At 66.8% G+C, this 57,318-nt stretch carries 47 protein-coding genes (1 of these 47 only partly in view); 9 read left to right on the forward strand and 38 right to left on the reverse strand.

The annotated features are described in order from the left end of the window. Positions 1 to 627 precede the first annotated feature (627 nt). From ACM0O9_RS18155 to ACM0O9_RS18175, 5 genes are all read left to right on the forward strand, one after another. Positions 628 to 2,013 (forward strand): NAD-dependent succinate-semialdehyde dehydrogenase, encoded by a 1,386-nt coding sequence (locus ACM0O9_RS18155; protein WP_005416385.1) that lies wholly within the window; start codon positions 628 to 630, stop codon positions 2,011 to 2,013. A 63-nt stretch (positions 2,014 to 2,076) separates the two neighbouring features. Next, entirely contained in the window at positions 2,077 to 3,717 is a 1,641-nt protein-coding gene (locus ACM0O9_RS18160; RefSeq protein ID WP_053499439.1) for an acetolactate synthase large subunit, read from the forward strand. 160 nt (positions 3,718 to 3,877) lie between these two features. Beyond that, positions 3,878 to 5,389, forward strand: coding sequence for a lysine--tRNA ligase (gene lysS, locus ACM0O9_RS18165; RefSeq protein WP_053499438.1), 1,512 nt, complete (start codon positions 3,878 to 3,880; stop codon positions 5,387 to 5,389). Between the two features lie 204 nt (positions 5,390 to 5,593). Next, positions 5,594 to 6,739 (forward strand): cyclic di-GMP phosphodiesterase response regulator RpfG, encoded by a 1,146-nt coding sequence (gene rpfG, locus ACM0O9_RS18170; RefSeq protein ID WP_414604234.1) that lies wholly within the window; start codon positions 5,594 to 5,596, stop codon positions 6,737 to 6,739. Next, on the forward strand, positions 6,736 to 8,910 hold the full coding sequence (locus tag ACM0O9_RS18175) for a response regulator (RefSeq protein ID WP_414604235.1): 2,175 nt from the start codon (positions 6,736 to 6,738) through the stop codon (positions 8,908 to 8,910). Before rpfG ends, ACM0O9_RS18175 begins: the two co-directional genes overlap by 4 nt. Before the next feature lie 70 nt (positions 8,911 to 8,980). Here ACM0O9_RS18175 and ACM0O9_RS18180 read toward each other — a convergent pair whose 3' ends face one another. From ACM0O9_RS18180 to betI, 5 genes are all read right to left on the reverse strand, one after another. Beyond that, on the reverse strand, positions 8,981 to 9,853 hold the full coding sequence (locus ACM0O9_RS18180) for a crotonase/enoyl-CoA hydratase family protein (protein WP_065184932.1): 873 nt from the start codon (positions 9,851 to 9,853) through the stop codon (positions 8,981 to 8,983). Between the two features lie 161 nt (positions 9,854 to 10,014). Further along, positions 10,015 to 11,691 carry a long-chain fatty acid--CoA ligase gene (locus ACM0O9_RS18185; RefSeq protein ID WP_414604236.1) on the reverse strand — a complete coding sequence of 559 codons (1,677 nt, stop codon included), beginning with the start codon at positions 11,689 to 11,691 and terminating at the stop codon, positions 10,015 to 10,017. A gap of 222 nt (positions 11,692 to 11,913) precedes the next feature. Then, positions 11,914 to 13,596: a choline dehydrogenase gene (betA, locus tag ACM0O9_RS18190; protein WP_235649560.1), complete on the reverse strand. Its 1,683-nt coding sequence runs from the start codon at positions 13,594 to 13,596 to the stop codon at positions 11,914 to 11,916. Between the two features lie 101 nt (positions 13,597 to 13,697). Beyond that, the gene (gene betB, locus ACM0O9_RS18195) at positions 13,698 to 15,170 is read right to left on the reverse strand and encodes a betaine-aldehyde dehydrogenase (RefSeq protein ID WP_235649561.1); all 1,473 of its coding nucleotides are present in this window, start codon (positions 15,168 to 15,170) and stop codon (positions 13,698 to 13,700) included. Between the two features lie 38 nt (positions 15,171 to 15,208). Continuing rightward, positions 15,209 to 15,799, reverse strand: a complete 591-nt coding sequence (gene betI / locus ACM0O9_RS18200) for a transcriptional regulator BetI (protein ID WP_005416394.1) — start codon at positions 15,797 to 15,799, stop codon at positions 15,209 to 15,211. Positions 15,800 to 15,969: 170 nt separating this feature from the next. Here betI and ACM0O9_RS18205 point away from each other — a divergent pair, with 170 nt between their 5' ends. Further along, complete coding sequence (locus ACM0O9_RS18205; RefSeq protein ID WP_065184928.1) at positions 15,970 to 17,520, forward strand: BCCT family transporter; 1,551 nt, start codon at positions 15,970 to 15,972, stop codon at positions 17,518 to 17,520. A 151-nt stretch (positions 17,521 to 17,671) separates the two neighbouring features. Here the strand turns inward: ACM0O9_RS18205 and acnA are convergent, their stop codons facing one another. Both acnA and bamE read right to left on the reverse strand, forming a co-directional pair. Then, positions 17,672 to 20,425 (reverse strand): aconitate hydratase AcnA, encoded by a 2,754-nt coding sequence (gene acnA / locus ACM0O9_RS18210; protein WP_235649562.1) that lies wholly within the window; start codon positions 20,423 to 20,425, stop codon positions 17,672 to 17,674. A 376-nt stretch (positions 20,426 to 20,801) separates the two neighbouring features. Beyond that, entirely contained in the window at positions 20,802 to 21,161 is a 360-nt protein-coding gene (gene bamE / locus ACM0O9_RS18215; RefSeq protein WP_235649563.1) for an outer membrane protein assembly factor BamE domain-containing protein, read from the reverse strand. A 183-nt stretch (positions 21,162 to 21,344) separates the two neighbouring features. Here bamE and ACM0O9_RS18220 point away from each other — a divergent pair, with 183 nt between their 5' ends. Genes ACM0O9_RS18220 through acnB form a run of 3 tightly spaced genes read left to right on the forward strand, consistent with a single transcriptional unit; the run spans position 21,345 to position 24,610 of the window. Then, complete coding sequence (locus ACM0O9_RS18220) at positions 21,345 to 21,569, forward strand: AbrB/MazE/SpoVT family DNA-binding domain-containing protein (RefSeq protein ID WP_005409505.1); 225 nt, start codon at positions 21,345 to 21,347, stop codon at positions 21,567 to 21,569. 6 nt (positions 21,570 to 21,575) lie between these two features. Beyond that, complete coding sequence (locus tag ACM0O9_RS18225) at positions 21,576 to 21,974, forward strand: type II toxin-antitoxin system VapC family toxin (protein ID WP_005416402.1); 399 nt, start codon at positions 21,576 to 21,578, stop codon at positions 21,972 to 21,974. A gap of 44 nt (positions 21,975 to 22,018) precedes the next feature. Then, on the forward strand, positions 22,019 to 24,610 hold the full coding sequence (gene acnB / locus ACM0O9_RS18230; RefSeq protein WP_414604237.1) for a bifunctional aconitate hydratase 2/2-methylisocitrate dehydratase: 2,592 nt from the start codon (positions 22,019 to 22,021) through the stop codon (positions 24,608 to 24,610). 145 nt (positions 24,611 to 24,755) lie between these two features. Here the strand turns inward: acnB and ACM0O9_RS18235 are convergent, their stop codons facing one another. The 31 genes from ACM0O9_RS18235 to fliJ form a co-directional block, all read right to left on the reverse strand. Continuing rightward, the gene (locus tag ACM0O9_RS18235) at positions 24,756 to 26,231 is read right to left on the reverse strand and encodes an XVIPCD domain-containing protein (protein ID WP_414604238.1); all 1,476 of its coding nucleotides are present in this window, start codon (positions 26,229 to 26,231) and stop codon (positions 24,756 to 24,758) included. Further along, positions 26,228 to 26,866, reverse strand: a complete 639-nt coding sequence (locus ACM0O9_RS18240; RefSeq protein ID WP_095379478.1) for a hypothetical protein — start codon at positions 26,864 to 26,866, stop codon at positions 26,228 to 26,230. Before ACM0O9_RS18240 ends, ACM0O9_RS18235 begins: the two co-directional genes overlap by 4 nt. A 409-nt stretch (positions 26,867 to 27,275) precedes the next feature. Then, positions 27,276 to 28,349: a protein-glutamate methylesterase/protein-glutamine glutaminase gene (locus tag ACM0O9_RS18245; RefSeq protein WP_155760296.1), complete on the reverse strand. Its 1,074-nt coding sequence runs from the start codon at positions 28,347 to 28,349 to the stop codon at positions 27,276 to 27,278. After that, positions 28,346 to 28,942 carry a chemoreceptor glutamine deamidase CheD gene (gene cheD, locus ACM0O9_RS18250; protein ID WP_065177632.1) on the reverse strand — a complete coding sequence of 199 codons (597 nt, stop codon included), beginning with the start codon at positions 28,940 to 28,942 and terminating at the stop codon, positions 28,346 to 28,348. The genes ACM0O9_RS18245 and cheD overlap by 4 nt, the downstream gene beginning before the upstream one ends. Continuing rightward, positions 28,939 to 29,808: a CheR family methyltransferase gene (locus ACM0O9_RS18255; RefSeq protein ID WP_049416359.1), complete on the reverse strand. Its 870-nt coding sequence runs from the start codon at positions 29,806 to 29,808 to the stop codon at positions 28,939 to 28,941. The genes cheD and ACM0O9_RS18255 overlap by 4 nt, the downstream gene beginning before the upstream one ends. Before the next feature lie 37 nt (positions 29,809 to 29,845). Then, a complete protein-coding gene (locus ACM0O9_RS18260) occupies positions 29,846 to 32,107 on the reverse strand; it encodes a methyl-accepting chemotaxis protein (RefSeq protein ID WP_495495897.1) in 2,262 nt (753 codons plus the stop codon). A gap of 371 nt (positions 32,108 to 32,478) precedes the next feature. Further along, positions 32,479 to 34,467 (reverse strand): chemotaxis protein CheA, encoded by a 1,989-nt coding sequence (locus tag ACM0O9_RS18265; RefSeq protein WP_111127755.1) that lies wholly within the window; start codon positions 34,465 to 34,467, stop codon positions 32,479 to 32,481. 45 nt (positions 34,468 to 34,512) lie between these two features. Then, complete coding sequence (locus ACM0O9_RS18270) at positions 34,513 to 34,878, reverse strand: response regulator (protein WP_005409521.1); 366 nt, start codon at positions 34,876 to 34,878, stop codon at positions 34,513 to 34,515. Beyond that, entirely contained in the window at positions 34,875 to 35,183 is a 309-nt protein-coding gene (locus ACM0O9_RS18275; RefSeq protein ID WP_065184917.1) for an STAS domain-containing protein, read from the reverse strand. Before ACM0O9_RS18275 ends, ACM0O9_RS18270 begins: the two co-directional genes overlap by 4 nt. Positions 35,184 to 35,436: 253 nt before the next feature. Then, positions 35,437 to 36,690 carry a chemotaxis protein CheW gene (locus ACM0O9_RS18280; RefSeq protein ID WP_069138616.1) on the reverse strand — a complete coding sequence of 418 codons (1,254 nt, stop codon included), beginning with the start codon at positions 36,688 to 36,690 and terminating at the stop codon, positions 35,437 to 35,439. After that, positions 36,687 to 37,469, reverse strand: coding sequence for a ParA family protein (locus ACM0O9_RS18285; protein ID WP_053498628.1), 783 nt, complete (start codon positions 37,467 to 37,469; stop codon positions 36,687 to 36,689). The genes ACM0O9_RS18280 and ACM0O9_RS18285 overlap by 4 nt, the downstream gene beginning before the upstream one ends. Positions 37,470 to 37,473: 4 nt before the next feature. Continuing rightward, positions 37,474 to 38,490, reverse strand: coding sequence for a flagellar motor protein MotD (gene motD / locus ACM0O9_RS18290; RefSeq protein ID WP_005416419.1), 1,017 nt, complete (start codon positions 38,488 to 38,490; stop codon positions 37,474 to 37,476). A 1-nt stretch (position 38,491) separates the two neighbouring features. After that, on the reverse strand, positions 38,492 to 39,232 hold the full coding sequence (locus tag ACM0O9_RS18295) for a flagellar motor protein (protein WP_049413360.1): 741 nt from the start codon (positions 39,230 to 39,232) through the stop codon (positions 38,492 to 38,494). 90 nt (positions 39,233 to 39,322) lie between these two features. Further along, on the reverse strand, positions 39,323 to 41,182 hold the full coding sequence (locus tag ACM0O9_RS18300) for a chemotaxis protein CheA (RefSeq protein ID WP_053498624.1): 1,860 nt from the start codon (positions 41,180 to 41,182) through the stop codon (positions 39,323 to 39,325). Positions 41,183 to 41,184: 2 nt separating this feature from the next. After that, on the reverse strand, positions 41,185 to 41,790 hold the full coding sequence (locus tag ACM0O9_RS18305; RefSeq protein ID WP_005416422.1) for a protein phosphatase CheZ: 606 nt from the start codon (positions 41,788 to 41,790) through the stop codon (positions 41,185 to 41,187). Next, entirely contained in the window at positions 41,790 to 42,182 is a 393-nt protein-coding gene (cheY, locus tag ACM0O9_RS18310; protein WP_005413247.1) for a chemotaxis response regulator CheY, read from the reverse strand. Before cheY ends, ACM0O9_RS18305 begins: the two co-directional genes overlap by 1 nt. Positions 42,183 to 42,239: 57 nt before the next feature. Beyond that, the gene (locus tag ACM0O9_RS18315) at positions 42,240 to 42,983 is read right to left on the reverse strand and encodes an RNA polymerase sigma factor FliA (RefSeq protein WP_053498623.1); all 744 of its coding nucleotides are present in this window, start codon (positions 42,981 to 42,983) and stop codon (positions 42,240 to 42,242) included. Further along, positions 42,980 to 43,867, reverse strand: coding sequence for a MinD/ParA family ATP-binding protein (locus tag ACM0O9_RS18320; protein WP_005416424.1), 888 nt, complete (start codon positions 43,865 to 43,867; stop codon positions 42,980 to 42,982). Before ACM0O9_RS18320 ends, ACM0O9_RS18315 begins: the two co-directional genes overlap by 4 nt. Then, the gene (gene flhF / locus ACM0O9_RS18325) at positions 43,854 to 45,482 is read right to left on the reverse strand and encodes a flagellar biosynthesis GTPase FlhF (RefSeq protein ID WP_414604166.1); all 1,629 of its coding nucleotides are present in this window, start codon (positions 45,480 to 45,482) and stop codon (positions 43,854 to 43,856) included. Before flhF ends, ACM0O9_RS18320 begins: the two co-directional genes overlap by 14 nt. 145 nt (positions 45,483 to 45,627) lie before the next feature. Continuing rightward, on the reverse strand, positions 45,628 to 47,688 hold the full coding sequence (gene flhA / locus ACM0O9_RS18330) for a flagellar biosynthesis protein FlhA (protein WP_171974417.1): 2,061 nt from the start codon (positions 47,686 to 47,688) through the stop codon (positions 45,628 to 45,630). A gap of 44 nt (positions 47,689 to 47,732) precedes the next feature. Continuing rightward, a complete protein-coding gene (gene flhB / locus ACM0O9_RS18335) occupies positions 47,733 to 48,863 on the reverse strand; it encodes a flagellar biosynthesis protein FlhB (protein ID WP_414604167.1) in 1,131 nt (376 codons plus the stop codon). Positions 48,864 to 49,067: 204 nt separating this feature from the next. Further along, positions 49,068 to 51,200, reverse strand: a complete 2,133-nt coding sequence (locus ACM0O9_RS18340) for a putative bifunctional diguanylate cyclase/phosphodiesterase (protein ID WP_414604168.1) — start codon at positions 51,198 to 51,200, stop codon at positions 49,068 to 49,070. Positions 51,201 to 51,475: 275 nt separating this feature from the next. Next, positions 51,476 to 52,267 carry a flagellar biosynthetic protein FliR gene (gene fliR / locus ACM0O9_RS18345; RefSeq protein WP_049460577.1) on the reverse strand — a complete coding sequence of 264 codons (792 nt, stop codon included), beginning with the start codon at positions 52,265 to 52,267 and terminating at the stop codon, positions 51,476 to 51,478. Between the two features lie 13 nt (positions 52,268 to 52,280). Beyond that, a complete protein-coding gene (locus ACM0O9_RS18350; protein WP_005413254.1) occupies positions 52,281 to 52,550 on the reverse strand; it encodes a flagellar biosynthetic protein FliQ in 270 nt (89 codons plus the stop codon). 59 nt (positions 52,551 to 52,609) lie between these two features. Then, positions 52,610 to 53,389: a flagellar type III secretion system pore protein FliP gene (gene fliP / locus ACM0O9_RS18355; protein WP_049460579.1), complete on the reverse strand. Its 780-nt coding sequence runs from the start codon at positions 53,387 to 53,389 to the stop codon at positions 52,610 to 52,612. 1 nt (position 53,390) lies between these two features. Next, a complete protein-coding gene (gene fliO, locus ACM0O9_RS18360) occupies positions 53,391 to 53,789 on the reverse strand; it encodes a flagellar biosynthetic protein FliO (protein WP_171956126.1) in 399 nt (132 codons plus the stop codon). A 17-nt stretch (positions 53,790 to 53,806) separates the two neighbouring features. Then, positions 53,807 to 54,142, reverse strand: coding sequence for a flagellar motor switch protein FliN (gene fliN / locus ACM0O9_RS18365; RefSeq protein ID WP_005409543.1), 336 nt, complete (start codon positions 54,140 to 54,142; stop codon positions 53,807 to 53,809). Further along, entirely contained in the window at positions 54,139 to 55,143 is a 1,005-nt protein-coding gene (fliM, locus tag ACM0O9_RS18370; RefSeq protein ID WP_005416434.1) for a flagellar motor switch protein FliM, read from the reverse strand. The genes fliN and fliM overlap by 4 nt, the downstream gene beginning before the upstream one ends. A 10-nt stretch (positions 55,144 to 55,153) precedes the next feature. Continuing rightward, entirely contained in the window at positions 55,154 to 55,669 is a 516-nt protein-coding gene (locus tag ACM0O9_RS18375) for a flagellar basal body-associated FliL family protein (protein ID WP_005416435.1), read from the reverse strand. Positions 55,670 to 55,891: 222 nt separating this feature from the next. Next, the gene (locus ACM0O9_RS18380) at positions 55,892 to 57,061 is read right to left on the reverse strand and encodes a flagellar hook-length control protein FliK (protein WP_065184900.1); all 1,170 of its coding nucleotides are present in this window, start codon (positions 57,059 to 57,061) and stop codon (positions 55,892 to 55,894) included. Then, positions 57,061 to 57,318: the 3' portion of a flagellar export protein FliJ gene (gene fliJ, locus ACM0O9_RS18385; protein ID WP_005416437.1), read on the reverse strand. 210 nt of this gene lie beyond the right edge of the window; only the last 258 of its 468 coding nucleotides appear in the window; its start codon lies beyond the right edge, outside the window — the gene reads right to left on this strand; it ends in the stop codon at positions 57,061 to 57,063. The genes ACM0O9_RS18380 and fliJ overlap by 1 nt, the downstream gene beginning before the upstream one ends.

A 57,318-nucleotide genomic window follows, 5' to 3' on the forward strand; every position in this document is an offset into this window, starting at 1 on the left:
TGTGGGTTGGCAGGACACGCCGTAAACCCGTCCATGGGGGCTCGATGGCGCCATCCATGGCGCCAACGGTCCTGCCAACCCACACCGCCCCACCTCTGACAATTTCCCGCGGCTGTTGGCAGGTGTCGACCTTGGTCGACACATCTGTCAGATATCGAAAGAAATTCCGGGGTCAGATCCGTTTTCCCATGGAAAACGGATCTGACCCCAAGAGTATTTCCAACAGATCGCGGAAAACTGTCGAAGGCGGGGTGGGCCCGGTTGCGGGGGCGTGAGCGCCATGGATGGCGCGACCGAGGCTACATGGGTGAGGGCGCTTTGCTTGCGAAGCACTGCTTCGCAAGCGCCCGAACGCCCAGCCGCCGGCGGCTGGGCCGGACCCCGGAGGGGGATTCACGCCGTCCCCCGCAACCGGACCCACCCCGCCATCCCACGGAATGCAGGCCTTTGACCTTGACGTTGCCCTGGCCTCTGCGGGTGCAGGGCGCAGCCCTGCAAACAGCCCCATTCAGACAGGTAAGTGCAGGTCACAGGATAAGCAGACGCCTTGTTGCCTCCGCCAATCGGGTCCACATTCCTGTGCAGAAGACGGGCCGCTGCCCGTTGCCGAGACAACAGGAGCCCTGCATGTCCGCTGCCCCCACCACCGCCATTTCCCGCGATCCGGCCACCGGCCAGCAGATCGCCAGCCACCCCTTCGCTACCGACGCCGAACTGGAAGCCATCCTCGATCGCGGCCAGGTCGGCTTTGCGGCCTGGAGCGTCAAGAGCCTCGAACAGCGCGCAGACGTACTGCGTGCGATGGCCGCCGTACTGCGGCGTGACCGTGAAAAGCTGGCCGCGCTGGCCACTGCCGAAATGGGCAAGGTGCAGGCCGAATCGCTGGCCGAAATCGAGAAGTGTGCCGTGCTGTGCGACTGGTACGCCGACCACGGCGCGCAGTTCCTACGCGACGAACCGACCCAGGTGCCCGACGACAAGGCTTACGTGTCCTACCTGCCGCTGGGCGTGGTGCTGGGCATCATGCCGTGGAACTTCCCGTACTGGCAGGTGATGCGTGCGGCGGTGCCGATCCTGATGGGCGGCAACGGCTTCCTGCTGAAGCCGGCCGAGAACATCGTCGGTACCGCGCAGCTGCTCGACGCGGCCTGGCGCGATGCCGGGCTGCCGGAAGGCACCTTCATCGCCGCCAACATCAGCCGCGAGGGCACCAGCCGCGCGATCGCCGATGATCGCATCGCCGCAGTGACCCTGACCGGCAGCGTGGCCGCAGGCCGCAGCATCGCCGCCCAGGCCGGGCAGGCGCTGAAGAAGGTGGTGCTGGAGCTGGGGGGCTCGGATCCGTTCATCGTGCTGGCCGACGCCGATCTGGACGCCGCCGTTGATGCAGCGGTGGCCTCGCGCTTCCAGAACACCGGGCAGGTCTGCATCGCCGGAAAGCGCATCATCGTCGAAGACGCGGTCTACGATCGTTTCGTGGCGCAGTTCTGCCAGAAGGTGCAGGCACTGACCATCGGCGATGGCCGCGACCCGGCCAACCGCATCGGCCCGATGGCGCGCCAGGACCTGCTGGAGCAGCTCGATGCGCAGGTACGGGCTTCGGTGGAGGCCGGTGCGCGGCTGCTGGTTGGCGGCCACCCGCTGGATCGCCCTGGAGCCTTCTATGCACCCACCGTGCTGGCCGACGTAGAGCCTGGCATGCAGGCCTTCGATACCGAGACCTTCGGGCCGGTGGCCTCGATCAGTCGCGCCCGCGACGCCGACCATGCGGTGGAACTGGCCAACCAGAGCGAATTCGGCCTGAGCGGCAACCTGTGGACCGGCGACCGCGCACGGGCCATGCAGCTGGCGCGCCGGCTGCAGACCGGCGGCGTGTTCGTCAACGGCTTCTCCGCTTCAGACCCGCGCGTGCCGATCGGCGGCGTGAAAAAGAGTGGCTTCGGTCGTGAGCTCTCGCACTTCGGCATCCGCGAATTCGTCAACGCGCAGACGGTGTGGTTCGACAAGCGTTGACGCGCGGCTCTCATCCTTCCTGCAACGATCCACCACCAGTCCAGCGAAAAGGACGGCATTCCAATGTCCAAGGGTTCAGATCTGCTTGTCGCCGCGCTTGAGAACGAAGGCGTCGAGCGCATTTTCGGTATTCCCGGCGAAGAGAACCTCGACGTGGTCGAGTCGCTTCGTCATTCCAGCATCGAGCTGGTCATCACCCGCCACGAACAGGCAGCGGTGTTCATGGCTGCAACCTATGGCCGCCTGACCGGCAAGCCCGGCGTGTGCCTGGCCACGCTCGGCCCCGGCGCGCTGAATTTCACCACCGGCGCCGCCTATGCGCTGCTGGGTGCGTGGCCGGTGATCATGATCACCGGCCAGAAGGGCATCGTCGCCAGCAAGCAGGCGCGCTTCCAGATTGTCGACATCGTCGGCACGATGAAGCCGCTGACCAAGCAGGCGCGGCAGATCGTCTCGGCGCGCACGATCCCGACCATCGTCCGCGAGGCGTTCCGTGTCGCTCAGGAGGAGCGCCCGGGCCCGGTGCTGCTGGAGCTGCCCGAAGACATCGCGGCCGATGAGGTCGAGGGCGTGGCGCTGATTCCGCCGCATGCGGTGGACCGTCCCATTGCCAGCCCGGAGGCGCTGGATCGGGCGGCTGAGATCATCCGCAATGCCAAGCGGCCGTTGTTGATGATCGCATCGGCGGCGTCGCGACCGCAGTCCAGTGAAGCGCTGTCGGCCTTTGTGTTGCGCGCCGGCATCCCGTTCTTCACCACGCAGATGGGCAAGGGCGCGGTGGCCGGAGGTTCGGGCCTGTACATGGGCACCGCCGCGCTGACCGAGCGTGACTACGTGCACATGGCGATCGACCAGGCTGACGTGATCGTGACCATCGGCCACGAGGTGACCGAAAAGCCGCCGTTCGTGATGCGCCCGGGTGGCCCGACCGTGATCCATATCGGCTACTCGCAGGCGGCGGTGGAACAGGTGTACTTCCCGCAGGTGGAGGTGATCGGCGACATCGGCCGTTCGCTCACCCAACTGGCCGACCGCATCGAAGGCGCGGTGCCGAACGCCGATGCTTTGCTGCCGCTGCGCGCGACCATCCTCGAGCATCTGGCCGACCGCGCCGAAGAGGCCGGGTTCACACCGCAGCGGCTGGTGCACGACGTGCGCCAGGTGATGCCGCCGGACGGCATCGTGGCGCTGGACAACGGCATGTACAAGATCTGGTTCGCCCGCAACTACCGTACCCAGGTCGCCAACACATTGCTGCTGGACAACGCGCTGGCGACCATGGGCGCGGGCCTGCCATCGGCGATCATGGCCTCGATCCTGTATCCACAGCGGCGGGTGCTGGCGGTGTGTGGTGATGGTGGTTTCATGATGAACAGCCAGGAGCTGGAGACAGCGCGCCGGCTGGGGCTCAACCTGGTGGTGCTGATCCTCAATGACGGCGCCTACGGCATGATCCGCTGGAAGCAGGCGGTGGATGGCTTCACCGACTACGGCATGACCTTCAGCAACCCCGACTTCGTGAAGTACGCCGAGGCCTATGGCTGCAAGGGGCATGAGGTGACCGCCATCGAGCAGTTCATCCCGACCCTGCAGGCGGCCTTCAACGAGGGCGGGGTGCACCTGGTGTCGGTACCGATCGATTACTCGGAAAACCAGCGGGTGCTGGTGGACGAGCTGCGCCAGGCGTTCCCCGGGAACAGGTAGATATCCAGGGGCCAGGTAGGGTCCCGGATGGGGTCAGATCCCTTTGCTGCGCAAAGGGATCTGACCCCTCTCCCGGCTTGGGCAGGGCGGTTTTGGTATGCTGGGCAACCGGCTGTGCCGGGCGCAGCATCCCCCCTCACTACACGATTCCCGCAGATCCATGAGCGAAGCTACCGATACCCCCCCCGTCGACGAGAACAAGTTGATCGCCGAGCGCCGTGAGAAACTCAAAGCGCTGCGTGGGCAGGGCATCGCGTACCCGAACGATTTCCGTCGTGAGGACTTCGCCGGCCGCCTGCAGGACGAATTCGCCGATGCCGAACAGTGGACCGCCGAGGCGCTGGAAGGCAACGGCCGCCAGGTGAAGATGGCCGGCCGCCTGATGGCCAAGCGCATCATGGGCAAGGCGAGCTTCGCGCAGATCCAGGACGAGTCCGGCCGCATCCAGCTGTTCCTGCAGGGGGCCGTGCTGGGCGATGCCTACACCGCGTTCAAGGGCTGGGACGTGGGCGACATCATCGCCGTAGAAGGTGGCCTGACCCGCACCAAGACCGGCGAGCTGTCGGTCAAGGCCGAGTCGATCCGCCTGCTGACCAAGTCGCTGCGTCCGTTGCCGGACAAGTGGCATGGCCTGGCCGACGTCGAGCAGCGTTACCGCCAGCGTTACGTCGACCTGATCGTCACCCCGGAGTCGCGCGCGGTCTTCATCAAGCGCTCGAAGATCATCCGCGCCATGCGTGCGTGGCTGGACAACCGCGACTTCCTGGAAGTCGAGACGCCGATGATGCATTACATCCCCGGCGGCGCGGCGGCCAAGCCGTTCACCACCCACCACAACGCGCTGGACCTGGACCTGTACCTGCGCGTGGCGCCGGAGCTGTACCTCAAGCGCCTGACGGTGGGCGGCCTGGAGCGCGTGTACGAGATCAACCGCAACTTCCGCAACGAAGGCGTCAGCACCCGCCACAATCCAGAATTCACCATGATGGAGCTGTACGAGGCCTATGCCACGTACAACGAGATCATGGACCTGACCGAAGGCGTGATCCGTGACGTGGCCAGGACAGTCAACGGCAGCACCGAGGTCGAGTGGGACGGGGCGAAGATCGACCTGGGCCCGGCGTTCCGCCGCTGGCGCATGGACGAAGCCGTGCGCCACCACAACCCGGAAATCTCGGTTGCCGACTGCACCGACCGTGACGCGCTACTGCGCCATTGCGAGCGCTTGAACATCCGCGTCAAGCCGTCCTACGGCTGGGGCAAGCTGCTGCTTGAGATCTTCGAGGCCACCGTCGAGCACACCCTGATCCAGCCGACCTTCATCACCGACCATCCGGTGGAAGTCTCGCCGCTGGCCCGTGCCAACGACAATGATCCGGGCTACACCGACCGCTTCGAGCTGTTCGTCAACGGCAAGGAGCTGGCCAATGGCTTCTCCGAGTTGAACGACCCGGAAGACCAGGCCCAGCGCTTCCAGGCCCAGGTGGCCGCGAAGGAAGGTGGCGACGACGAGGCCATGCACTACGACGCCGACTACATCCGTGCGCTGGAGTACGGCATGGCCCCGACCGGCGGCCTGGGTATCGGCGTCGATCGTCTGGTGATGCTGCTGACCGGCAGCAGCTCGATCCGCGATGTGCTGCTGTTCCCGTACATGCGTCCGGAGCAGTAAGTCACCTTTTTGACTCCCGATTGTGCGCGCCGTCCCGAAACGAGACGGCGCGATTGACGCGTCCCGCACTCGGCGTATCGTAATTGCACTACCTTGACGCCTGCTATGGCTTGATCGGCGTTAGGGGAGGGCACGGTGTGGGGAGTCCGCTTCACATTGTGATGACGATCATGAATCGGGATGCACGACACGGGAGTCAGGCCGATGCAGGGTGCGAGCGTTCGCAGCGGCAGAGTATCCTCGCCTGCTGATGATCCAGCGTGGTCGAAAAGCCAGGCAGAGTACGCGTTGAATATCGTCATCGTTGATGACCAGACTTCCGCCCGGACGATGCTGCGTCACGTCATCGAAGACATCGCGCCGGAACTGAGCGTGTATGACTTCGGCGATCCGCTGACCGCATTGGCCTGGTGTGAAGCCCATCCGGTCGACCTGCTGCTGCTCGATTACCGCATGCCGGAGATGGACGGGCTGGAATTCGCTCGCCGTTTCCGTCGGCTGCCCAAGCACCGCGACATTCCGGTGATCCTGATCACCGTGGTCGGTGACGAGCCGATCCGCCAGGCGGCACTGGAAGCCGGCGTCATCGACTTCCTGGTCAAGCCGATCCGCCCGCGCGAACTGCGTGCGCGCTGCTACAACCTGCTGCAGCTGCGCCAACAGACCGAGAACGTGAAGCAACGGGCGCTGTCGCTGGAGCAGCGCCTGCTGGCCAGCATGCATGAGGTCGAAGAGCGGGAGCGCGAAACGCTGTCGCGGCTGGCGCGGGCGATCGAGTTCCGTGATGCAGGCACCAGTGCCTATCTGGAGCGCATGGCGCGCGTGGCCGGCCTGATCGCCGACCAGCTCGGGCTGCCCGAGGAGGACGTGCGCCTGATCGAAATGGCTGCGCCGCTGCATGACATGGGCAAGATTGCCATTCCCGATGCGGTGCTGCTCAAGCAGGGCAAGCTCAACGAGGAGGAGCTGGCGATCATGCGCCGGCACCCGCGGATTGGCCATGAACTGCTGAGCGGCAGCCAGAATCGTTTCATCCAGGTTGGCGCCTTGATCGCACTGCGTCATCATGAGCGCTACGATGGCAGCGGCTATCCCGATGGGCTGGTCGGCGATGCGATTCCGCTGGAAGCGCGCATCGTGGCTGTCGCCGATGTCTTCGACGCCCTGATTTCGCCCCGTCCGTACAAGGAAGCATGGACCATGGAAGCCACCCTGGCTTATCTCTACGCCCAGCGTGGCCGGCTGTTCGATCCCCGATGTGTGGACGCGCTGCTGCGCGGCCGCGAACAGCTGGACCAGATCTGCGCCGAGCATTCGATGGCGTCCGCGCGCCCGGGGCTGGGCGCGTGAAACGGCTGTTGTCGCAGCTGCGGCTGCGCCTGTCCCAGCGCCAGGACAGCGAACACGGCCAGCAGATCGTCCGTATTGTCCTGATCAGCCTGATCCTGGCCTACGTGCTGTTGCCGGCGCCGCGCCACGATCTGCCGCACACGCAGTACGTGGGCGTGCTGGCGATCGTCTTGACCGGCCTGAGCCTGTCGCTGCTGCTGTTCGGCTGGCTGCTGTGGCGGCCGGCGCGTTCCGATCCCCGCCGCGTGCTGGGCATGCTCGCCGACTATGGCCTGATCGCTGCCGGCATGGTGCAGATGGGGGAGCCGCTGGCCTGGGTCTACATCGTGGTGATGTGGGTGACAGTCGGCAACGGCATGCGCTTCGGCAACCACTACCTGTACGTGGCGGTGGCGATGGCGATGGTGAGCTTCGGTTGCACGGTGCTGCTGACGCCTTACTGGCAACAGAATTTCCGTCTGGCCATCGGCCTCTGGCTCGGCCTGGCGGCGGTGCCGCTGTACTTCTCGACGCTGCTGCGGCAGCTGACCGAAGCGATGGCCGAGGCGCGCCGTGCCAGCGAGGCCAAGAGCCGTTTCCTGGCCAACATGAGCCACGAGTTCCGCACGCCGTTGAACGGCCTCAACGGCATGACCGAAGTACTGGCGACCACGCGCCTGGACGATGAGCAGCGCGAGTGCCTCAACACCATCCAGGCGTCGTCGCGCAGCCTGCTGGCGCTGGTGGAGGAAGTGCTGGACATCTCGGCCATCGAGGCCGGCAAGCTGCGCGTGGTGGCCGAAGACTTCGCCGTGGCCGACGTGATCCAGGCGATCGGGCTGATCCTGTTGCCGCAGGCCAAGGCCAAGCGCCTGGATTACCGGGTGAAGGTCGCCGATGGTGTGCCGCCCCGCGTGCGCGGAGACGTCGGGCACCTGCGGCAGATCCTGCTGAACCTGGCCGGCAACGCGGTCAAGTTCACCGATCATGGCCGGGTCGAAATCCGTGTCAGCGTGGTGCAGGCCGATACCAGTGGCGCGGTGCGGCTGCGCTTCGACATCCTCGACACCGGCATCGGTGTAGCGCCGGCCATGCGTGCGCGGCTGTTCGATGCCTTCGAGCAGGCTGACGTCAGCATGGCGCGTCGCCACGAGGGCACCGGGCTGGGCACGACCATCGCCAAGGGCCTGGTCGAAGCAATGGACGGCGATATCGGTTATCTGGAAAACCCGCCGCGCGGCAGCCATTTCTGGGTCGAGCTGCCGTTCGCGCCGCCGCAACCGCAGGTGCCGGGTGCGGTACCGAGCCTGACAGGCGACGACGACACGGGGCCGGGTGGCAACGTGATCGCATTTGCCGACCCGTTCCTGCGCCATCGCGCCCGCGTGCGCAGCATGCAGATCCTGGTGGCCGACGACCACGAGGCCAACCGCATGGTCCTGCAGCGCCTGCTGCAGAAGGCCGGGCATCGCGTGCTGTGCGTGGACGGCGGTGAGGCAGTGCTGGATGCGCTGGCCGACAGTGAATTCGATGCGGTCATCGTCGACCTGCACATGCCGGGCATGAGTGGGCTGGACATGCTGAAGGAGTTGCGGGTGATGCAGGCCGGCGGCGGTCCGCGCACGCCGGTGCTGGTGCTCAGTGCCGATGTCACGCCCGAGGCGATCCAGCGCTGCACCCAGGCTGGGGCGCATGCGTTCCTGGCCAAGCCCGTGGTGGCGGTGCGCCTGCTCGATACCCTGGCCGAGATCGCCAGCAACGCCCAGCTGAAGACCATGGCCGCACCGGTGGTGCGACCGATGGCGCTGCAGGATGGGGTGCTCGACAGCAGCGTGCTGGACGAGCTGGCCTCGCTGGGGATGGGCGAGGGCTTCGAACGTGAGTTCATCCGCCAGTGCCTGGAGGACGTGGCGAGCTGCATGGGCAAGGCCGAGCAGGCCGGCGAGACCACGCAGTGGGATGTGTTCCGCGAACAATCCCATGCGATCAAGGGTGTGGCCAGCAACCTTGGCCTGATGCGCGCGTCCAACCGTGCCGGCGAGCTGATGCGGATGGCCGACTGGCAGCTGAAGACCGAATGGCGCCAGCGCCTGGGCATCCTGCAGGAGGCGATCAAGGAAGGCCGGCGCGCGCTGGAGGCACGGGCCGAACGCCGGCTGCGCGGCGCTGCCGACGATGGCGAGGCGCGTTGAACCACGGCAGGGTGCATAAAAAAAGCCCGGTGGCCAACCGGGCTTGAACCCATCCTGGGGGAGGGATGAATCAGGCCGCGTCGAGGCTGGCGCGACGGGTCTGGGCCTTGATCAGGCGGTCCATGGTGCGCAGCGAACGGTCGCCGAGGGCCAGGGCGGAATCGACCCAAACCTTGGTGATCTCCAGCAGTTCGTCGTAGCTGACCGGCTGGGCGATGGCGCGTGCGGCGTTCATCGCCAGATAGGACTGCGGTGTGCGCTGCTGCTGGCGGATCAGTTCTTCCACCGCCGCCCGGCCTTCGCCCTTCTTCACCAGCACGTCGACCACGCCCATCGCGTGCATCTCCTCGGCGCTGTAGACCCGGCCGTCGAGGATGATCTTCTCGGCGAGGTGGGGGGACACGCGCCGGCACAGGAAGGAGTACGCACCCATGCCCGGGAACAGGCCGAACAGCACCTCCGGCAGGCCCAGTCCGCTGCCTTCCTCGGCGACGATGGTGTGGCAGGCCAGGGCCATTTCCAGCCCGCCGCCGAGGGCGTCACCCTGGATCAGGGCGATCGAACGGACGTCGCCGCCGAACCCGGTGTGCAGGTGGTGCACGCCCTCCACGCAGCGCTGGGCATAGTTCAGCAGGAGGTCGCGGTTGCCTTCGCGGATCAGGCGTGTGAACAGGTCCAGGTCGCCGCCCAGATTGTAGGCGACGGCGTCGGAGGCCAGCACGAAATGCCGCAATGTTCCGCTGTGGCGTTCGGCAGGGCTGCGGGTGATGGCCGCCATGTAGCTCCACATCTCGTCGAGCATGTCCTTGCGGCAGCAGGGGCGGATCCCGGTGGCGGCATCGGCGTGCATGAACAGCCAGTGGGCAGCGCCGCCGGCGCTGTCTTCGGTGCGGATGGTGGCGAACGGTGAGCCGCTTGAAGGCAGCTTTTCGATGGTACTCATGGAAGGGTCCTCGGCATGCGGCCCGCAGTGTCAGGTGGGTGGCCGGCGGGCCGAACGGTCCACACACGCGGCGATGCTACACCGCCCCAGGGGCGTCGCATGCGAAAGGGCCCGGGACGTTTCCGCCCCGGGCCCTGCATCGTTCAAATTGCCGCAAACCCTTACTGGGCGGGCGTATCGCGGAGTTCGCGGCGGAGGATCTTGCCGACATTGGTCTTCGGCAGCTCCTTTCGGAATTCAACGATTTTGGGGTGCTTGTAGCCGGTCAGGTTGGCCCGGGCATGCTCCTTGACCATTTCGGCGGTCAGGTTCGGGTCCTTCTTCACGATGACCACCTTGACCACTTCCCCGGACTTTTCGTCCGGCACGCCGACCGCGGCCACTTCCAGCACGCCCGGCATCATCGCGATCACGTCCTCGACTTCATTCGGGTACACGTTGAAGCCGGACACCAGGATCATGTCCTTCTTGCGGTCGACGATGTAGAAGAAGCCGTGTTCGTCCATCTTCGCCATGTCGCCGGTATGCAGCCAGCCGTCGGCATCGATCGCCTTGGCGGTTTCCTCCGGGCGCTGCCAGTAGCCCTTCATCACCTGCGGGCCCTTGATGCAGAGCTCGCCGACCTCGCCCAGCGGCAGGATGGCGCTGTTGTCGTCCTTGATGCAGGCATCGGTGGACGGGATCGGCAAGCCGATCGAGCCGTTGTATTCGGTCAGGGTGAGCGGGTTGATGCAGGCCGCCGGCGAGGTCTCGGTCAGGCCATACGCCTCGACCAGGGTCACCCCGGTGACCTTCTTCCAACGCTCGGCCACGGCGCGTTGCACCGCCATGCCGCCGCCCAGGGTGACCTTCAGCGAGGAAAAGTCGACCGTGTCGAAGCCGGGGGTGTTGAGCAGGCCATTGAACAGCGTGTTGACGCCGGTGATGGCGGTGAAGGGCACCGACTTGAGCTCCTTGACGAAGCCCTTCATGTCACGCGGATTGGTGATCAGGTGGTTGCAGCCACCGAACTTCATGAAGACCAGCCCGTTCGCGGTCAGTGCGAAGATGTGGTACAGCGGCAGGGCGGTGATGATCCACTCCTTGCCCATCTCGATGCCCGACGCACTGATCCAGGCCGAGGCCTGCTGCATGTTGGCGATCAGGTTGCGGTTGGTCAGCATCGCGCCCTTGGCCACGCCGGTGGTGCCGCCGGTGTACTGCAGGAACGCAATGTCGTCGTGGTCGATCTCGACCTTGGGCAGGCTGTGGCGGCTGCCGATCTTGAGCGCCTGGCGGAAGCGCACCGCGCCCTTGAGATGGTAGTTGGGCACCATCTTCTTGATGTACTTCAGCACGAAGTTGACGATCACGCCCTTGGCGCCAAGCAGGTCGCCCAGGCCGGTGGTGACCACGTGCTTGACCGGCGTATCGGCGATGACCTGCTCGACGGTGTCGCCGAAGTTGTCGACCACCACCAGTGCGGTCACGCCGGCATCGACCAGCTGGTGCTTGAGCTCGCGCGCGGTGTACAACGGATTGACATTGACCACGGTCAGGCCGGCGCGCAGCACGCCGAAGGTGGCCACCGGGTACTGCAGGCAGTTGGGCATCATCAGGGCGACGCGGTCACCCTTCTTGAGCTTGAGCTCTCCCAGCAGGTAGGCCGCGAACTGATTGACCAGCGCGTCGGTCTCGCCATAGGTGAGGACCTTGCCGAAGCTGGAGTAGGCGGGACGGTCGCGGAATTTCGCGACGGAAGCGTCGAAGACCGAAGCTACCGAATGGAACTCATTGACGTCGATCTCGGCGGGAACGCCTTTCGGATAGCTCTGCAGCCAGGGACGATCCAGACTCATATTCCCCCTCCAGGAATCGTGATGTATTAGGTTCCGGCCCTGAGCGTATCGACAACGGCCGGTCATTGCAGCATACCCCGCCGTAGGGAAAACGCGAAGAGGCCCCGAAGGGCCTCTTTGCTGGGTAGTGCCGGCCGCTGGCCGGCATCTGTGCTCGATCGGGATTCCGGTTGGTGCCGGCCAGCGGCCGGCACTACCGTGGCGCCAACCGGGCCGCTTGCGTCAGCCCTGCTTGCGTACCGGTGCGCCGTTGGCCTTGTAGTACGGCGCAGTGCTGCGGGCCAGCGGGGTGCGGCCACGGATCACATCGGCAAGCTTCTCGGCCATCATGATGGTCGGCGCATTGAGGTTGCCGGTCACCACCTGCGGCATGATCGAGGCATCGACGATGCGCAGGCCTTCCAGGCCGTGCACGCGACCCTGGCCATCGACCACCGCCATCGGGTCGTCGGCATGGCCCATCTTGTTCGAGCACGACGGGTGGTAGGCGGTTTCGGCATGCTCGCGCACGAATGCATCGATCTGCGCGTCGGTCTGCAGTGCACTGCCCGGCGAGATCTCGCGGCCGCTGTACGGGGCCAGCGCCGGCTGCGCGAAGATCTCGCGGGTGATGCGGATCGCCGCGCGGAATTCGCGCCAGTCCTGCTCGTGCGACATGTAGTTGAACAGGATGCTCGGATGTTCGCGCGGGTCCTTCGAGCGCACATGGATGCGGCCACGGCTGGGCGAGCGCATCGAGCCGACGTGCATCTGGAAGCTGTGCGCCTTGATCGGGTTGGAGCCGTTGTAGTTGATCGCCACCGGCAGGAAGTGGTACTGCAGGTTCGGCCAGTCGAACTCGGCGTCGCTGCGGATGAAGCCACCGGCCTCGAACTGGTTGCTGGCGCCGATGCCGGTGCCCAGGAACAGCCACTCCGCGCCGATCGCCGGCTGGTTGTACAGCTTCAGCGCCGGCGCCAGCGACACCGGCTTCTTGCATTCGTACTGCAGGTACATCTCAAGGTGATCCTGCAGGTTGGCGCCGACGCCGGGCAGGTGGTGCACCAGGTCGATGTCCAGGCTGCGCAGCAGGTCGGCCGGGCCGACACCCGAGCGCTGCAGGATCTGCGGCGAGGCGATGGCGCCGCCGCACAGCAGCACTTCGCGGCGGGCGGTGGCGCGCTGCGGCTGGTCGTTGTGCAGCCACTGCACGCCCACCGCGCGCTTGCCCGAGAACAGGATGCGGTCGGTCAGCGCGTGGGTGACGATGGTCAGGTTCCGGCGTGGCTTGGCCAGGTCCAGGTAGCCGCGGGCGGTGCTGGAACGACGACCGTTCGGGGTCACCGTGCGGTCCATCGGGCCGAAGCCTTCCTGCTGGTAGCCGTTGAGGTCGTCGGTGCGCGGGTAGCCGGCCTGCACGCCGGCTTCGACCATCGCAGCGAACAGTTCGTTGTTGCCGGCCTTCGGCGTGGTCACCCGCAGCGGGCCATCACCACCGTGGTAGTCGTTGGGGCCGATGTCGCGGGTTTCGGCCTTGCGGAAGTAGGGCAGGCAGTCCAGATAGGTCCAGTCTTCCAGGCCCGGCATGCTGGCCCAGTTGTCGTAGTCCATCGCGTTGCCGCGGATGTAGCACATGCCGTTGATCAGCGACGAGCCACCCAGGCCCTTGCCGCGGCCGCAGTCCATGCGGCGGTTGTTCATGAAGGGCTCCGGATCGGTCTTGTACGCCCAGTTGTAGCGCTTGCCCTGCAGCGGGAAGGCCAGTGCAGCCGGCATCTGGGTACGGAAGTCGAGCCGGTAGTCCGGGCCACCGGCTTCCAGCAGCAGCACGCTGACATCGGCATCTTCGGTGAGGCGGGTGGCCAGCACGTTGCCGGCTGAACCGGCGCCGATGATGATGTAGTCGTACTCGTTATGGGTGCTCATGGGTGTCTCCTGCAGGCCGGGGCGCGCTGCATGCAGGCGTCCCGGCGGAATGTCGGATCGGCGCGGTGGCCGGACGATGGGGCGTGCTCGGGGCGCGCCGGTCAGAACACGCTGGCGTAGTCGCCCAGCTCGACCTGCACCGACTTGATGCGGGTGTAGTGGCCGAGGGTGGAGATACCGTTCTCGCGGCCGACGCCGGATTCCTTGTAGCCACCGACCGGCATTTCGGCCGGCGATTCACCCCAAGTGTTGATCCAGCAGATGCCGGCTTCCAGGCGATGGATGATGCGGTGGGCGCGGCTGATGTCCTTGCTGACCACGCCGGCAGCGAGGCCGAAGGTAGTGTCGTTGGCACGACGCACCACTTCGTCTTCGTCGTCATAGGCGAGGATGCTCATCACCGGCCCGAAGATCTCTTCCTTGACGATGGTCATGTCATCGCGGCAGTCGGAGAACACGGTCGGCAGCACGTAGGCGCCCTGGGCCAGCGCACCTTCGGTGACACGGCCGCCACCCGTCAGCAGGCGGGCACCTTCGGCCTTGCCGCTCTCGATGTAGCGCAGCACGTTTTCCATGTGCGGGAAGCTGGTCAACGGGCCGAAGTTGGTGTCGGCGGCCATCGGGTCGCCGATGCGGATGCGCTTGACGCGCTCGACGACGGCCACCTCGAATGCGGCCAGCATGCTGCGCGGCACGAACACGCGGGTGCCGTTGGTGCAGACCTGGCCGGAGCTGAAGAAGTTGGCCATCACCGCAATGTCGGCGGCGCGGTCCAGATCGGCGTCATCGCAGATCACCAGCGGTGACTTGCCGCCCAGCTCCATGGTCACTTCCTTCAGCGACGAGGACGCCGCGCTGGCCATGACCTTCTTGCCGGTGGCGACGCCACCGGTGAAGGAGATCTTCTCGATCACCGGGTGCTCGGTCAGCCACTGGCCGATCTCGCGGCCCGGGCCCTGCACGACGTTGAACACGCCGGCCGGCACGCCGGCTTCGGTGTAGATTTCGGCCAGCCGGATCGCGGTCAACGGCGTCACTTCCGACGGCTTGAACACCATCGCGTTGCCGGCAGCCAGCGCCGGCGCCGACTTCCACATGGCGATCTGGATCGGGTAGTTCCATGCGCCGATGCCGGCGACCACGCCCAGCGGCTCGCGACGGGTGTAGAAGAAGCTCGATTCGCGCAACGGCAGCTGGATGCCTTCGATGGCGGTGGCCAGGCCGGCGTAGTACTCGACCACGTCGGCACCGGTGACGATGTCCACGGTGGTGGTCTCGGCCAGCGCCTTGCCGGTGTCCAGGGTTTCCAGGTGGGCCAGTTCGTCGTTGCGCTCGCGCAGGAGCTCGACGGCGCGGCGCAGGATGCGCGAGCGCTCCATGGCGGTCATCGCGGCCCACACCTTCTGGCCTTCGGCTGCGCTCTGCACGGCACATTCGACGTCGGCCTGGCTGGCGACCTGCACCTCGGCGATCACCTCGCCGGTGGCCGGGTTGACGGTCTTGAAGGTCTTGCCGCTGGTGGCATCGACGCGCTGGCCGTGGATGTAGAGCTGTTGGACGGGCAGGGTGGTCATGGGGCGTACTCCTTGGAAGGGGGCGGGTGCTGGAGCGCTTATAGCGCGACAGCCTGCAACTGGAAGTCGATGTAGCCGTAAGCGATGCGCCGGGACTTCTCGGCGTTGAACTGGCCGCCGACCAGGCTGCCGCGCAGCCACAGGCCATCGATCATCGCGGCCAGGCCGCGGGCAGCCAGGCGGGCCTGCGGGTGGGGCAGCAGGCGGTTGAACTGGTGGCACAGGTTGGAGAACAGGCGCTGGTCGTTGGCGCGCTGCAGCCGGGCCAGTTCCGGCTGGTGCATGCTGGCGGCCCAGAAGGTGAGCCAGACGCGCATCGCGGTGCCGTTGATCTGGCTGTCGTCGAAGTTGCCATCGACGATGGCGCGCAGCTGCTCGCGCGGATCGTCGCCGGCGTCTGCGCGGTAGCGGGCGACGGCGTCCTTCAGTTCGCGCAGGATCTGCCGCATTGCAGCATTGAGCAGGCCGTCCTTGTCGCCGAAGTAGTGGGCGACGATGCCGCTGGACAACCCCGCCTTCTTCGCGATGGTGGCGACGGTGGCATCGGCCATGCCGATCTCGTCGATGGTCTGGAAAGTGGCCCGGATCAGCTGTTCGCGCCGTACCGGTTCCACGCCTTTCTTCGGCATTGTCTCTCCACGGTTTGCGACCCGAAGGATCGGGCTGCCCGCCATTATGCTTTTTATTGATTGAACGTTCAATCAATAAACCATAGGATGCGCTCGCGCCCCACGCCATGGGCCCGGTTTACCGGTCCGGCCCCGCCCATGTGCTCCCTCGGACTTGATGAGACGACCCCATGTCTTCCCTGGCTCATCCCAAGCGTTCGCCCCTGCGCTTGAACCGTTTTGTCTTCCTCAGCTCCTCAGTGTCGATCGGCATCCTCGGGCTGCTCACCGTGCTCTATCCCGAGGGCAGCGAGCACTGGCTGCAATGGGCGCAGGCCGAGGTCTCGGCCGCGTTCGGCTGGTGGTACATGCTGCTGATCGTGCTGTGCCTGGGCTTCGTGCTGTGGCTGGCGTTCTCGCCGTACGGCCGCATCCGCCTGGGCCACAACGAAGAGTCACCGGCCTTTGGCTATGTTGCCTGGGTCTCGATGCTGTTCTCGGCCGGCATCGGCATCGCGCTGCTGTACTACGGCGCCTATGAGCCGCTGGACCATTTCCTGCACCCGCCCGGGCAGCCCGGCGGCACCGTGGCCGCCGGCCGCGAGGCGATGGTGCTGACCTTCCTGCACTGGGGCCTGCATGGCTGGGCGCTGTATGCGCTGGTCGGCGTGGCACTGGGCTATTTCGCCTATCGCCGGGACCTGCCGCTGGCGCTGCGCTCTGCGTTGTACCCGGTCTTCGGTGAGCGAATTCATGGCCGCATCGGCGACATGGTCGATGGCTTCGGCATTCTGGCCACGCTGATCTCGATGGTGACCAACCTCGGCATCGGCGCCCTGGTGGTGCAGTCCGGCCTGGTCTACCTGTTCCACATCCCGGATACGCCGCAGGTGCTGGTGGTGATCGTGCTGGTGATGATGGTCGTGGCCACCATCGGCGTGGTCGCTGGCGTGGAAAAGGGCATTGCCTGGCTGTCCAACCTCAACGTGCGCCTGCTGTGTGGCCTGCTGCTGTTCGTGCTGGTCACCGGCCCGACCCTGCACCTGTTCGATGGCCTGATCCAGAACACCGGCGATTACCTCGGCGCGTTCGTGCGCAAGAGCTTCGACATGTACCTCAACGACCCCAAGGGCCGTGAGTGGATGGGTTCGTGGACGCTGTTCTACTGGGCGTGGTGGATCGCCTGGGCGCCGTTCGTCGGCCTTTTCGTGGCGCGCATCTCGCGCGGCCGCACCATCCGCGAAGTGATCTTGGGCGTGTTGCTGATCCCGCTCGGCTTCACCCTGGCCTGGCTGTCGATCTTCGGCAACACCGCCATCGACCTGGTGCTCAACCATGGCCAGGCGATCCTGGGTGACGTGGCCCAGCACGATGCAGCGATGACCTTGTTCAAGCTGCTGGAATACCTGCCTGCGGCGCCGTACGTGGCCGGTGCTGCGGTGGTGATCGGCTTCGTGCTGTTCCTGACCCCGGTCGACTCGGGCACGCTGATGATCGCCAACCTGTGCACCCGTCGCGTTGACGATGGCGTGGAAGATGGCCATGACGCGCCGATCTGGCTGCGCGTGTTCTGGGCCGCCGGCATCACTGTGGCCAGCGTCGGCCTGCTGCTGGCTGGCAATTTCAGCGCGATGCAGACGGCGGTGGTGCTGTGCGGCCTGCCGTTCTCGTTCACCCTGGCGTTCTACATGTGGGGCCTGTTGAAGGCCCTGCGCACCGACCCGGATGCGCCGCGCCGCTGAGCGGGCATCCGGCATCCATCCCGATGCCGCCGATGAGGCAGTAGAGCTAGGCCATGCCTGGCTGCGGTGAAACAGCAAGGGCCGGATCCGTGAGGATCCGGCCCTTGCTGTTTGCTCCCGGGATTCGCCGGGCATGGCCCGGCGTTACCCATTACTTGGCTGCCAGCTGGCGAAGCACGTACTGCAGCAGGCCGCCATGACGGAAGTACTCGACTTCCTTCGGGGTCAGCAGCATTACCGAGACCTCAAAGGTCTTCTTCGTGCCATCGGCCTTGGTCGCGGTGACCGTGGCGCGCTTGCTGGCACCGTCCTGCAGGCCGGTGATGTCGATCACTTCCGAGCCGTCCAGGCCCAGCGTCTGTGCGTTCTCGCCGTTGCGGAACTGCAGCGGCAGCACGCCCATGCCGACCAGGTTGGAGCGGTGGATGCGCTCGAAGCTCTCGGCGATGACCGCCTTCACCCCCAGCAGCAGGGTGCCCTTGGCCGCCCAGTCACGCGACGATCCGGTGCCGTATTCCTTGCCGGCCAGCACCACCAGCGGCACCTTGTCGGCCTTGTACTTCATGGCCGCGTCGTAGATCGCCAGCTTTTCCGGCTGGCCACCACCGGTCGGGTAGTACAGGGTGTTGCCGCCTTCCTCGCCACCGAACATCAGGTTCTTGATGCGGATGTTGGCGAAGGTGCCGCGGACCATCACGTCATCGTTGCCGCGACGGCTGCCGTAGCTGTTGAAGTCGGCCGGCTGCACGCCGCGCTCCTGCAGGAAGCGGCCTGCCGGCGAGTCCTTCTTGATGTTGCCGGCCGGGGAAATGTGGTCGGTGGTGATCGAGTCGCCGAACAGGCCCATCACGCGTGCGCCGTGCACGTCGTCGATGCTGCCGGTCTGCATGGTCATGCCATCGAAGTAGGGCGGGTTCTTGATGTAGGTGGAGGCGTCGCTCCACGCGTACAGGTTGCCGTCCGGCGAGGCGATGGTGTTCCAGCGGGTGTCACCCTTGAACACATCGGCGTAGTTCTGCTTGAACATCTCCGGGCCAATGGTGGCGGCGATGACGTCGCCGATTTCCTTGTTGCTCGGCCAGATGTCGCGCAGGAACACCGGCTGGCCGTCGCTGCCGGTGCCGAGCGGCTGGGTGGTCAGGTCGATGTCGGTGGTGCCGGCGATGGCATAGGCCACCACCAGCGGCGGGCTGGCCAGGTAGTTCATCTTCACTTCGGGGTGCACGCGGCCCTCGAAGTTGCGGTTGCCCGACAGCACCGAGGTGACCACCAGGTCGCCGGCGGCAATGCCGGCGCTGACTTCGGTCGGCAGCGGGCCGGAGTTGCCGATGCAGGTGGTGCAGCCGTAGCCGACCACGTAGAAGCCGATCTTCTCCAGCTCCTTCAGCACGCCGGCCTTTTCCAGGTAATCGGTCACCACGCGCGAGCCTGGGCCGAGCGAGGTCTTGACCCACGGCTGGCGGTTCAGGCCCTTGGCGGCCGCGTTGCGGGCCAGCAGGCCGGCACCGATCATCACCGCCGGGTTGGAGGTGTTGGTGCAGGAGGTGATGGCCGCGATCACCACCGCGCCATCCTTCAGCCGCACCTTGCGGCCTTCGATCTCGATGTCGGCGAAGCCCTTGGTCAGCTGCTCGTTGCCGACCGCGGCGCCGCCGCCTTCGTTGACGAAGGTGGCAACGTCCTCGCTGCGCTTGTCACGGTTGGCGGTCATGCCGACCAGCGCTTCGCGGTAGTTCTTCTGCACGTCTTCCAGCAGCACGCGGTCCTGCGGGCGCTTCGGGCCGGCGAGCGACGGCTTCACCGTGCCCATGTCCAGTTCCAGCGTGCTGCTGTATTGGGCGTGCGGGCTGCCGGGTTCGTGCCACAGGCCCTGCGCCTTGGCGTAGGCCTCGACCAGGTTGATCTGCTCTTCGCTGCGGCCCGACAGGCGCAGGTAGTTCAGCGATTCCGCGTCGATCGGGAAGATGCCGCAGGTGGCGCCGTACTCCGGGGCCATGTTGCCGATGGTGGCGCGGTCGGCCAGCGGCAGGTGCTGCAGGCCGTCACCGTAGAACTCGACGAACTTGCCCACCACGCCCAGCTTGCGCAGCATCTGGGTGACGGTCAGCACCAGGTCGGTGGCGGTGGCGCCCTCGGGCAGCTTGCCGCTCAGCTTGAAGCCGACCACCTGCGGGATCAGCATCGACGACGGCTGGCCGAGCATGGCGGCCTCCGCTTCGATGCCACCCACGCCCCAGCCGAGCACGCCGATGCCGTTGATCATGGTGGTATGGCTGTCGGTACCGAACACGGTGTCGGGGTAGGCAATGTCCTTGCCATCCTTCTGCGCGGTCATCACCACGCGGGCCAGGTTTTCCAGGTTCACCTGGTGGACGATACCGGTGTTGGGTGGCACCACCTTGAAGTTGTCGAAGGCCTTCTGGCCCCAGCGCAGGAAGCCATAGCGTTCCTGGTTGCGCTGGAACTCGATCTTGCCGTTGAGGTCCAGCGCGTCGGGCTTGCCGAACACATCGACCTGCACCGAGTGGTCGATGACCAGTTCGGAGGGAATCTGCGGATTGATCTGCTCCGGCTTGCCGCCGAGCTTGACCACCGCATCGCGCATCGCGGCCAGGTCGACCACGCAGGGCACGCCGGTGAAGTCCTGCAGGACCACGCGCGCCGGCATGAACGCGATCTCGGTGTCCGGCTCGGCCGCCGGGTTCCAGCGGGCCACGGCTTCGATGTGGTCCTTGCCGACAGTGATGCCGCCGTCCTCGTGCCGGAGCAGGTTCTCCAGCAGGATCTTCATCGAGTAGGGCAGGTGGGAGATATCGAAGCGCTGGCCCAGCGTGGGCAGGCTGAAGTAGTCGTAGGTCTTGCCACCGACGTTCAGCTGGCTGCGGGTGGAGAACGAATCGCTCATGCGGGTTAACTCCTTCTTGCGGATGGCTTGCAGTGGCCCGCGCATGGGCAGGCCTGCTTGCGGTGGCCGGCAGTCCGTGCCGCCGGGCAGAAGGCCAGTATCGCCGATGCCGTCGGGGCCGCAGAACTGCGGGCTCAGAACGCAAGGTTATAAATTCGTATGTAGTTTTCGTGTCATGGCGCCGCCGAACCTAGTGCGGGCTGACAGGCTCGAGGCAGTGCCGTATGGCGCCGGGGGACAGGAGGACGACAGCATGGGGGGGCTGCAGGCGCTGGGGGCGGAGCCGTGCTGAGCGATGGTCATCGTGGCGGTCGAGGCGTTCTTGACCGGGCACGGGGGGCGCGCCGCCGACGGGCAGCGCGCCAGTCAGTGGCGATCAGCCACCCAGGAACGGATTGCCGGTCTTGGCGGGAGCCGCGCCCTTGGATTTCACCTTGAGTACGTTGTCCTTGCCGAACTCAAAGACGGTCGATTCCTGCACGTTCTTTCCGAAGTGCTTGATCTTGGCGTAGTCGTAGTACCAGACCTGGATGTCGCCAAGCTGCTCACGACGCGTCGGCGCTCCAAACTTCTCGCGGACCTGGTCCTGGGTCGCCTTGCCCACCTCCAGCTCGTCCAGTTGCTTCTGGGTGATCTCAGTGCCGGTGGTGTGGCCCGCGAACGGATTGGCGTGGGCCGGGCCTGCGGCCAGGGCCAGGGGGGTGGCCAGAGCCAGGGTCAGGATGAATGCGCGCATTGAACGTCCTTTTATGACGAAGGGGGCGTGCGGTGCCGGAGTGTCCCGGCCCGGTACAGCGAGTGCTGCCCGGCCAGTCTAGCGGTCGAATGCGACTGATTCTGGTTCAAGGTCACAGTTCGCCCGATTTGAGGTGTTTACGTCAGGTATGTATAATTCATACATACTTTTTGAGGCCTACCCATGGAAGCCACCGTTGCAGAACGCGGACAGATCACCCTGCCCAAGGCGGTGCGTGATGCCCTCGGCCTGACCAAGGGCACGCTGCTGAAGGTCGAGCTGGACGGCAGCCGCATCATCCTGCGCAAGAGTGTTGACGATGCCATTTCACGGGCGCGCGGCAAGTTCGCGCTGGACGGCTTCGAGTCATCCGACGCGGCCGTGCGCGCGGTGCGTGACGAGGAGTAAGCCGTGATGATCGCCGTCGATTCGCCGGTGCTGGTCGAGCTGCTCAGCAATGGCCCGCAGGCCGATGCCGTGGAAGCCATCCTCCGGCAGAGCCTGGTCGGTGGCCGCGTGGTGGTCTGTGGCGCAACCCTCGCCGAAGTGTGCGCATCGCTGCGCGGTGGTGCCGAGGTGCTCGAAGCGCTGGAAGAGATGGGCGTGCACTTCAACCCGATGGAAGCCAAGTCGGCGCTGCGCGCCGGCGAGATGCACCGCCGTCACCGCCAGCGCGGCGGTAGCCGTCGCAGCCTGGACGAATTCATGGTCGGCGCCCACGCACTGCTGCAGTGCGACGGCCTGATCACCTGGAACGACACGTTTTACCGCGACTACTTCAAGGGCCTGAAGCTGATCGTGCCGCACGCCTGAGCCCACTTTTGATTTTTCAACCTACGCATTACCCGGGAGTTGTCATGTTGGAAGCCTACCGCCACCACGTCGCCGAGCGCGCTGCGCTTGGCATCCCGCCGCTGCCGCTGAGCGCGCAGCAGACGGCCGATGTCATCGAACTGCTGAAGAACCCGCCGCAGGGCGAGGCCGAGTTCCTGCTCGACCTGCTGACCCACCGCGTGCCGGCCGGCGTCGATGACGCGGCCAAGGTCAAGGCCTCGTACCTGGCGGCGATCGCGCTGGGCAGCGAGCAGAACCGGCTGATCAGCCGCGAGCGCGCCACCGAACTGCTGGGTACCATGCTCGGCGGCTACAACGTTGCACCGCTGGTGCAGCTGCTGGACGACGCCAGCGTCGGCACCATCGCCGCCAACGGCCTGAAGAAGACCCTGCTGGTGTTCGATGCGTTCCATGACGTGCAGGAGAAGGCCAAGGCCGGCAACGCCAACGCCCAGGCCGTGCTGCAGAGCTGGGCCGATGCCGAGTGGTTCACCAGCAACCCGGAAGTGCCGCAGAGCCTGACCGTCACCGTGTTCAAGGTGCCGGGCGAAACCAACACCGATGACCTGTCGCCAGCACCGGACGCGACCACCCGCCCGGACATTCCGATGCACGCGCTGGCGATGCTGAAGAACAAGCGCGACGACGCGCCGTTCACCCCGGAAGAAGACGGCAAGCGCGGCCCGATCCAGCAGATCCTGTCGCTGAAGGACAAGGGCCACCTGGTCGCCTACGTCGGCGACGTGGTCGGCACCGGCTCCTCGCGCAAGTCGGCCACCAACAGCGTGCTGTGGTGGACCGGCGATGACATTCCGTACATCCCGAACAAGCGCGCTGGCGGCGTGTGCCTGGGCGGCAAGATCGCCCCGATCTTCTACAACACCATGGAAGATGCCGGTGCGCTGCCGATCGAGCTGGACGTGTCGAAGATGGAGCACGGCGATGTCATCGAGCTGCGTCCGTACGAAGGCAAGGCGCTGAAGAACGGCGAAGTGATCGCCGAGTTCCAGGTCAAGTCCGACGTGCTGTTCGACGAAGTGCGTGCCGGTGGCCGCATCCCGCTGATCATCGGCCGTGGCCTGACCGGCAAGGCGCGCGAAGCGCTGGGCCTGGCCCCGACCGACCTGTTCCGCCTGCCGGTGCAGCCGGCCGATACCGGCAAGGGCTTCTCGCTGGCGCAGAAGATGGTTGGTCGCGCCTGTGGCCTGCCGGAAGGCCAGGGCATGCGCCCGGGCACCTACTGCGAACCGAAGATGACCTCGGTCGGCTCGCAGGACACCACCGGCCCGATGACCCGTGACGAGCTGAAGGACCTGGCCTGCCTGGGCTTCTCGGCCGACCTGGTGATGCAGTCGTTCTGCCACACCGCCGCTTACCCGAAGCCGGTGGACGTGAAGACGCACCACACTCTGCCGGAGTTCATCTCCACCCGTGGCGGCGTTTCCCTGCGCCCGGGCGACGGCGTGATCCACAGCTGGCTCAACCGCATGCTGCTGCCGGACACGGTCGGCACCGGCGGTGACTCGCACACCCGTTTCCCGGTGGGTATTTCGTTCCCGGCCGGCTCGGGCCTGGTCGCCTTCGCCGCTGCCACCGGCGTGATGCCGCTGGACATGCCGGAGTCGGTGCTGGTGCGCTTCAAGGGCAAGATGCAGCCGGGCGTGACCCTGCGTGACCTGGTCAACGCGATCCCGCTGTACGCGATCAAGTCGGGCCTGCTGACCGTGGCCAAGGCGGGCAAGAAGAACATCTTCTCCGGCCGTATCCTGGAAATCGAAGGCCTGCCGGAGCTGAAGGTCGAACAGGCGTTCGAACTGTCCGACGCCTCGGCCGAGCGTTCGGCGGCAGGTTGCTCGGTGCGCCTGAACAAGGAGCCGATCATCGAGTACCTGACCAGCAACATCACCCTGCTGAAGTGGATGATTGCCGAGGGTTACCAGGATCCGCGCTCGCTGCAGCGCCGTATCGAGAAGATGGAAGCGTGGCTGGCCAACCCGCAGCTGCTGGAGCCGGATGCGGACGCCGAGTACGCCGCCGTCATCGAAATCGACCTTGCTGACATCCACGAGCCGATCGTGGCCTGCCCGAACGACCCGGACGACGTGAAGACCCTGTCCGAAGTGGCCGGTGCCAAGATCGACGAGGTGTTCATCGGTTCGTGCATGACCAACATCGGCCACTTCCGCGCCGCTGCCAAGCTGCTGGAAGGCAAGCGTGACCTGCCGACCCGCCTGTGGGTGGCCCCGCCGACCAAGATGGACGCCTCGGAGCTGACCAAGGAAGGCGTGTACGGCACCTTCGGCGCTACCGGCGCACGCATGGAAATGCCGGGCTGCTCGCTGTGCATGGGCAACCAGGCGCAGATCCGCGAAGGCTCCACCGCGATGTCGACCTCGACCCGCAACTTCCCGAACCGTCTGGGCCGCAACACCAACGTGTACCTGGGTTCGGCGGAACTGGCGGCGATCTGCTCGCGCCTGGGCCGCATCCCGACCAAGGAGGAGTACATGGCGGACATCGGCGTGATCAACGCCAATGGTGCGGAGATCTACCGCTACATGAACTTCGACCAGATCGAGGAATACCAGGACGTGGCCAGCACGGTCGCTGTCTGATGCGGTAACGGAAAACCCCCGGCTCGCGCCGGGGGTTTTTTTGTGAGCGGACGACGCATGGTAGTGCCGGCCGCTGGTAGGCAACCCGTTGAAACGAAGAACCGCAGGTGAAAGCCGGGTTTTTCATTGTGCCCGGCCAGGTGGCCTAGCCCATCCGCCTCGCGGTGAGGGCCTGCTCGTGGGCGAGGTCCTGCTGGGCGACCTGCTGTGCCTGCGAAATCTGCTCGGCCTTGGCGAGCGACTGTTCTACGGGCGTATTGACGGCCTCACTGATTGGAACCGACGCCCGCAGGTGTGCTGGATTGTCGAGCGCTCCCTGCACAACGAACATGCGAGAGGCTGAGCCATCGCTCGGTGAATTGCCCAGTACAACATGATCGACGCGTTCCAGGCCGCTGGCCTTGGCCGCCGCAAGCAGGCCGGCCGTCACGCGCTCACTGGTTTCATCGAAGCTGCGCCCGTGCCTGGCATCCACGGCGGATACACCCTCGCGAATCTGCCGGTAGAGCGCATGGTCTGGATGGCCTTCCTTCCTGGGATCCTGGCCTGCCCTGTCCAAGGTTGATTCAATGCTCTCCTGCAAAGGGGTCCTGGGAGAGAAAGCGGGATTGCTGAGAGAGGGCGAGCCCTTGTCGGTTGCATCCTGGATCAGTTTATCGCCAGGCCTGAGCGCATTGCGGGCCCGCTGCTCGGCTTCAGCTTCGTGGCGGGCGTATGCACCGGCTTCCTCGACACCGCGCAGGAAATTGATACCGTCGCGCAGCAGACCGGGCCCGCCGCCGACAAGCACGGTCGCACCCGCACGTAGTTGATGAACATCCCTGCGGTAGTCGGCAATCCGGCGCAGGTCCTCAGGATCCGTAACGCGCGCCTGTGGATTGTCCAGTACAGATTGCACCGGGCCCTTATCGGTCATGCGATCAAGGAAATGAACCACTCGATGGGAGTCGCCCAACTGGACCGCCACCGCGGCGGACATGACATGGCCGCTCTTCATCCCGGGTGTTCCGATAGAGGCGATGCGCTGGCCGTGCTCGGCGTTGCGCAGGATCTCCAGTTCCCTGGGCAGCGCATACATCTCGACCTTGCCGTAATGGGGACCGCTGGCACTGACCAGGTCGCCTGCCAAGACGTGGTTGGTGAAGGGCGCCGCGCTGGCTGGCTGGCCTTCAGGAAGGCGATATGCCAGCCCGGCGGCACCGTAGGGATTGAACGCGTCGCCGGGGAGGTTGTAGTGGTGTGCAGTGATCTGTGCGAGCGCGCCGCCCAGGGAGTGGCCGGTGACGGAAACTTGGCCATATCCATTTGCGTAAGCCAGCTCGATTGCCTGCTTGGTCAGCGCGAGGGCATCATCAATTTGCGCGTTGATTCTGGCGGTGACCATCGCCGCATCGATGCCGCCATCAATCAGAGGCTGGCGATCAAACTCGGTACCGCGATGGGTGACGATTACTTCTTTGGATTCGAGATTATGGTAAATGACGCCTTGGTAGCCGGTGGCGGAGTTTAGGCTGGCCAATACTCGATATTCCGTCCCGGCAATGGTAACAATGGTCTTGGGTTCAGGGAGCGGATCCTTGTAGACATGATCGGAGAGGGCTGCATTTGCTCCAGGATTCATTGGGCTGTTCCTTCAGTCCGTGTGGAGATTTCGATTGGGAAGTAATCCTTTCGCTTATCCTGAGACATCTTCTCGTACCAAGTCGAAGGCTCGGTAGGCGTCCACTCTGGCGATCCCCCTGAAGTCATAGGGCGTAAGGCGCGATGTACGTAGGTAGTAGAGAGTTTCCCGGTTTCAAGCTTTGTAAATGAAGTCCATGCGGTTGCTTGGATAGGGCGACCATCAATGATGAAGGCGAATGAAGCTTCCACGAGCACGGGTGTCCAAGTGCACGGACCACGACCGTAATAGTCGGCAACTTCCATACCGTCGTTGAAAACAGCACTGCTGAATTCAGTTGCACTGAGGCGCTGTGCCTGAACCTCAACCTTGTGCTGGTTCGGCTCGTACTGCACCCCCTCCCAATTGTTGACCGGAGGCAGACAGAGTGGGTCTATCTCATACGTGACGAAGACCGAAGGAACGGGAACATCCACGGGTGCATCGTGGACCCGAATCACAATCGGCAGCGCATCCCTTGGCGCAGGATTCTCGCGATAGACCGGGAACGAGCGTTCCTTGTTGCAGCCTGCGACAACCAGTGTGATCAAGGCGATCAACGCAACACGAGCAAGGCTGGGGACGGATTTCAGCATGAGCGGTCCATGTCGCAGCAGGATTGTCCTTGATCCTTGGAACATGCGGTCTCATCACGAACGACGGCGCCACATCCGGGCAAATGCGACAGGTTGCGCAGCGGGTATTGTCCGTTACCCGGACTTCCCACCCTGTGTACCCGAGCAGCGCGGCCTTGCGGGGTAACGTTCATCGGCGTTCCATTGCTGTGCGATACCTGACTATACGACCCGCTCCAGCCGCGCTCCAAGTCGGTGTCCTGCGGGCCTCCCGTTTGGCGCGCATGGCTTGCGGCAGGATCAAACCTCGATCAGCGCCGTTGAAACATGTCGAAAGTGCTGGCGGCGGATCGGCAATGGAGCCTGACGTCTCTTGCAGGTGTCCAGCAGGGAGCGGAGCCGAGCGTGGGCTCGGCTCTACAGGGGCCTGTCAGCCGCGGGCGAGGGCGAGCAACCGCTCGGCGATCCTCTCCAGTGGCACCTGTTCCTCGGCAGCGCCCAGCTTGAACGCGGCACCGGGCATGCCCCAGACCACGCTGGTCGCTTCGTCCTGCACCAGCGTTGGGGCGCCGGCCTGGCGCATTTCCAGCAGGCCGCGCGCGCCGTCGTCACCCATGCCGGTGAGGATGGCACCGATGGCATTGCCACCGGCGCTCTGCGCGACCGAGCGGAACAGCACGTCCACCGCGGGCTTGTGCCGGTTCACTGCCGGGCCGTCGTCGACGCGGCAGCGCCAGCGCGCACCGTCGCGGATGATGCGCAGGTGCTTGCCGCCGGGCGGGAGGTAGGCGTGGCCGGGCAGCACCGCTTCGCCGTCGCTGGCCTCGCGCACGGCCATTGCCGAGTGTCGGTCCAGGCGTTCGGCAAAGGCGCTGCTGAAGCTGGCCGGCAGGTGCTGGGTCATCACCACGGCGGGTGCATCGGCAGGCATGCCTTCCAGCACCACGCGCAGCGCTTCGGTGCCACCGGCTGACGAGCCGATCGCGATCAGGCGGTCGGTGGTACGGAACTGCGGCGAGGCAGCACGCGTCGCCGGCGCTGCGTCCAGCGTGAGCTTGGGGGCGCTGGCACGCACCAGCGGACGCACGCGCGAGCGCGCCGCCATCTTGACCTTGGCGATGATCTCCTCGGCATAGCCCTGCAGGCCGCGGGCCACGTCCAGCTTGGGCTTGGAGACGAAATCCACGGCGCCCAGCGCCAGTGCCTGCAGGGTGGTGTCGGCGCCTCGCTCGGTCAGCGAAGAAATCATCACCACCGGCAGCGGATGCAGGCGCATCAGGTTTTCCAGGAACGCCAGCCCGTCCATGCGCGGCATTTCCACGTCCAGGGTGATCACGTCCGGGAGCAGGCGCTTGATCTTCTCGCGTGCCAACAGCGGGTCAGCCGCAGTGCCGACCACGTCGATGGCCGGGTCGCTGGACAGGATTTCCGTGAGCATCTGCCGCACGACGGCGGAGTCGTCGACGATCAGGACCCGGCAGGGGGCGTTGCCGGTCAGGGTCATTCGAACAGCTCCACGCCGCCGGTGACCGGCGCCTTGGACAGGCGTGCACGTACCGCCGATTCGGTCGCGGCCACTTCGGCCTCATGGGCATGCGGCAGGCGCTGCACCACCACGCGGCCGGTATCGGCGAAGAACCAGATCTTGCGCGGATGGATGCCGCACAGGTCCTCGGCAATGATCGGAATGTGCTCGGCCTGAAGGTACTGGCGGACAAACTCGGCGTTGCGGGTGCCAACCGGGTTGCTGGTGAAGCCCTTCAGCACGTTGGCGCCACCGAACACCTTGGCCTCGATGCGCTTGCGGTGGGCACCACGCTTGAGCATGTCGTTGATCAGCAGTTCCATCGCGTAGCTGCCGTAGCGCGCGGGCGCGCCGTCACCGGCGTTGCCCTCGGGCAGCAGGAAGTGGTTCATGCCGCCGATCTTCAGCACCGGGTCGCGCAGGCAGGCGGCTACGCACGAGCCCAGCGTGGTGGTCAGCGCGGTGGTGTCATCGACCACCAGGTACTGGGTCGGCAGCAGCTTGGCGGCGACGGTCTGGAAGCGCGCATCCTGGTAGCGCATGACATCGTCGGTACGCAGCGAGGCATTCATGCGCCGGCCTTCGCCGCACGGCGGTACAGGGTGCGGCCGCAGGGCTGGATCAGGTCGGCGGCGTGCAGATAGTTCTCCGAATGGCCGGTGTAGAGCAGACCGTCATCGGCCAGGTGCTGCACCAGGCGGCCGAGGATCGCGCGCTGGGTCGGCTTGTCGAAGTAGATCATCACGTTGCGGCAGAACAGTGCGTCGAACGGGCCACCGACGTCGTAGCGCGGGGCGAGCAGGTTCAACGGGCGGAATTCGATCAGCTCGCGCAGCGCAGGCAGCACGCGGCACTGGCCCTCGTTGGGGCCGCTGCCACGCTGGAAGTAGCGGCGGCGCAGGTCCGGATCGAGGCTGGCGACGCGATCGATGTTGTAGACGCCACGGCCGGCGGTGGCCAGCACCTGGGTGTCGACGTCAGTGGCGATGATGCGTACCGGCGGCTTCAGGGTGCCAAAGGCCTCGCACGCGGTGATCGCCATCGAATAGGGCTCTTCGCCGGTGGACGCCGCGCACGACCACAGCAGCAACGGCGTGCGGCTGGAGCGCTGCTGCAGTTCTTCGCGCAGCTTGTCGAAGTGGTGCGGTTCGCGGAAGAACGAGGTCAGATTGGTGGTCAGGGCGTTGGTGAACGCCTGCCACTCGTCACCATCTTCCTGCTCCAGATGGTCCAGGTACTGCTGGAAGCTGCGCATGCCCAGCGTGCGCAGGCGGCGCGAAAGGCGGCCATAGACCATGTCGCGCTTTGCCGGCGCAAGCGCAATGCCCACGCGCTGGTAGATCAGGTCGCAGACGCGGCGGAAATCACGGTCGGCGAACTCGAATTCGCGTGGGCCGGTAACGATGGGAGTAGGACTTTGCACGGGGGACGTGTCCATCGGCGGGGGCAGCGGCCGAAGCCGCTACGGGTGGGTCTCAGAATTCCTGCCAGTCGCTGTCGCTGGCGACGAAGGTGCCGGCGTTGCTGCTACGACGTGGCGATATCGGTGCAGGTGCTGCCGCGCGGCTTGGCTGCGGAGGTGCCACGGTGGTGACTCTCGCCGGCTCGACCCGCGCGGCAACGGCCTGCATCGCGGCCGAGACCTGGTTGTCGAGCCGGAAGATCGCCACGGCATCTGCAAGCTGTGCGGCCTGGTCTTCCATCGCACGTGCGGCAGCGGTGGCTTCCTCCACCAGCGCGGCGTTCTGCTGGGTGGTTTCGTCCATCTGCACCACGGTCTGGTTGACCTGCTCGATGCCCGCGCTCTGCTCCTGCGAGGCGGCGGAAATCTCGGCCATGATGTCGGTCACGCGCTGCACCGAGGCGACGATCTCGCCCATGGTGCTGCCGGCCTGGTGGACCAGGCTGGAGCCCTCGGCAACCTTGCCGACGGAGTCGTCGATCAGGCCCTTGATCTCTTTGGCGGCAGCCGCCGAGCGCTGGGCGAGGGTGCGCACTTCGCTGGCGACCACGGCGAAGCCGCGGCCCTGTTCACCGGCACGCGCGGCTTCCACGGCGGCATTCAGCGCCAGGATGTTGGTCTGGAACGCAATGCCGTCGATGACGCTGATGATCTCGGCGATCTTCTTCGACGAGGCTTCGATGGCCGACATGGTGGTGACCACTTGGCCGACGACTTCACCGCCCTGCGAGGCGACGCCATGGGCGCCGATGGCGAGCTGGTTGGCCTGGCGGGCGTGCTCGGCGTTCTGGCGCACGGTGGAGGTCAGTTCCTCCATCGAGGCCGCGGTTTCCTCCAGGTTGGCGGCCTGCTGCTCGGTACGGCGCGACAGGTCGCTGTTGCCCGAGGCGATCTCGCCGGCGGCCAGGGTGATGCTGGATGCGCTGGCCTGGATCTGGCCGACGATCTGGGTCAGCTGCGCGACCGTGGTGTTGGCATCATCCCGCATGCGGGCGAACACGCCATTGAACTGGCCTTCCATGCGTGCGGTCAGGTCGCCGGTGGCGATCGACTGCAGCAGCTGCGAGAGCTGGCCGAGGTTGCCGTCAGCCACCTGCATCATGGTGTTGAGGTGCTCGATCATCAGCTTGAAGTCGTGCTGGAACCGCTGTGCGTCGCCGCGCTGGCTGAAGTCACCGGCGGCGGCTGCCGCAGCCAGGTGCTGGATCTGCGAATTGATGGCCAGCAGGCTGGCCTTGGCCGCGTCCATGGATTCGTGCAGGATCGCGCGGCTGCCGGGCAGGCGGCGTGCATCCGGGCTCAGGTTGCCGATGGCGTACTGGTTGAGTACTTCAATGGCATCGACGATCGCATCGAGGTGTTCGAAGATCACCGTGTTGATGCCGTTGGCCAGCTGGCCGTAGACACCCGGGAAATCTTCCGGGATGCGATGGCTGATGTCCGGGCCAGCGTGCATCTGTGCCATCAGCTGTGTCTGCTCGCTGAAGCGTCGCAGCATCGCCGTCATCTCGGCGGTGGCAGCGAGCATCCTGCCGGCTTCATCCTTGCTGGTGGCCTGGGTGCTGACGCTGAGATCACCGCGGGCAACGGCCTGGATGGCATGCACGGCCTTGCCGAGTGGGCCGGTCACTGCCCGCGAGATGACGATGGCCAGCGCGGCAGCGACCAGCGACAGCAGCACGATGCAGCCGATGATGGCAATCATGCTGGTGCGGTGGGTGGCGTTGGCGTCGGCAATCTTGCCGTCCATCTGGCCGGCGATGTGGGTTCCCAGTGCCTTCATTGCAGCGAAGAGGTCGCGACGCCCCGGGCGCGACTGCTCGTCGGAGATCTGCTGGGCCTGTGCGCCATCACCGGCGGCAACGGCGTCGCGCATCGCCTTGTTTGCGGCGAAGTAGCGGTCCAGCTGCGCGCTGGCCGCGCGATACAGTTCACGCTCCTTGTCCAGCGCCGGCAGCGCCGCGTACGCCGCCAACTCGTCATGCACGGCCTTGGCGGTGTCGTCCATGCGCTTGTTGTAGTCGGCGACCTTGTCCGGCTGGTCGAGCATGCTCAGCTGGGCCAGTTCGTAGGTGCGGAACTCGCCCAGCTGCGAGCGTGCCTCGCCCAGGTGCTGGACCGAGGGGATATCGTTGCCAGCCATGTCGCGCAACTGCGCGTTGGCCTCGCTCAGGCGCAGCAGTGCGAAGGCGCCGAGGATCAGGGTCATCAAGGTGGTGAGGGTGAACCCCACGGCCAGCTTGCGGGCGATGGGCAGATCTTGGAACCACTTCATGCAGGGTGCTCCAGGTGGGCAGAGTGCCGGCGTCTGTGCGCCGGTTTGGGGGTGGTTGCAGAGCGAACGGGGGTGCCCGGTGGGGTTCGGTGACGACCGTCAAAGCGAAATAACGGCGCCGTCCGCGCGGACTTTATGGACGCAGATCACATTCGGTTGCGTAGGGATGACGGCGCGAAAGTGCTGGTCTGGCGGGGCTTGCGCTCGGATGACGTGGTTGCGCGCGAAACCATCGCCTCGACGGAGTTCACAGAAGGGATGGGGTCAGATCCCTTTTCCCTGAAAAGGGATCTGACCCCGGCTGGAATGGAGCACACAAACAAAACCGCCGCCCCGAAGGGCGGCGGTCCATTACCCGCATGCGGCGTGGATCAGGCGGCCTGCGGCATCCGCAGCGAGCGCACCAGTCCGCCGATGTCGACGATCAACGCGACGCGGCCGTCGCCAAGGATGGTGGCACCGGACACCCCGCCGATACGGCGGTAGTTGTTCTCGATGTTCTTCACCACCACCTGCTGCTGGCCGACCAGTTCGTCCACTTCCAGCGCGATTTTCTGGCCATCGCCTTCCACCACCACCACCAGCGATTCGCTGCCCGGTGCGCGGTTGCCGTAGCCGTAGTACTCGCTCAACGACAGGATCGGCAGGTACTCGCCGCGCACGCGCAGCACGCGGCCTTCGCCGGCCATGCTGCGGATATCCTCGGGCTGCGGTTGCAACGCCTCAAGCACATAGGCAAGCGGCAGGATCAGGGTTTCGCCGGCCACGGCCACCGTCATGCCATCGAGGATGGCCAGGGTCAGCGGCAGGCGGATCAGCGTGCGGGTGCCGGTACCGAGGCTGCTTTCGATCTGCACCTCGCCGCCCAGTGCCTGGATGTTGCGGCGGACCACGTCCATGCCGACGCCACGCCCGGACAGGTCGGTGACCGCATCGGCCGTGGAGAAGCCAGGTTGGAAGATCAGGTCCCAGACCTGCGAATCGGTCGGGTTGTCCGGCACGGCCAGGCCGCGTTCGTGAGCCTTGGCCAGGATCTTGGCGCGGTCCAGGCCGCGACCGTCGTCGCTGACTTCGATGACGATATGGCCGCCCTGATGCGAAGCTGCCAGCGTGATCGTGCCGGTCTCGTCCTTGCCCGCACCGCGGCGGACGTCGGGCATTTCCAGGCCGTGGTCGATCGAGTTGCGCACCAGGTGCACCAGCGGATCGGCGATCTTTTCGATCAGACCCTTGTCCAGTTCGGTGCCTTCGCCGACGGTGCGCAGGCGCACCTGCTTGCCGAGGCGGCTGGACAGGTCACGGACCAGGCGCGGGAAGCGGCGGAACACCGCATCGACGGGCAGCATGCGCACGCCGATCACCGCTTCCTGCAGGTCGCGGGTGTTGCGTTCAAGCTGGTCCAGGCCAGCGAACAGGCTCTCGGCGTGGACCGGGTCCAGTGCGTGCGAGACCTGCTTGAGCATGGCCTGGGTGATGACCAGTTCGCCGACCAGGTTGATCAGCGCATCGACCTTGTCGACGCTGACGCGGATCGAGGTTTCCGCTTCCTGGCTGGCACCACCGTTGGCAGCAGGCGTGGCAGGTGCAGACGGGGCCGCTGCGACCGGAGCGGGAGCCGCTGCGGCCGGCGCCTCGGTGGCCAGGCTCGGCGGCGCGGCGGGACGGATGTCCAGCTCGCAATCGTCCAGCACCCAGGCGAAGGTGTCTTCGATCTTGCTGCGCGGCACCTTACCAACCAGGCCCAGGTCCCACGCAAGATGCGCTTCGAGCGGATCAAGCTGGGCGAAGCCCGGCAGGCGCTCCATGCGCGCGGCGACCTGCAGCGAACCGAGGTGTTCCAGTTCGCGGATGATGCGCAGCGGGTCGTTGCCGCTCATGAACAGCGACGGCGCTGGAGTGAAACCGATCTGCCAGGCTTCCGGCGTATCGTCCACCTTGGCTGCGGCGGCCGACGGGGCGCTCGCTGCGGCCTGGCCGGAAAGAACCGCTTCCAGGCGCGCCTTCACCGCAGCGACTGCAGCCGGATCGGCAGCCTGGCCGTGTTCGGCTTCGCGCAGCAGGGCGCGCAGCACGTCCACCGAGGACAGCATGGCGTCGACGGCGTGGCCTTCCAGGGCCCGCTTGCCGGCGCGCAGCTCATCGAGCAGCGTTTCCAGCACGTGGGTCAGGCCGGCGATCGCGTCGAAGCCGAAGGTGCCGGCGCCGCCCTTGATCGAGTGGGCGGCGCGGAATACCGAATTGATGATCTCCGCGTCCTGCTGCCCCGATTCCAGGGCCAGCAGGCCAGCCTCCATCGCATCGAGGCCTTCGCGGCTCTCCTCGAAGAAGGTGGCGTGGAAGCGTTGCAGGTCCATGCTCATGGCAGTGGTGATCCGGAAGCGAAGAGGGGGAGCAGCGCCGGGCGATCAGCCCAGCACTTTCTGCACGGTGGCGACCAGCTGTTCGGGATTGAACGGCTTGACCAGCCAGCCGGTGGCACCGGCGGCCTTGCCTTCGGACTTCTTGTCGGCGGCCGATTCGGTGGTCAGCATCAGCAGCGGGGTGAACTTGTAGTCCGGCAGCTGGCGCAGTTCGCGGATCAGCGCGATGCCGTCCATGTTCGGCATGTTGACGTCGGTCACCACCGCATTGAAGCGCTGGCCCTTGGCACGACCGAGCGCGACCGCGCCGTCTTCAGCTTCTTCGACGGCAAAACCGGCCGAGGTGAGGGCGAAGGACACCATCTGGCGCATCGACGCCGAATCGTCCACCACCAAGATACGTGCGCTCATGCAGCGTTCTCCACAGATTTCAGGTTGTCATGGGTTACGTCCAGGCCCAGGGCCTGGGTGACGCCCAGCAGGCGCGCGGCGTCACTGAAGGTTGCAGTGCAACCGTGGAAGCCGGTGCCCAGGCCTGCCTCGCGGCGGGCCTGCACGAACGCACACAGCACCTGCACGGCGGCCGTGTGGATGCGGGCGACCTGGCTGGCATCCAGGGTCAGCTCGCCAGCCTGGTCCACGAGTGGGGCGAGGCGGTTCTTGAGCTCGGTAGTGCTCTCGATGCCGAGATCCCCACCCAGTTCGACAGTGCTCATCGTTGCTCCGGACAAACGGTTCCGTGATCCATAACGGCACCCCGGTGGGGTTCTTTAGAAGAATCGACGCGGTACGTCGATGCGGTCGCTGCTTAAAAGGGGACGGAGGGAATTAAGTAGCAATCGACCTGGCTCTACTGCAGCTCCCTCGGCAACGGCGACCGCGCAGTGGGGATGTAAGGTGTTGATCCATCGGCGCAAAGCGCCGGGTCAGTTGCGACTTAATCCCCTCCGTCCCCTTTTTCTTGGCGGCTCAGCTCAACAGCCGGGTGGCGTCGAGCAGGATCATCGGCCGCTGGCTGACCCGGGCCACGCCGCGGAACAGGTCGTTTGAGATCTGGCAGATGCGCGCGGTATCGGGCGGTTCGATCTGCGAATCGGTGAGGTTGGCGACATCTTCGACCGCTGATACGCGCAGGCCGATGGTCTCGCCGTCCTCCTCCAGGACCACGATGCGGGTCTGTGCGTCGTCTTCGGCGGCCGCGGCGCCAAGGTGCAGGCCCAGATCCATCACCGGTACCACCTGGCCGCGCAGGTTCATGATGCCGAGCATGGCCGCTGCAGTGCCACGCAGTGGCAGCAGCGGCACCGGCAGCACCACTTCCTGCACCTTCAGCAGTTCCAGCGCATAGGCCTGGGTGCCGCAGCGAAGGCGCAGCCAGCGCGAAGTGCGTTCGCCGGCGCGTCGGTTCTGCGGATGCGGGCTGCGAGCCGGTTGGTGGGCCTGCGCCTGCAGCTCCTGCCAGGTGCCGGGACGGTTGCCTGCCGGGGCATCGACGGCGGCGCGCGGCGGCGGAGTGGCGGTGCGCGCGGCCGGGGCTGCAGGTGCAACCGTCGGGGCCACCGGCGCTGCGACCACGGCGGGCGGTGGCGTGGCTACGTCTTCGCCACCGGCGGCCGCTTCGAACGCGGCCTGCAGGCCGGGGCTGTCGGTGTGGGCGAGGCGATGGCTGTCGGCCGGATCGGTCTCGTAGATCACCTCGTCCGGCAGGTCGTCCCAGGTAGGTTCCGGACCGGCGTTTGCAACGACGGCGGGTGCCGGCGCGGTTTCGTGGATGACCTCCTCAGGCAGGTCATCCCAGGTCGGCTCGCGTTCGGAAACCGCTTCTCCCGCCGGACCCTGCCCAGCGCTACCGGAAGCGGCAGCGCTCTCGAAGGCCGCTTCCAGTGCTGCGTCGTCCCGGCTTTGCGCGGCGGCGACGGATTCTGTTTCGTAGATCACCTCGGCGGGCAGGTCATCCCAGGTGGGTTCGCGCGTGGGTGGTGCGGCGCTCTCGAAGGCGGCTTCCAGCGCAGCGCTGTCCCCGCTCGGCGTGGCGGCGATGGTTTCGGTTTCGTAGATCACTTCGGCCGGCAGGTCGTCCCAGGTCGGTTCGCGTTCGGCGACTGCTTCGATCGCCGGGCCTTGCCCGGCGCCTGCGGGCGGCAGCACGGCAGGCGGCGGCGCGACCATCGCTTCGCCCAGCAGTTCGTCCAGGTAATCGTCGAGGATGCCGGTGCTGTTCATGCGGCCTGCTCCAGGGCGCGGGCATCCTCGCCGAGGATCCAGTTCAAGGCGCGCCGGTAGGCGGCCAGGCCACGGCCCGGGTAGTCCTCGCCGGCGCTCGGCAGGGTCAGCCCGGCGGCGTTGCTGATGCGGGTATCGATCGGAATGGCGTCTTCCCACACGCGGCTGCCATGGCGGTCCTGCATGGTGCGCAGCGACTCGTTGCCGGCGCGGGTGCGTCGGTCGAACAGGGTCGGCAGGATCGAGATCGGCAGCGGGCGGCGGCGCGAACGCTCGACCATCTCGCCGGTGCGGACCATGCCATCCAGGCCGTGCAGGGCCAGGGGCTCGGCCTGGGTCGGGATGATCAGGCGATCGGCGGCAGCCAGTGCGTTGATCATCAGCAGGCCGAGGGTGGGTGCGCAGTCCAGCAGGATGTAGTCGTGCTGGCCCTGGTGGCGCGCCAGCGCGTTCTGCAGGGCCAGGCCGAGGCCGGGCTGGTTGGCGCTGCGGCGTTCCAGCGTGGCCAGCGCCGACTGTGCGCAGACGTAGTCCAGGCCATGGATGTTGCTGGCATGGCACAGGCTGGACAGGTCCGCTGGCGGTGTGCCGAACAATTCCAGTACGCCGGCCGGCGGCGGGTCCACCGGCACGCCGAAGGCGCGGCTGAGCGAGGCATGCGGATCGAGGTCGATCAGCAGCACGCGATGGCCGAGCGCGGCCAGGCCGCGGCCGAGGGCGAGGGTGGTGGTGGTCTTGCCGACTCCGCCCTTCTGGTTGGCGACTGCCCAGATGCGCATCGGATTACTCCTTCATTGCCGGGGGAACGGCGGCGCCGACGCGGCTGCCAGCCGGCACCGGCGGCAACTTCACCGGTGCGATGGGGGAGGTGGGGGCGCTGGCCGGAGTTGCGGCGGCCTGTTCGGTGACGGTGCTGTCGGTGGCGCCGGTGGCTGCGTTCAGGCGTTGGCCGAGCGGATCCACCGAGTGCGACGTGTCGGCCAGGATGATGACCATCACCCGGCGGTTGCGGTTGCGGCCCTGCGCGCTGTCGTTCTCTTCGCGCGGGCGGAACTGGCCATAGCCGACCATCGCCAGCCGCGACGGCTGCACGCCCTGGTCGGCGAACAGGTGCACTACGCTGGCTGCGCGCCCGGCCGACAGTTCCCAGTTCGACGGGAAAGTGGCGGTGGCGATCGGCACGTTGTCGGTGTGGCCTTCCACGCGCACGCTGTTGGGCACGTCGCGCAGCACCTCGGCCAGGCTGGCCAGGGTCTGCCGCGCATGCACGTCCAGCGCGGCCGAGCCGGTGGGGAACAGGATGTCGCTGTTGATCTCGACTTCGATCCACAGTTCGGTGCGGCGCACGCTGATCATGCCGCGGTCGATCAGCGGCGCCAGTGCGGCGGTGAGGCGATCGGCAATCGTGTTGAGCTGGCGCTCGGCACGGGCGATCTGCTCCTGGTTGTGCACCGACACCGGCATGCGCATCTGCGAGGCCATCGACGGCAGCAGGGTCGGGTCGTGCGAGGGCGCCGGCGCGGAGGGACCGATCTTGGTGCCGGACTTGATCACCGAGGGGCTGTCCCAGCCGCCGCCCTGCACCTGCTTGTTGCCCACCTGCACCGGGTTGATGGTGCGCGGTGCGCCACCGAAGGCATCGGTCAGCGCGTCGGCCATGATCCGGTACTTGCCCTCGTTCACCGAGGAGATCGCGTACATGACCACGAAGAAGGCGAGCAGCAGCGTCATCAGGTCGGCATAGGGGATCGCCCATGCTTCGTGGTTGGCGTGCTCTTCGTGGTGCTTGCGGCGGGCCATGTCAGTGCAGGAAGCCGGAGAGGTTGGTTTCGATGTTGCGCGGGTTCTCGCCCTGGGCGATCGAGATCAGGCCTTCGATGACCATCTCGCGGTCGCGCGTGTTGTGCGAGATCACACTCTTGAGCTTGGCGGCGATCGGCAGGAACAGCAGGTTGGCCGAAGCGATGCCGTAGATGGTGGCGGTGAACGCGGCGGCGATGCCGTGGCCGAGCTTGCTCGGGTCGGCCAGGTTCTTCATCACCGCGATCAGGCCCAGCACGGCACCGATGATGCCGAGCGTCGGTGCATAGATGCCCATCGCCTCGAACACCTTGGCGCCGGCCTGGTCCTGGTGCTCCTGGCTGCCCAGTTCGATTTCCAGCATGTGCCGCATGGATTCGGGCTCGACGCCGTCCACCAGCAGCTGCAGGCCCTTGCGCAGGAACGGGTCCTGCTGTGCTTCCACCTGCGATTCCAGGCCCAGCAGGCCCTGGCGGCGGGCGATGTTGCTCCACTCGACGATCTGCTGGATCAGCTCGCGGCGGTCGCTGTGCGGTGGACGCACGACCCAGCGCACGATGCTGAACGCGTGCTTGAACACCGCCGGCGAGGTGTGCAGCAGGATCGCGGCGACGGTGCCGACGATGACGATCACAAACGCCGCAGGCGACCACAGCGACGCCAGGCCGGCGCCCTTGAGGATGCTGCCGCCGACCAGCGAGGCCAGGGCGAGAAAGAGTCCAATGAGGCTGAGTCTATCCATGGATCCGGTATCGGCTTGTATGAATGGGACTTGAGACACCGGTACGGGCTACTGGTGCGACTTCACGGTTTTACGGGTTCAGCAAGCGGGTCAGTCGTGCGGGCTGCGCAGGCCGTCCACATCCAGGATCAGCGCCATGCGACCATCGCCGATCAGGGTTGCACCTGCGTAACCGCGCAGGCCGCGCAGGGCTTTCGGCAGTGGCTTGATGACCACTTCCTCGCGCCCACGGACCTGGTCCACGACCAGGCCGAAGCGGGCTTCGCCGGCCTGCAGCACCACGATGGTCAGCAGGGTCGACGCGGCGGGCGTCACATCCAGCCACTGGCGCAGATCGACCAGTGGCAGCGTGTGCGAACGGCGGTCGAGCACGGCGCGGCCATCGAACCAGCCCAGCGAGGTGCGCGGTGCGTGCAGCACTTCCATCACGCGCGCCAGCGGCAGCGCATAGACGTCTTCGCCGGCCTGCACCAGCAGGGTCGGCAGGATCGCCAGGGTGAGCGGCACGCGGATCAGGAAGCGGCTGCCGCGGCCCAGCTCCGACTGGATCTGGATCTGGCCACTCAGTTCGCGGATGCGCGACTGCACCACGTCCATGCCAACGCCGCGGCCGGAGATATCGGTGACCTGCTGCTTGGTCGAGAAGCCGGGCAGGAACACCAGGTGCAGGCACTCCTCGCTGCTCAGGCGGGCGGCGGCCTCCGGATCGATCAGGCCCTTCTCGCGTGCCTTCGCGCGCAGCTTCTCCGGATCGATGCCGGCGCCATCGTCCTGCACTTCGATGCTGACGTAGTCGCCTTCCTGCTGGGCCGACAGGCGTACATGGCCCATCCGCGGCTTGCCCTGTGCTTCGCGCAGGTCGGGCATTTCCACGCCATGGTCGATGGCGTTGCGGACCAGGTGCACCAGCGGGTCGGCCAGCGCTTCGACCAGGTTGCGGTCGAGCTCGGTCTCGGCGCCGATCAGCTCCAGGTCCACTTCCTTCTTCAGCGAGCGGGCAACGTCTCGGGCGACCTTGGGGAAGCGCGAGAAGACCTTGCCTACCGGCTGCATGCGGGTACGCATCACCGCCGACTGCAGGCGCGCGGTGGCGATGTCCAGGGTGGACACGGCGCGGTCCAGTTCCTCGTCGCGCAGGCGCGCACGCAGGGTCTTGAGCCGGTTGCGTGACAGCACCAGTTCGCCGATCAGATTGACGATCGCGTCCAGGCGCTTGGTGTCCACGCGCACGGTGTGTTCGGCTTCGGCCAGCGGCTTGGCGGCCGGCTTGGTCGCCGCTGCAGGTGCCGGTGCGGCCGGTGCGGCCAGTGGGCGTGGTGCCGCGATCGGTGCGGGCGCTGCCGCAGCGATGGGCTTGGCGCCGGGTGCGGCGCCACCGTGCAGCTGGTCGAGCAGGGCTTCGAACTCGTCTTCGCTGATCAGGCCGTCGTCGGCCTTCTTTGCCGGCGCCACCGCAGTCGGTGCGTTGCCGCCGTGCAGCTGGTCGAGCAGGGCCTCGAACTCGTCGTCGGTGATCAGGTCGCTGCCACCCGCAGCGGGAGCTGCTGCGGCGGCGGGTGCAGCCACGGCACCGCCATGCATGTCGAACTGGGCGATCAGCTCCGGCGGCGCATAGCCCGGCTCGGTGCCGGAGGAAACTGCATCCAGCATCGCTTGCAGGTAGTCCAGCGATTGCTGGGCGGCATCGAAGTGATGGGCCTGCAGCACGGCCTGGCCCGCGCGCGCGATGCCCAGCGCTTCTTCGGCGGCGTGGCACAACTCGACCATGGCGGTGACGCCGAGGAAGCCGGCGCCGCCCTTGAGCGTGTGGTAGCCCCGGAACACCGCGTTGAGTTGCTCGGTGTCCTGTGGTGCCTGCTCCAGCGACACCAGCTGTTCGCCCAGGCGATCCAGGATTTCCTGCGCCTCGATGATGAAATCGGCAGTGATGTCGTCGGATACCGCGCTCATGCTTACAGCCCCAGGTCCGACAGCAGGTCGTCGGCGTCGTTCTGCGAGACCGCGTGGCGGTCCAGTCCCTTCAGTGCCGGCCCGGCCAGTTCCGGATCGGTGCGATGCTGTTCCGGCGGCAGGCCGAGCGCGCCGAAGCCCTCATGCACACGGCGGACGATGCCGACCACGCGACGGATGATCTGCCCCGTCAGGTCCTGGTAGCTCTGGGTCAGGGCGATCTCGGTGAGGTTGTGGCGGATGCGCTCGAGCTGTGCATCCTGGCCCGGCTGCAGGCCTTCGGCGCGCAGCTGTTCGGTCAGGCTGCGGCATTCCTCGGCCAGGTCCAGGGTGCGGTGCGTCGCCTGTTCGGTCATCGCCACCACGTGGTCCAGGCGTGCGCAGGCATCGTCCAGTTCGCCGGCCTCGCTGGGCACGGTCGGCAGTTCACCCAGGGCCTGCCCGAGCTCGCGGGCCAGCCGCGAGAGGCCGCTCATCATCGGCTGCGTGCGCAGCGCGACCAGTCCGTCGATGCGTTGCCGCCAGGCGGTTTCGTCACCGGACTCCAGTGCGTCCAGTGCTTCCTGCAGGCGCAGGGCGAGGGCATTCCTGTCGACCGTGGTATCCATCAGGCACTGGCCGCCAGGCGTTCGAAGATCTTGCCGAGCTTCTCTTCCAGCGTCTGCGCGGTGAACGGCTTGATGATGTAGCCGTTCACGCCGTTCTGGGCCGCTTCGATGATCTGCTCGCGCTTGGCTTCGGCGGTGACCATCAGCACCGGCAGGGTCTTCAGCTTGGCGTCGGCACGGATCGCCTTGAGCAGCTCGATGCCGGTCATTACCGGCATGTTCCAGTCGGTGACCACGAAATCGAACGGCTGGCTCTGCAGCAGCGACAGCGCGGCATGCCCGTCCTCGGCTTCGGCGGTGTTGGTGAAGCCCAGATCGCCCAGCAGGTTCTTGACGATGCGACGCATGGTCGAGAAGTCGTCGACGATCAGGATGCGCATGTTCTTGTTCAAAGCAGAGTTCCTTTGTTGTTCATTCCGGGCGGCCGGGGGCAGCTGCCTCGGGGATGTTCATTCTTCGAGGCCGGCGTCGACGGCCTCGAATACCTTCAGCCGGCCGCGCAGGCGCAGCACGGCCTGGCCGTGGATCTGGCAGACCCGCGACTCGCTCACGCCGAGCACCGCGCCGATCTCCTTCAGATTGAGTTCCTGCTCGTAGTAGAGCGAGAGCACCAGCTGTTCGCGCTCGGGCAGATGGCCGATGGCCTTGCCCAGCTCGCGGCCGAACTCGCTGCGCTCCAGCACCTGCTGCGGGGTCGGGCCACCCTGGGCGACCGTGTCCAGCTCGCCCTGGTCCTCAATGCGCGACTCCAGGCTCAGCACCTGGCCACGCGCGGCGTCTTCCATCAGGCGCAGGTACTCGGGCAGTGGCATCTCCATCGCGGCGGCCACTTCGGTGGCGCTGGCGGCTCGGCCGCTGCTCTGTTCCAGGCGGCGGATGGTGGCCGCAGCATCGCGTGCACGGCGGTGCACCGAGCGCGGCACCCAGTCGCCACGGCGGATCTCGTCGATCATCGAGCCACGGATACGGATCGAGGCATAGGTCTCGAACGAGGCGCCCTGGTCGGCGTCGTAGCTGCGCGAAGCCTCGATCAGGCCCATCATGCCCGCCTGGATCAGGTCGTCGACTTCGACGCTGGCCGGCAGGCGCGCGGCCAGATGGTGGGCGATGCGCCGCACCAGGTCCGAGTGCTGGGCGATGACGTCGTTGGCCGCCGAGCGCTGGACTTCCCTGTACTGGGCCGCGCCTTTCATGCCGCCACCCCGCGCTGCTTGAGGATGCGTTCGAGGAAGAACTCGACGCCGCCGCGTGGTTCGGTGGGCGCCTGCCAGCGGGCCGTGCGGCGCGCGATCTCGGTGATCGCCAGTGCGGACGGGCTGGACGGGTAGGCCTTCACCACCGGCTGCTGGCGCTGCACCGACAGGCGCAGCCAGTCATCCTGCGGCACGCAGCCCAGGTAGTTCAGCGAGACATCGGCGAGGAACTTCTCGCAGACGCGGGTCAGCTTCTCGTACAGCACGCGGCCCTCATTGGGGTCGCGTACCATGTTGGCCACCACCTGGATGCGGTCCACGCCCCGTTCACGCGAGAGCACCTTGATCAGCGCGTAGGCGTCGGTGATTGAAGCCGGCTCGTCACAGACCACCACCACGGTGTCCTGCGCGGCCTGGCAGAAGGTCAGCACGCCGTCGGTGATGCCCGCGGCGGTGTCCACCACCATGATGTCCAGCTCGCGCTCCAGCTCGGAGAACACGTTGACCAGGCCGACGTGCTCGGCCGGGGCCAGCTCGGCCATGTGCCGGCGGCCGGACGCGGCCGGGACCACCAGCACGCCGTTCGGGCCTTCGACGATGACATCGTCCAGCGAGCAGCGGCCGGCCACCAGGTCGGCCAGCGTAAAGGTGGGGTTCAAGCCCAGGATCACGTCGATGTTGGCCAGGCCGAGGTCGGCGTCCAGCAGCAGCGTGCGCTTGCCCATGCCGGCCAGCGCCACGGCCAGGTTGGCCGACACGTTGGTCTTGCCCACGCCGCCCTTGCCGCCGGTCACGGCGATGGTGCGCACAGGGCCGAGCGGCTCGCTGCGGGTGGCCGACAGCGGGAAGGTCTTGGTCAGCTTGGCGTACTCACGCGACGGCATGGTTCAACTCCGGGTTGCAGGGCATATCGGCCGCTCGGCGCAAATCTTCAAGGCGAAGTACGAGATTGGCCGCACTGGCCCGGTGCAGGTCGTCCGGAACGTCCTGGCCATCGGTCACCCAGGTGATCGGCAGGGCATGGTCCACGGCCACCGACAGGGCGTTGCCGAAGCGGCCGGTTTCGTCCAGCTTGCTCAGCACCAGGCCCTGCAGGTTGGCGGCACCGAAGCGGCGGACCACCTCGTCCATGTCGCCGAAGCTGGTGTTGGCCGGCAGCACCAGCAGGCTGCGCACCTGGCGGGCGGCGCGCAGCCACTGCAGCTGGGCGGCCAGCGCGCGGTCGCGCGGGCCCAGCCCGGCGGTGTCGATCAGTACCAGCTTGTAGTCCTTCAGGCGTTCCAGCAGCTGGTCCAGGTCGGTGCCGCTGTTGGCCTCGTGGACGGCGATGCCGAGCTGCCGGCCGTAGCCATACAGCTGCTCTCGGGCGCCGATGCGGGTGGTGTCGGTGGTGACCAGAGCCACGTCACGCGGCGCGTGCTTCTCGGCGAACCGCGAGGCCAGCTTGGCGATGGTGGTGGTCTTGCCGGCGCCGGTCGGGCCCACCAGCGCGATCACGCCGCCTTCCTCCAGCGGGTCGACCGGGGCAATCGGCAGCTTGCGCGAGATCAGCCCCAGCATCAGGCCGCGGCCTCGGTGCGCCTCGGTCTCCAGCGGAATCTGCATGGCGACGTCGCGGGCCAGGCCAGCATCGAAGCCGTACTCGTCCATCAGGTCCAGCGCGGTGGCGCGCACCGGGCAGCCGCGCAGGCGCTCGTCGGTGAAGCGGTTCATTTCGCGCTCGATCACCTGGCGCATGCCGGCCACTTCCTGGCGCAGCTGGCGGATCTCGGCGTCGTCCTGGGCGACCACGGTCAGGACCGGGGCTGGGGCGAGCGTCGGCGTCGGTGCGGTTTCGACGGTGGCATCGGCCAGCGCCGGTTCGCTTGCGGCGACCTCCGGCTGCGTTTCGGCCAGGGCTGCGGTCGGCAGCGGCGGCGGCTGCACCGCCGGCGCCACGCTTTCGTGATGTGCCTGGTGCGGCGGATCGATCTGGAAACGGGCGCGGTTGGCCGGCGCGACGACGGCCGGTGCCGGCGCCGGAGCAACGATGGCCTCGGCGAACGGGGCGAAGATCTGGTCCGGCAGTGCCGGTTCATTGACGGCGGCGCGTGCCAGCGTGGCGGCAAAGCCGGTGCTGCCGCGGGTCGGCACGATCTCGTCGGCGCTGTCGAGGGTGCGGCCGGTAGCGCCCACTGCTGCACGGGCGAGGGCGGCCACCGCCGAGGTGGTCGCGGCAATCGGTTCCGGTGCCGGGGTGCTGCTGCGGCGGCGGGTGACGGCGGCGATCACCGCGTCGGCGGCGGTGCGCGGCTTGGGTGCCGGCGGCGGTGCGACGTCACGGCGCGAGGCTTCCAGCGCCCGCTGCACCGCGCTCTCGTCGTAGTTGGCGGCGGCGACGATCTCGATGCCTTCCTCGATCCGGCGGTTGGACAGGATCACGGCGTCAGGACCATGCTCCTTGCGCACCAGGTTCATGGCCGAGCGCATGTCGGCGGCGACGAATCGTTTGATTTTCATGCTGTGGTCACGAGGCGAAGACGGCGGGGTGGCGGTCGGGGAACTCGGGTGGTCGGTGGTCTGCACGGTGCGGGTTCCCCTTGGTGTCTGTCTGTTGCGTTGGTTCGAAAGTGGTGTCTGTTTTCTGGCGCATCGGCGGGCGGCGTCAGCTGATCGTTCCGACCAGCTTCAGGCGCTTGTCCTCCGGCACCTCGCTGTAGGCCAGGACCGACAGCGACGGAACGCTGTGGCGGACCAGGCGGGCCAGCGCGGCGCGCACCGGGCCAGGTACCAGCACGACCGCGGGCTCGTTGCGGGCTTCCTGCTTGCTGACACATTCGGCCAGGCTCTGGTGCAGTCGCTCAGCGAGTCCGGGTTCCAGCGCGGCGCCGTTGCCCTGCGTGGACTCCTGCAAGACACGTTCCAATTGCGGGTTGAGGGTGAACACCGGCAGCTCCGCCGACATTCCGGCGATCTCCTGCACGATGAAGCGGCCCAGTGCGGTGCGCACCGCGGCGGTCAGCACGGCCGGGTCCTGGCTGGCGGGCGCATGTTCGACCAGCGCTTCGGCGATCTTGCGCAGCTGGCGGATCGGAATGCGCTCCACCAGCAGGTTCTGCAGCACGCGCACCACCGCCGACAGCGGCAGCGCCTTGGGCGTCAGATCTTCGACGAGCTTGGGCGCGCTCTTGGCCAGGTTGGCCAGCAGGTGCTGCACTTCTTCGTGGCCGAGCAGTTCCGGCGCGTGTTCGCGGATCAAGTGCGACAGATGGGTGGCGACCACGGTGGCCGGGTCGACCACCGTGTAGCCCAGCGTTTCGGCCTGGGCGCGCTGGTGCGGCTGGATCCAGGTGGCATCCAGGCCGAACGCGGGATCCTTGCCGGCAATGCCCTCCAGTGCGCCGAGCGCGCTGCCTGGATCCAGGGCCAGCTCGCGGTCGGGGTGGATCTCGGCGGTGGCCACCGGTACGCCGTGCACCAGCACGCGGTAGCCGTTGGCGGGCAATTCCAGGTTGTCGCGGATGTGCACCGACGGGATCAGGAAGCCGACATCCTGGGTCAGCTTGCGACGCACGCCCTTGATGCGCGCCATCAGTTCGCCGCCCTGGTTGCTGTCCACCAGCGGAATCAGCCGATAGCCGACCTCCAGGCCCAGCGGATCGACCGGGCGCAGTTCGTCCCAGCTCAGTTCGGCGGTGGGGGCCGCGGCGGCCGGGCGGCCGAGCGCAGTGAGCGCGGCGGCATCGGTGCCACTGCCTGTCGCATCGGCAGCCGGTGCCTTGGTCTTGCGATACAGCTTCCAGGCGATGAAGCCAAGGATCGAGGCCAGCGTCAGGAAAGCGACGTTGGGCATGCCCGGCACCAGGCCCACCAGGCCGATGATGCCGGCGGTGATCGCCAGCGCCCGGTACTGGCCGAACACCTGCCCGGTCATGGCCTGGGCCATGTCCTGCGAGCGCGAGGCGCGGGTGACCAGCATCGCCACCGCGCTGGAGACCAGCAGCGCCGGCAGCTGTGCCACCAGGCCGTCACCGATCGACAGCAGGGTATAGGTGGCGGCGGCTTCGCCGAACGGCATGCCATGCTGCAGCACGCCCACGGCCAGGCCGCCGAGCATGTTGATGAACAGGATCAGGATGCCGGCGATGGCGTCGCCGCGGATGAACTTGCTGGCACCGTCCATCGCACCGTAGAAGTCGGCTTCCTCGCGGACTTCCTCGCGGCGCAGCTTGGCTTCTTCACGCGTCAGCAAACCGGCGTTGAGGTCGGCGTCGATCGCCATCTGCTTGCCGGGCATCGCGTCCAGGATGAAGCGCGCGGTCACTTCCGAGACGCGGCCGGCGCCCTTGGTGATGACCACGAAGTTGATGATGGTCAGGATTGCGAACACCACGATGCCGACCGCGTAGTTGCCGCCGATCACGAATTCACCGAAGGCGGCGATGACCTTGCCCGCGGCATCGTGCCCGTTCTGGCCATTGAGCAGGATCACGCGGGTGGAGGCCACGTTCAGCGCCAGCCGCAGCATGGTCGTGATCAACAGCACGATCGGGAAGATGGTGAAATCCAGCGGGCGCTTCACATAGACCACCGCCAGCAGCACCATCAGCGAGATGGCGATGTTGAAGGTGAACAGCGCATCGAGGACAGGCGCGGCCAGTGGCACCACGACCATGGCCAGCAGGGCCAGCACGATCAGCGGCGCGCCAAGGCCCTGGCGGATCATTTCCAGGGCGCGGCGGGTGTTGAATCCGGTGGCGGGCTGGGCGCTCACGGGCGGTCTCCCTTGCCGAATTCATCCACCTGGATGTGCGGGGCGTCCGGCATCGGGCCAGTGCGCCAGGCGCGCAGCTGGTAGACGTAGGACAGGACCTGGGCGACGGCCGAATACAGTCTCACGGGAATTTCCTTTCCGAGTTGGCCTTCCCGATACAAGGCGCGTGCCAAAGGCGGGGCGGAGACGATCGCGACCTTGTTGCCGTCGGCCACTTCACGGATGCGCAGGGCGGTCTCGTCCACGCCCAGCGCGACCACGGTGGGGGCGTTCATGGCGCCGCCTTCGTACTTCAGGGCCACCGCGTAATGGGTGGGGTTGACCACCACCACGTCGGCGGTGGGTACCGCTTCCATCATCCGGCGGTTGGCCATCTGCTGCTGCAGCTGGCGGATGCGGCCCTTCACCTCGGGGCTGCCTTCGCTTTCCTTCATTTCCCGGCGCAGTTCTTCACGGGTCATCTTCAGCTTGCGCATCCAGTTCCAGCGCTGGTATGGGGCATCGATGGCGGCCAGCACCAGCATGGCGCCGGCGGTGGCCAGCAGCAGGCGCAGGGTGAAGCCGAGGCCGTCGGTGATGGCGGTCTCCAGCGGGTGGTGGATCAGCCCGCGCAGGGTGTCAAAGCCGGTCCAGACCACCAGCCCGGCGGCCACACCGACGAAGGCCACGCGCAGCAGCGACTTGGTGAACTCGGCAATCGCCTCTGGGCCATACAGGCGCTTGAGCCCGCTCATCGGGTTCATGCGGTTGATGTCAGGCAGCAACGCCTTCTGCGCCCAGCGCAGGCCGCCCATCACCAGCGGGGCGACGAAGCTGGCCAGCAGGCAGACCAGCACCAGCGGTGCGATCACCAGCATGAACTGCAACAGCAGGTCGCCGAAGTGGCCGAACAGTTCCTTCGGGTTCTGCCGCAGGCTCTGTTCCGGGCTGAGCGCCTGCTTCATCCAGGCCGTGGCGCCACGGCCGATCGAGCCGCTCATCGCCATCACCGCCAGCACACCGGCGCCGAACACGGCGGCGGTGCCGAGTTCGCGCGAGCGCGGCAGGTTGCCCTGTTCACGGGCGTCGCGCAGGCGTTTTTCGGTCGGTTGTTCGGTCTTTTCGCCGGCGGATTCGTTCTCGGACATCACAGGCACTGCGGCTGGGGTTGCCCAGGTGCGTGCAAGGACTGTTCCACGCTTGACGTGATGCTGCCGACGGCTGGTGTTGTAGGGCCGAGCCCACGCTCGGCTGCGGTTGGGTCCAGGCGAGAAGCGCAGCCGAGCGTCGGCTCGGCTCTACAGGAACGTGTCGCAGGAACTGTTGCGTGATGGGGGGCGCGCGGCCCGGTGTCAGCCGGGCGGGTGTTGCGGCGGTGGGCTCTGCGCCAGTTCCACCCGCGGCCGGGGCAGGTCGTGCAGCTGCATGAAGCGCGCCGCGTCGACCGGGCGGCCGAGCAGGTAGCCCTGCAGGAAATCGCAGCCCAGGCGCTCCAGGTAGGCGCGCTGGGCAGCGGTCTCCACGCCTTCGGCGACGATGTCCATGTCCAGGGCATGGCCCAGCGCCACGATCGCCGAGACGATCACCACGTCCTCCGCACTGTGTTCCAGGTCACGCACGAACGCGTGGTCGATCTTGATCTCCGTGGCGGGCAGCCGCTTCAGGTACAGCAGGCTGGAATAGCCGGTTCCGAAATCGTCGATGGAGATGCCCACGCCCAGCGCCGACAGCGCCTGCAGCAGGCGAAGGCTGGCATCGGTATCGCGCATGACCGTGCTTTCGGTGATCTCCAGCACCAGGTGGCGCGGGGCAATGCCATAGCGTTCGATCACTTCACGCACATCCTGCAGCAGGTGCGGCGAACTGAACTGCACCGGCGACAGGTTCACCGACATCGACCAGCCTTCATGCCCGGCGTCGCGCCAGCGCCGCAGCTGCTGGCAGGCCTGGTCCAGTGCCCAGCGACCGATCTCGTTGATCGCGCCGCTGCGTTCGGCCAGGCGGATGAAGCGGTCCGGTGGGATCAGTCCGTGCTCCGGGTGTTTCCAGCGGATCAGCGCTTCGGCACCGGCCACCTTCTGGGTGGCCACGCGGATCTTCGGCTGATAGTGCAGGAACAGGTGCTCGCTGCCGATCGCACGGCGCAGGTCGGCCAGCAGCCGGAACTGCTGCTCGGCACTGTCGTTCATCCAGTCGGCGAACAGCACGAAGGCGTTGCGTCCGGATTCCTTGGCCTGGTACATCGCCGCGTCGGCGAAGGCCATCAGTTGGCGCTCGCTGGCAGCGTGGTCGGGGCAGATCGCCACGCCGATGCTGGCGGTCACTTGAAGTTCGTTGTCCGGCAGCAACGGGCCGCTGCCCACCGCCTGCAGGATGCGCCGGGCGAGGGTGGGCAGATCCTCGTCGTGCTCGATGCGCACCACCAGCACGAATTCGTCGCCGCCCAGACGGGCCAGCATATCGTTGGGCCGGAGCAGCTGGCGGGTACGCTCGGCCACCGCCACCAGCAGTGCGTCGCCGGCCTGATGGCCGTAGGCATCATTGACCTGCTTGAATCCGTCCAGGTCCATGAACATCACCGCGAAACGGCTGCCGCCCTGTTCGGCTTCGGCCAGCGCCTGCACGATGCGCCGCTGCAGCAGCAGGCGGTTCGGCAGGCGGGTCAGCGGGTCGTGCAGTGCGGCCTGGGTCAATTCCTGCTGGGCATCGGTCAACGAGGTGCTCAGCATCGAGTTGCGAAGCCGCAGCAGCTGCGCCTCCACACGCTGGTCCAGCCACGAGACCACCAGCACCACCGCCAGGATCGCAACCGTCAACACCACCACCAGCATCGCCAGCCACTCGCTCTGCAGGCCATCACCGACCGCGGCGCCGCAGATGCTGCCTTCCGGGAAACGGGCGGCGGCCATGCCGGTGTAGTGCATGCCGACGATGGCCAGGCCGAGCAGGCCGGCGGCTGCCAACCGGTCACCGACGCGGGTGCGCTGCGCGCGCAGGCGGAACGCCACGTACAGCGCGGTCCACGAAGCGGCCACCGCCACCACCAGGGAGAGCAGCAGCCAGCCCGGGTCGTAGTCGATCCCGGGCTGCATGCGCATCGCTGCCATGCCGACGTAGTGCATGCCGGCAATGCCGGTGCCCATCAGCAGGGCACCACCGGCCAATCGAGGATGGGGCAGGGTACGCAGTGAGACCAGCCACAGTGCGAACACCGACGAGGCGATCGCCAGGGCCAGCGAGAGCAGGGTGATGGGCAGGTCGTAGCCCAGTGCAATGGGCAGATCGAAGGCCAGCATGCCGATGAAGTGCATCGACCAGACACCCAGGCCCATGGCGAATCCGCCCCCCAGGCGCCACCACCAGGCGGCTGCCCTGCCCGGGGCGGTGACCGTGCGCCCTGCCATGGCCAGCGCCGTGTACGACGCCATCACGGCGACCAGCAGTGAGATCGCCACCAGCCACGGGTTGTACGTGCCTACCAGCATTCGTCAGTCTCCCGGACCTGCCTGTCGACGGAAACCACGGTGGGGCATGCATGAGGCAGGCCGACGCAGGGCGCCGGCCAGGTGCGGCATCCCCCCGGTTGCCGCGCATTCACTCTAACGCGCAGACCGGGGGGGACTTCAAGCGGCAATACGTGAAATTGCGCCCCTGTAGAGCCGAGCCCATGCTCGGCTGCCGCTCCTGCCGAGGGCAGCCGAGCATGGGCTCGGCTCTACAGAAACAAATGCATGGCAAGCAATAGAACGTGATGACCGGGTCAGCGTGTGACCGCGTCCGCGGCCTGGAAGGCGGCGTCGAACAGGCGCTGTACCGGCGGCCCCATTTCCCCGGCCAGCAGCGCCAGGAGGAACAGGCCCAGCAGCAGCGAAACCGGCAGGCCCAGCTGGATCGGGTTCAGCGCAGGGGCGGCTCGCGCCAGGACACCGAAGGCCAGGTTCACCGCCAGCATCGCCACGGTCAGCGGGATGGCCAGGGTCAGCGCACCGCGCAGCACGGTCAGCAGGAAGGTCGGGGCGATGCTGAAGAAGGCATGGGGATCAGGCAGCGGGGCGCCAATCGGCAGCGCGCGATAGCTGTCCACCAGCAGCGAGATCAGCGCCAGGTGGCCGTTGGCGGTGAAGAACAGCAGCCCGAACAGCAGATAGAACCACTGTCCGATCACGCCGGAGGTACCACCGCGCAGCGGGTCGCTCATCTGCGCGAAGGCCAGGCCGGTGCCCTGCGCGATCAGTTCGCCCGCCATCGCACCGGCTTCGAACACCAGCCGCAGCAGGAAGCCGATGGATACGCCGATGGCCAGCTCGCGCGCGATGGTCAGCACCGTGGCGGCGTCGAAGCCGGTCCAGTCCGGCACCGGGGGCAGCAGCGGGGCCAGGGCGATGGCCAGGGTGCCAGCCAGCACCACGCGCACCCGTGACGGGACGGCGCGGGTCCCGACCATGGGCATGGCCATGGCCACAGCGCCGATGCGCAGCATGGTCCACAGTACGGTGCCGATCATGCCGAAGGCCTGAAGGCCGTCGGCAGCCATCTGGGTGGCGGCGTCCATCGAAGCGCGTGTCCTAGCCGATCAGGTGCGGAATTCGCTGGAACAGCAGCGTGGTGAATTCAACCAGGTGGCCGATCAGCAGGCTGCCCAGTGCGAACAGCACTGCGGTCAGCGCTGCAGCTTTGGCGACGAAGGCGATGGTCGGTTCATTGAGCTGGGTCGCGGCCTGCACGACACCAACCACCACGCCCACCACCAGTACGGTGAGCAGCAGCGGGCCGGCCACCCACAACACGGTGATCAGGCCGCCACGCAGTTCAGTCAAGGCAAGTTCGGGAGACATTCGGATTCCATCTGCTCATGTAGAGTCGAGCCCTGCTCGACTGCGCGTTACGGGGGATATCAGGCCGGATTGAAGCTCGCCGCCAACGTACCCACGGTCAGCACCCAGCCATCGACCAGCACGAACAGCAGGATCTTGAAGGGCGCCGATACCAGCATCGGCGACAGCATCATCATGCCCATCGACATCAGCACGCTGGCAACGACCAGGTCGATGATCACGAACGGGATGAAGATCAGGAATCCGATCTCGAAGGCGGTCTTCAGTTCACTGGTGACGAACGAAGCGACCAGCACCGGGAACGGGATCGCGTCGGGGCTGGCGTAGGTGCCATGCCCGGCGATGCCGGCAAAGGTCATCAGGTCGGTCTCGCGGATCTGTGCCAGCATGAAGCCGCGCAGCGGCTGCGTGGTCAGCGTCCATGCGGTCTGGAAGTCGATGTCGCCGTTGAGGTAGGGCGCCATGCCCGCGCTCCACGCCTTGTCCCAGGTCGGCATCATCACCATCGCGGTGAGGAACAGGGCCAGGCCCAGCAGCACCTGGTTGGACGGCGTCTGGCCGGTGCCCAGCGCCTGGCGCAGCAGGCCCAGCACGATGATGATGCGGGTGAACGAGGTCAGCACCAGCAGCATTGACGGGATCAGGGTGATCGCGGTCATCAGCAGCAGGGTCTGCAGCGGCAGGCTGACCGGCTGGCCGCCGATCTTGCCGACGTTGACGTCCGGCAGAGGGGTGGCCGGCGCGCCGGGCGCGGCCAACGCCAGCGCCGGCAACAGGCACAGGGCAAGCAACAGCAGCCACGGCATCAGGGTGGCAAGTCGGGTACGGGTGACACGCATGTCAGGGATCCTTGCGCAGCCGCTGCTGCAGCAGCTGGGCGAAATTCGGCAGGTTCTTGAAGTCCGGCACGCGCACCGGTGCCGGTGGCGGCAGCGGCTCGGGCAGGGTATGCAGGGTATTGATGCCGCCGGCGGTGACGCCCAGCAGCAGTTGCTGGCCATTGACCTCCACCACCACCACGCGCTCCTTGGCGCCGACACTGAGGCTGGCTACCAGCTTCATGCCTTCGGCCGGGCGGAAGCCGCTGCCAGGCATGCGCTTGAGCAGCCAGCCCAGGCCGATCACCAGGGCCAGCACCGCCAGCAGCGCCAGCACCGCACCGAACAGGCTGGGTGCGGCGGCCGCATGCTGGCCGACCTGCGGGCCGATCGGCGCGGCGGCCTTGCCGACCGCGAGCAGGGTGGAGGCCAGCAGGCTCAACGCAGTCTCCGGATACGCTCGCTGGGGCTGACCACGTCGGTCAGGCGCACGCCGAAGCGGTCGTTGATCACCACCACTTCGCCGTGGGCGATCAGGGTGCCGTTGACGAACACGTCCAGCGATTCGCCAGCACCGCGCTCCAGTTCCACCACCGAGCCCTGGTTGAGCTGCAGCAGGTTGCGGATCGGCAGGCGGGCACGACCGACTTCCAGCGACAGGGTCACCGGCACATCGAGGATCACGTCCAGGTTCAGGTCCGGACCATTCGCCTCATCGGCCTGCAGGCTGCTGAACTGGGCCGGGGTCGGTTCGAGGGCGTCGATATCGTTCATTGCGGGTCTTCCTGGATGACGGGTACGCGCGGGCGGGTGCCCGGCGGATGGGTAGCGGTGATCTTCACGGCGTTCATGCCGTTGGCGATGCCGAACTCGCCGGTGAACACGGGGATGTTCTCCACGCATAGCGGCACCTGCGGGCTGAGCTCGATCGGCAGGATGTCGCCGACCTTCAGCTGGGTCAGGTCGCGCAGGGTCATGCGCTTGCTGGCCAGCACGCTGGACAGGGTGACTTCGGCGACGTTGAGCTGCTCACGCAGGGTCTTGCCCCAGCTCTCGTCGCGGTCGTTGCGGTCGCTCTGGATGCCGGCGTCGAGCAGTTCGCGGATCGGTTCCAGCATCGAGTAGGGCAGGGTGACGTGGATGTCGCCGCCGCCACCGTCGAGCTCGACGTGCAGGCGGCACACCACCACATATTCGCGCGGGGTCACGATGTTGGCGAAATGCGGGTTGATCTCCGAGTTGATGTACTCGAAGTCGACATCCATCACCGGTGCCCACGCTTCGCGCAGATCGGCGAAGGTCTGCTTCAACAGCAGGTGGATCACCCGCATTTCAGTAGCCGTGAACTCGCGGCCCTCGATGCGGGTGGGGTAGCGCCCGTCGCCGCCGAAGAAATTGTCGACGATGGCGAACACCAGGGTCGGCTCGAACACGATCAGGCCGGTGCCGCGCAGTGGCTTGAAGCGGATCAGGTTCAGGTTGGTCGGTACATACAGCGAGTGCATGTAGTCGTTGAACTTGATCAGTTCGATGCCGCGCACCGACAGTTCGGCCGAGCGGCGGATCAGGTTGAACAGGCCGATCCGCCACAGGCGCGCGAAGCGCTCATGGACCATTTCCAGGGTCGGCATGCGACCACGGATGATGCGGTCCTGGCTGGCGAAGTCGTACGAGCGCGCTTCGCCTGACGGGGGTTCCGCATCGGTCTCGACCGCGCCACTGTCCACGCCGTGGAGCAGGGCATCGATCTCGTCCTGGGACAGCAGATCATTCATCGGTGGGCCCTTACTGGGTCACGAAGCTGGTGAACAGCAGATCGTCGGCGCCGTTGCTGCCGGTCTCGGCCTTGAGTACCTTCTGCACCTCGGCCAATGAGGCGGCCTGCAGCTTCTGCTTGCCGGCGACATCGGCGATCTGGTCCGGGCTGACCTGCGAGAACAGCATCAGCAGGCGCGCACGGATGGCCGGGGCGTGGGTCTTGATCGCTTCCAGCGCGGCCGGGTCGCGGGTCATCAGCTGGACCTCCAGCTGCAGGTAACGCGGGCCGTCGACCGGGCCATTGAGGTTGACCACGAAGGCCGGGTCCAGCGCGAAGTACTGTGCCGGGGCTGGGGTCGCGCTCTTCTTCGGCGCCTGCGCGGTCTTCTCTTCATGCTTGGACTGGGTGAAGAACCACACGCCGCCACCGGCGGCAGCGGCGGCCAGTACGGCCACCAGCGCGGTGATCAGGATCGGACTACGCGGCTTGGCGGCCTTGTCCTTCTCTGCGGTCTTCTTGGTTTTGTCAGCGGCTGCGGCCACGGGTGAAGCTCCTGAGGGTTGCTTCACCGGGATATGCAAGGGGCGTGCCGAAGGCCGGGCAGCGGGACGCGACGGAATTCCGTCAGGGTGTGGGTGGGGCCGAGCGGAGCAAGCTCCGCACCCACCAACGCGATACCGGTGGGTGCGGCTCTATTGCCCGGCTGCCCTGGTGGGTGCCGACCGCTCTGCGCTGGTGGGTGCCGACCCTGGTCGGCACGGCTGTCAGGCGTAGGCGTCCAGCAGTCCGCGCTGGCGGATCAACTGCGCCGACGACACGCTGGCATCGCCCGGCGTCGGTTCTCCGTCGCCGATGATGCCGCTGCCACCGGGCTGGCCCGGCGCATTGCCCTCACCACCCGGGGACTGGTGGCCGACATCGGCGTGGGCCAGCTGGAAGCCCTGTTCGCCCAGCAGCTCGCGCAGGCGCGGCAGGCTGCTTTCCAGCGCTTGCCGCACGTCCACGTGCGGGCTGCTGAAGCTGGCATGCACCTTGTCGCCGTTCAACTGCAGGCGCACGTCGACCGGGCCCATGTCGTCCGGGCTCAGGCGGATGTGGGCGTGGCCGATCTTCTGGTCGGCCAGCCAACCCAGGCGTGCGCCGATGGCCTGGTCGAAGCCATCGTCACCCAGCACGGGTTTCGGCGTCGGCTCGCCATTGAAGATCGCATTGCCGGCGGCGAGCGCCGCCTTGAGGTCCTGTACGGCGGCTGCTGCCGGGGCGTGCAGTAGGGGTGTGCTGGCGCGGTCGCCAACGGCGGCCACGTCACTGCCTTCGCCGCGCTCGCTGCGCTTGCCGGGCAGGATCATCTCCGGCAGTGGCAGCGCCGTGGCATCGTCCGCACTGGTCGCCGCCGGTTTGGCGTCAGCCGCCACTGGGGTTGTGGTGGCCGTCGCCGGTGCGTCTGCAGGCAGTGTCGGGTTCGTGGCGGGGGCAGCAGCAGGCAGCGCGCTACCGTCGCTGGCCAGCGCCGGTGCAGCGGTGGTCGGCAGAGCAGCGGCCGGATCGGCAGGCATCGGCATCGCCAGCACCAGGCCGGCCAGGCCGGGCGGTGGCCACGGGGCGTCCTCGGTCGGGGCGGGCTTGTTCTTTTCGGTGCCGGGTCCAGCCGGGGTCACGGCAACGGGCGGCAGCGACGGCGTTTCAGCAGTTGCCGCTTCGGCGTCCGCGGTGCGTTCACCCGGTGCCTGGCCATTGCTGTCGGCGGTCGATGGTTGGCTCGGCGTGGATGGCATCGGTGTCGTGGCGCTCCCGGCTGGCGTGGGTGCAGACGGTGCGCCGCCCTGCAGCAGCTGGCTGAAGTCCTTTCCGCCTTCGCTGCGCGAGGCGCGTGCGGCACTGTTGCTGGTGGCGGGCGTGGCCGTGTTGGCGCTGCTGGCGAGCGGGGCGGGCATCACGAGCGGCCTCCCTGCTCGGCGCCGTCCTGGTCTTCGGCCTGCACCAGGCGTGCACGCCGTGCACCAATGTCGTCCATCTCGCGCTGGTCGCGGCGGTCGGTCACCACCTTTTCCTGCGCCCGGTAGCTGGCGGCCAGCTGCTCCAGCACCGCCTTGTCACGGCTGGCCAGGATCAGGCGCGCGCGCTCGGCCTCCACTTTCTCGCGGTTGCCATTGACCGTGGCCTGCTGCTGCTCGACCGCGCTGTCCAGTCG

Source organism: Stenotrophomonas sp. FR012 (genome assembly GCF_047520565.2).
Lineage (GTDB): Bacteria > Pseudomonadota > Gammaproteobacteria > Xanthomonadales > Xanthomonadaceae > Stenotrophomonas > Stenotrophomonas sepilia.

Excerpts from the sequence above, each read along its gene's own strand:
- ACM0O9_RS18155 (WP_005416385.1), top strand. The coding sequence starts at position 628 with ATGTCCGCTGCCCCCACCACCGCCATTTCCCGCGATCCGGCCACCGGC.
- ACM0O9_RS18160 (WP_053499439.1), top strand. The coding sequence starts at position 2,077 with ATGTCCAAGGGTTCAGATCTGCTTGTCGCCGCGCTTGAGAACGAAGGC.
- lysS (WP_053499438.1), top strand. The coding sequence starts at position 3,878 with ATGAGCGAAGCTACCGATACCCCCCCCGTCGACGAGAACAAGTTGATC.
- rpfG (WP_414604234.1), top strand. The coding sequence starts at position 5,594 with ATGCAGGGTGCGAGCGTTCGCAGCGGCAGAGTATCCTCGCCTGCTGAT.
- ACM0O9_RS18180 (WP_065184932.1), bottom strand. The coding sequence starts at position 9,853 with ATGAGTACCATCGAAAAGCTGCCTTCAAGCGGCTCACCGTTCGCCACC.
- ACM0O9_RS18185 (WP_414604236.1), bottom strand. The coding sequence starts at position 11,691 with ATGAGTCTGGATCGTCCCTGGCTGCAGAGCTATCCGAAAGGCGTTCCC.
- betA (WP_235649560.1), bottom strand. The coding sequence starts at position 13,596 with ATGAGCACCCATAACGAGTACGACTACATCATCATCGGCGCCGGTTCA.
- betB (WP_235649561.1), bottom strand. The coding sequence starts at position 15,170 with ATGACCACCCTGCCCGTCCAACAGCTCTACATCCACGGCCAGCGCGTC.
- betI (WP_005416394.1), bottom strand. The coding sequence starts at position 15,799 with ATGCCGAAGAAAGGCGTGGAACCGGTACGGCGCGAACAGCTGATCCGG.
- ACM0O9_RS18205 (WP_065184928.1), top strand. The coding sequence starts at position 15,970 with ATGTCTTCCCTGGCTCATCCCAAGCGTTCGCCCCTGCGCTTGAACCGT.
- acnA (WP_235649562.1), bottom strand. The coding sequence starts at position 20,425 with ATGAGCGATTCGTTCTCCACCCGCAGCCAGCTGAACGTCGGTGGCAAG.
- bamE (WP_235649563.1), bottom strand. The coding sequence starts at position 21,161 with ATGCGCGCATTCATCCTGACCCTGGCTCTGGCCACCCCCCTGGCCCTG.
- ACM0O9_RS18220 (WP_005409505.1), top strand. The coding sequence starts at position 21,345 with ATGGAAGCCACCGTTGCAGAACGCGGACAGATCACCCTGCCCAAGGCG.
- ACM0O9_RS18225 (WP_005416402.1), top strand. The coding sequence starts at position 21,576 with ATGATCGCCGTCGATTCGCCGGTGCTGGTCGAGCTGCTCAGCAATGGC.
- acnB (WP_414604237.1), top strand. The coding sequence starts at position 22,019 with ATGTTGGAAGCCTACCGCCACCACGTCGCCGAGCGCGCTGCGCTTGGC.
- ACM0O9_RS18235 (WP_414604238.1), bottom strand. The coding sequence starts at position 26,231 with ATGAATCCTGGAGCAAATGCAGCCCTCTCCGATCATGTCTACAAGGAT.
- ACM0O9_RS18240 (WP_095379478.1), bottom strand. The coding sequence starts at position 26,866 with ATGCTGAAATCCGTCCCCAGCCTTGCTCGTGTTGCGTTGATCGCCTTG.
- ACM0O9_RS18245 (WP_155760296.1), bottom strand. The coding sequence starts at position 28,349 with ATGACCCTGACCGGCAACGCCCCCTGCCGGGTCCTGATCGTCGACGAC.
- cheD (WP_065177632.1), bottom strand. The coding sequence starts at position 28,942 with ATGAATGCCTCGCTGCGTACCGACGATGTCATGCGCTACCAGGATGCG.
- ACM0O9_RS18255 (WP_049416359.1), bottom strand. The coding sequence starts at position 29,808 with ATGGACACGTCCCCCGTGCAAAGTCCTACTCCCATCGTTACCGGCCCA.
- ACM0O9_RS18260 (WP_495495897.1), bottom strand. The coding sequence starts at position 32,107 with ATGAAGTGGTTCCAAGATCTGCCCATCGCCCGCAAGCTGGCCGTGGGG.
- ACM0O9_RS18265 (WP_111127755.1), bottom strand. The coding sequence starts at position 34,467 with ATGAGCATGGACCTGCAACGCTTCCACGCCACCTTCTTCGAGGAGAGC.
- ACM0O9_RS18270 (WP_005409521.1), bottom strand. The coding sequence starts at position 34,878 with ATGAGCGCACGTATCTTGGTGGTGGACGATTCGGCGTCGATGCGCCAG.
- ACM0O9_RS18275 (WP_065184917.1), bottom strand. The coding sequence starts at position 35,183 with ATGAGCACTGTCGAACTGGGTGGGGATCTCGGCATCGAGAGCACTACC.
- ACM0O9_RS18280 (WP_069138616.1), bottom strand. The coding sequence starts at position 36,690 with ATGAACAGCACCGGCATCCTCGACGATTACCTGGACGAACTGCTGGGC.
- ACM0O9_RS18285 (WP_053498628.1), bottom strand. The coding sequence starts at position 37,469 with ATGCGCATCTGGGCAGTCGCCAACCAGAAGGGCGGAGTCGGCAAGACC.
- motD (WP_005416419.1), bottom strand. The coding sequence starts at position 38,490 with ATGGCCCGCCGCAAGCACCACGAAGAGCACGCCAACCACGAAGCATGG.
- ACM0O9_RS18295 (WP_049413360.1), bottom strand. The coding sequence starts at position 39,232 with ATGGATAGACTCAGCCTCATTGGACTCTTTCTCGCCCTGGCCTCGCTG.
- ACM0O9_RS18300 (WP_053498624.1), bottom strand. The coding sequence starts at position 41,182 with ATGAGCGCGGTATCCGACGACATCACTGCCGATTTCATCATCGAGGCG.
- ACM0O9_RS18305 (WP_005416422.1), bottom strand. The coding sequence starts at position 41,790 with ATGGATACCACGGTCGACAGGAATGCCCTCGCCCTGCGCCTGCAGGAA.
- ACM0O9_RS18315 (WP_053498623.1), bottom strand. The coding sequence starts at position 42,983 with ATGAAAGGCGCGGCCCAGTACAGGGAAGTCCAGCGCTCGGCGGCCAAC.
- ACM0O9_RS18320 (WP_005416424.1), bottom strand. The coding sequence starts at position 43,867 with ATGCCGTCGCGTGAGTACGCCAAGCTGACCAAGACCTTCCCGCTGTCG.
- flhF (WP_414604166.1), bottom strand. The coding sequence starts at position 45,482 with ATGAAAATCAAACGATTCGTCGCCGCCGACATGCGCTCGGCCATGAAC.
- flhA (WP_171974417.1), bottom strand. The coding sequence starts at position 47,688 with ATGATCCGCCAGGGCCTTGGCGCGCCGCTGATCGTGCTGGCCCTGCTG.
- flhB (WP_414604167.1), bottom strand. The coding sequence starts at position 48,863 with ATGTCCGAGAACGAATCCGCCGGCGAAAAGACCGAACAACCGACCGAA.
- ACM0O9_RS18340 (WP_414604168.1), bottom strand. The coding sequence starts at position 51,200 with ATGCTGGTAGGCACGTACAACCCGTGGCTGGTGGCGATCTCACTGCTG.
- fliR (WP_049460577.1), bottom strand. The coding sequence starts at position 52,267 with ATGGACGCCGCCACCCAGATGGCTGCCGACGGCCTTCAGGCCTTCGGC.
- ACM0O9_RS18350 (WP_005413254.1), bottom strand. The coding sequence starts at position 52,550 with ATGTCTCCCGAACTTGCCTTGACTGAACTGCGTGGCGGCCTGATCACC.
- fliP (WP_049460579.1), bottom strand. The coding sequence starts at position 53,389 with ATGCGTGTCACCCGTACCCGACTTGCCACCCTGATGCCGTGGCTGCTG.
- fliN (WP_005409543.1), bottom strand. The coding sequence starts at position 54,142 with ATGAACGATATCGACGCCCTCGAACCGACCCCGGCCCAGTTCAGCAGC.
- fliM (WP_005416434.1), bottom strand. The coding sequence starts at position 55,143 with ATGAATGATCTGCTGTCCCAGGACGAGATCGATGCCCTGCTCCACGGC.
- ACM0O9_RS18380 (WP_065184900.1), bottom strand. The coding sequence starts at position 57,061 with ATGCCCGCCCCGCTCGCCAGCAGCGCCAACACGGCCACGCCCGCCACC.